At 36.0% G+C, this 57,671-nt stretch carries 52 protein-coding genes (1 of these 52 running past the window's edge); 36 read left to right on the top strand and 16 right to left on the bottom strand.

Translation table 11 applies throughout. From position 1 onward, the window contains the following. A protein-coding gene (locus tag H7K77_RS11035; protein ID WP_186577900.1) for a serine/threonine protein kinase crosses the window boundary here: on the top strand, positions 1–367 show its final stretch. It extends 413 nt beyond the left edge of the window; 367 of the gene's 780 nt are visible here — the last part of the coding sequence; its start codon lies off the left edge, out of view; its stop codon occupies positions 365–367. Here H7K77_RS11035 and H7K77_RS21525 read toward each other — a convergent pair. Continuing rightward, positions 358–480: a hypothetical protein gene (locus tag H7K77_RS21525; protein ID WP_268911912.1), complete on the bottom strand. Its 123-nt coding sequence runs from the start codon at positions 478–480 to the stop codon at positions 358–360. The genes H7K77_RS11035 and H7K77_RS21525 overlap by 10 nt on opposite strands. 204 nt (positions 481–684) lie before the next feature. After that, positions 685–1,857, bottom strand: coding sequence for an MFS transporter (locus H7K77_RS11030; RefSeq protein WP_186577899.1), 1,173 nt, complete (start codon positions 1,855–1,857; stop codon positions 685–687). A gap of 176 nt (positions 1,858–2,033) precedes the next feature. Between H7K77_RS11030 and H7K77_RS11025 the strand changes: the two genes are divergently transcribed. The 7 genes from H7K77_RS11025 to H7K77_RS10995 all read left to right on the top strand — a co-directional run bounded on the left by H7K77_RS11025 (position 2,034) and on the right by H7K77_RS10995 (position 10,005). Continuing rightward, the gene (locus H7K77_RS11025) at positions 2,034–2,792 is read left to right on the top strand and encodes a TrmB family transcriptional regulator (protein ID WP_186577898.1); all 759 of its coding nucleotides are present in this window, start codon (positions 2,034–2,036) and stop codon (positions 2,790–2,792) included. 110 nt (positions 2,793–2,902) lie between these two features. Next, on the top strand, positions 2,903–3,709 hold the full coding sequence (locus H7K77_RS11020) for a YitT family protein (RefSeq protein ID WP_186577912.1): 807 nt from the start codon (positions 2,903–2,905) through the stop codon (positions 3,707–3,709). A 103-nt stretch (positions 3,710–3,812) separates the two neighbouring features. Next, a complete protein-coding gene (locus H7K77_RS11015; protein WP_186577897.1) occupies positions 3,813–4,496 on the top strand; it encodes a response regulator transcription factor in 684 nt (227 codons plus the stop codon). Position 4,497: 1 nt separating this feature from the next. Next, entirely contained in the window at positions 4,498–5,502 is a 1,005-nt protein-coding gene (locus H7K77_RS11010) for a sensor histidine kinase (protein WP_186577896.1), read from the top strand. A gap of 270 nt (positions 5,503–5,772) precedes the next feature. Further along, entirely contained in the window at positions 5,773–6,456 is a 684-nt protein-coding gene (locus H7K77_RS11005) for an ABC transporter ATP-binding protein (protein ID WP_186577895.1), read from the top strand. Next, entirely contained in the window at positions 6,453–9,029 is a 2,577-nt protein-coding gene (locus H7K77_RS11000) for an ABC transporter permease (protein WP_186577894.1), read from the top strand. The genes H7K77_RS11005 and H7K77_RS11000 overlap by 4 nt, the downstream gene beginning before the upstream one ends. 433 nt (positions 9,030–9,462) lie before the next feature. Continuing rightward, positions 9,463–10,005: a hypothetical protein gene (locus tag H7K77_RS10995; RefSeq protein ID WP_222599331.1), complete on the top strand. Its 543-nt coding sequence runs from the start codon at positions 9,463–9,465 to the stop codon at positions 10,003–10,005. 361 nt (positions 10,006–10,366) lie between these two features. Here the strand turns inward: H7K77_RS10995 and H7K77_RS10985 are convergent, their stop codons facing one another. From H7K77_RS10985 to proC, 4 genes are all read right to left on the bottom strand, one after another. Then, entirely contained in the window at positions 10,367–11,374 is a 1,008-nt protein-coding gene (locus H7K77_RS10985; RefSeq protein WP_186577891.1) for a DUF3231 family protein, read from the bottom strand. 152 nt (positions 11,375–11,526) lie between these two features. Next, positions 11,527–12,789 (bottom strand): glutamate-5-semialdehyde dehydrogenase, encoded by a 1,263-nt coding sequence (locus H7K77_RS10980; RefSeq protein ID WP_186577890.1) that lies wholly within the window; start codon positions 12,787–12,789, stop codon positions 11,527–11,529. Positions 12,790–12,808: 19 nt separating this feature from the next. Next, entirely contained in the window at positions 12,809–13,942 is a 1,134-nt protein-coding gene (gene proB / locus H7K77_RS10975; RefSeq protein WP_186577889.1) for a glutamate 5-kinase, read from the bottom strand. 229 nt (positions 13,943–14,171) lie between these two features. Then, positions 14,172–15,014 (bottom strand): pyrroline-5-carboxylate reductase, encoded by an 843-nt coding sequence (proC, locus tag H7K77_RS10970; protein ID WP_186577888.1) that lies wholly within the window; start codon positions 15,012–15,014, stop codon positions 14,172–14,174. Between the two features lie 323 nt (positions 15,015–15,337). Here proC and H7K77_RS10965 point away from each other — a divergent pair, with 323 nt between their 5' ends. The 3 genes from H7K77_RS10965 to H7K77_RS10955 are packed head-to-tail and all read left to right on the top strand — an operon-like array spanning position 15,338 to position 19,393. After that, positions 15,338–15,775: a MarR family winged helix-turn-helix transcriptional regulator gene (locus H7K77_RS10965; RefSeq protein WP_186577887.1), complete on the top strand. Its 438-nt coding sequence runs from the start codon at positions 15,338–15,340 to the stop codon at positions 15,773–15,775. A 31-nt stretch (positions 15,776–15,806) separates the two neighbouring features. After that, on the top strand, positions 15,807–17,534 hold the full coding sequence (locus tag H7K77_RS10960) for an ABC transporter ATP-binding protein (protein WP_186577886.1): 1,728 nt from the start codon (positions 15,807–15,809) through the stop codon (positions 17,532–17,534). Then, entirely contained in the window at positions 17,531–19,393 is a 1,863-nt protein-coding gene (locus H7K77_RS10955; protein WP_186577885.1) for an ABC transporter ATP-binding protein, read from the top strand. The genes H7K77_RS10960 and H7K77_RS10955 overlap by 4 nt, the downstream gene beginning before the upstream one ends. Before the next feature lie 121 nt (positions 19,394–19,514). On the opposite strand, the gene H7K77_RS21730 is transcribed toward H7K77_RS10955, so the two are convergent. Then, positions 19,515–20,222: a PRC-barrel domain-containing protein gene (locus H7K77_RS21730; protein ID WP_328701094.1), complete on the bottom strand. Its 708-nt coding sequence runs from the start codon at positions 20,220–20,222 to the stop codon at positions 19,515–19,517. 873 nt (positions 20,223–21,095) lie between these two features. Between H7K77_RS21730 and H7K77_RS10945 the strand changes: the two genes are divergently transcribed. The 19 genes from H7K77_RS10945 to H7K77_RS10855 all read left to right on the top strand — a co-directional run bounded on the left by H7K77_RS10945 (position 21,096) and on the right by H7K77_RS10855 (position 41,214). Then, a complete protein-coding gene (locus tag H7K77_RS10945) occupies positions 21,096–22,085 on the top strand; it encodes a LacI family DNA-binding transcriptional regulator (RefSeq protein WP_186577883.1) in 990 nt (329 codons plus the stop codon). A gap of 138 nt (positions 22,086–22,223) precedes the next feature. Beyond that, positions 22,224–23,618, top strand: coding sequence for a sucrose-specific PTS transporter subunit IIBC (locus tag H7K77_RS10940; protein WP_186577882.1), 1,395 nt, complete (start codon positions 22,224–22,226; stop codon positions 23,616–23,618). 117 nt (positions 23,619–23,735) lie between these two features. Beyond that, on the top strand, positions 23,736–25,193 hold the full coding sequence (locus tag H7K77_RS10935; RefSeq protein ID WP_186577881.1) for a glycoside hydrolase family 32 protein: 1,458 nt from the start codon (positions 23,736–23,738) through the stop codon (positions 25,191–25,193). A gap of 160 nt (positions 25,194–25,353) precedes the next feature. After that, a complete protein-coding gene (locus H7K77_RS10930) occupies positions 25,354–25,788 on the top strand; it encodes a MaoC/PaaZ C-terminal domain-containing protein (RefSeq protein WP_186577880.1) in 435 nt (144 codons plus the stop codon). Between the two features lie 156 nt (positions 25,789–25,944). Beyond that, positions 25,945–26,145, top strand: coding sequence for a hypothetical protein (locus H7K77_RS10925; RefSeq protein ID WP_186577879.1), 201 nt, complete (start codon positions 25,945–25,947; stop codon positions 26,143–26,145). Positions 26,146–26,394: 249 nt separating this feature from the next. Further along, positions 26,395–26,907, top strand: coding sequence for a type 1 glutamine amidotransferase domain-containing protein (locus tag H7K77_RS10920; RefSeq protein WP_186577878.1), 513 nt, complete (start codon positions 26,395–26,397; stop codon positions 26,905–26,907). A 505-nt stretch (positions 26,908–27,412) separates the two neighbouring features. Continuing rightward, positions 27,413–28,159: a DUF3298 and DUF4163 domain-containing protein gene (locus H7K77_RS10915; protein ID WP_186577877.1), complete on the top strand. Its 747-nt coding sequence runs from the start codon at positions 27,413–27,415 to the stop codon at positions 28,157–28,159. Between the two features lie 258 nt (positions 28,160–28,417). Further along, positions 28,418–29,359 (top strand): TetR/AcrR family transcriptional regulator, encoded by a 942-nt coding sequence (locus tag H7K77_RS10910; protein WP_222599329.1) that lies wholly within the window; start codon positions 28,418–28,420, stop codon positions 29,357–29,359. Between the two features lie 2 nt (positions 29,360–29,361). Beyond that, positions 29,362–30,861: an MDR family MFS transporter gene (locus H7K77_RS10905; protein ID WP_328701093.1), complete on the top strand. Its 1,500-nt coding sequence runs from the start codon at positions 29,362–29,364 to the stop codon at positions 30,859–30,861. A gap of 84 nt (positions 30,862–30,945) precedes the next feature. Continuing rightward, complete coding sequence (locus H7K77_RS10900) at positions 30,946–31,140, top strand: YwbE family protein (RefSeq protein ID WP_186577875.1); 195 nt, start codon at positions 30,946–30,948, stop codon at positions 31,138–31,140. 75 nt (positions 31,141–31,215) lie between these two features. Beyond that, the gene (locus tag H7K77_RS10895) at positions 31,216–31,893 is read left to right on the top strand and encodes a class I SAM-dependent methyltransferase (RefSeq protein WP_186577874.1); all 678 of its coding nucleotides are present in this window, start codon (positions 31,216–31,218) and stop codon (positions 31,891–31,893) included. Positions 31,894–31,978: 85 nt separating this feature from the next. After that, positions 31,979–32,545: a TetR/AcrR family transcriptional regulator gene (locus tag H7K77_RS10890; protein WP_186577873.1), complete on the top strand. Its 567-nt coding sequence runs from the start codon at positions 31,979–31,981 to the stop codon at positions 32,543–32,545. A gap of 51 nt (positions 32,546–32,596) precedes the next feature. Then, positions 32,597–33,532 carry an NAD(P)H-binding protein gene (locus H7K77_RS10885; RefSeq protein ID WP_186577872.1) on the top strand — a complete coding sequence of 312 codons (936 nt, stop codon included), beginning with the start codon at positions 32,597–32,599 and terminating at the stop codon, positions 33,530–33,532. A gap of 117 nt (positions 33,533–33,649) precedes the next feature. Next, positions 33,650–33,952 carry a hypothetical protein gene (locus H7K77_RS10880; protein WP_186577871.1) on the top strand — a complete coding sequence of 101 codons (303 nt, stop codon included), beginning with the start codon at positions 33,650–33,652 and terminating at the stop codon, positions 33,950–33,952. A 753-nt stretch (positions 33,953–34,705) separates the two neighbouring features. Continuing rightward, the gene (locus H7K77_RS10875; protein ID WP_186577870.1) at positions 34,706–36,013 is read left to right on the top strand and encodes an extracellular solute-binding protein; all 1,308 of its coding nucleotides are present in this window, start codon (positions 34,706–34,708) and stop codon (positions 36,011–36,013) included. A gap of 78 nt (positions 36,014–36,091) precedes the next feature. Continuing rightward, positions 36,092–36,967: a carbohydrate ABC transporter permease gene (locus H7K77_RS10870; RefSeq protein WP_186577869.1), complete on the top strand. Its 876-nt coding sequence runs from the start codon at positions 36,092–36,094 to the stop codon at positions 36,965–36,967. A gap of 49 nt (positions 36,968–37,016) precedes the next feature. Further along, entirely contained in the window at positions 37,017–37,850 is an 834-nt protein-coding gene (locus H7K77_RS10865; RefSeq protein WP_235988910.1) for a carbohydrate ABC transporter permease, read from the top strand. A 42-nt stretch (positions 37,851–37,892) separates the two neighbouring features. Continuing rightward, the gene (locus H7K77_RS21725; protein ID WP_186577868.1) at positions 37,893–39,650 is read left to right on the top strand and encodes a cache domain-containing sensor histidine kinase; all 1,758 of its coding nucleotides are present in this window, start codon (positions 37,893–37,895) and stop codon (positions 39,648–39,650) included. Between the two features lies 1 nt (position 39,651). Then, positions 39,652–41,214, top strand: coding sequence for a response regulator transcription factor (locus tag H7K77_RS10855; RefSeq protein ID WP_186577867.1), 1,563 nt, complete (start codon positions 39,652–39,654; stop codon positions 41,212–41,214). A 208-nt stretch (positions 41,215–41,422) separates the two neighbouring features. On the opposite strand, the gene H7K77_RS10850 is transcribed toward H7K77_RS10855, so the two are convergent. The 3 genes from H7K77_RS10850 to H7K77_RS10840 form a co-directional block, all read right to left on the bottom strand. After that, positions 41,423–42,628 carry a threonine synthase gene (locus H7K77_RS10850; protein ID WP_186577866.1) on the bottom strand — a complete coding sequence of 402 codons (1,206 nt, stop codon included), beginning with the start codon at positions 42,626–42,628 and terminating at the stop codon, positions 41,423–41,425. A gap of 337 nt (positions 42,629–42,965) precedes the next feature. Next, entirely contained in the window at positions 42,966–43,421 is a 456-nt protein-coding gene (locus H7K77_RS10845) for a DUF2269 family protein (protein WP_186577865.1), read from the bottom strand. Positions 43,422–43,515: 94 nt separating this feature from the next. Next, entirely contained in the window at positions 43,516–44,427 is a 912-nt protein-coding gene (locus H7K77_RS10840; RefSeq protein ID WP_235988909.1) for a prenyltransferase, read from the bottom strand. A 481-nt stretch (positions 44,428–44,908) separates the two neighbouring features. Here H7K77_RS10840 and htpX point away from each other — a divergent pair, with 481 nt between their 5' ends. After that, positions 44,909–45,823, top strand: a complete 915-nt coding sequence (gene htpX / locus H7K77_RS10835) for a protease HtpX (RefSeq protein WP_186577864.1) — start codon at positions 44,909–44,911, stop codon at positions 45,821–45,823. A gap of 66 nt (positions 45,824–45,889) precedes the next feature. Here htpX and mgrA read toward each other — a convergent pair whose 3' ends face one another. Beyond that, a complete protein-coding gene (mgrA, locus tag H7K77_RS10830; RefSeq protein WP_186577863.1) occupies positions 45,890–46,882 on the bottom strand; it encodes an L-glyceraldehyde 3-phosphate reductase in 993 nt (330 codons plus the stop codon). Positions 46,883–46,992: 110 nt separating this feature from the next. Continuing rightward, on the bottom strand, positions 46,993–47,859 hold the full coding sequence (locus H7K77_RS10825) for a helix-turn-helix domain-containing protein (protein ID WP_186577862.1): 867 nt from the start codon (positions 47,857–47,859) through the stop codon (positions 46,993–46,995). Positions 47,860–48,069: 210 nt separating this feature from the next. Here H7K77_RS10825 and H7K77_RS10820 point away from each other — a divergent pair, with 210 nt between their 5' ends. Beyond that, positions 48,070–50,358 (top strand): glycoside hydrolase family 127 protein, encoded by a 2,289-nt coding sequence (locus H7K77_RS10820; protein WP_186577861.1) that lies wholly within the window; start codon positions 48,070–48,072, stop codon positions 50,356–50,358. Between the two features lie 110 nt (positions 50,359–50,468). On the opposite strand, the gene sigH is transcribed toward H7K77_RS10820, so the two are convergent. Further along, positions 50,469–51,176, bottom strand: a complete 708-nt coding sequence (gene sigH, locus H7K77_RS10815; protein WP_186577860.1) for an RNA polymerase sporulation sigma factor SigH — start codon at positions 51,174–51,176, stop codon at positions 50,469–50,471. A 209-nt stretch (positions 51,177–51,385) separates the two neighbouring features. Here sigH and H7K77_RS10810 point away from each other — a divergent pair, with 209 nt between their 5' ends. Continuing rightward, positions 51,386–51,745, top strand: coding sequence for a putative zinc-binding protein (locus H7K77_RS10810; RefSeq protein ID WP_186577859.1), 360 nt, complete (start codon positions 51,386–51,388; stop codon positions 51,743–51,745). Positions 51,746–51,784: 39 nt separating this feature from the next. On the opposite strand, the gene H7K77_RS10805 is transcribed toward H7K77_RS10810, so the two are convergent. Continuing rightward, positions 51,785–51,967: a hypothetical protein gene (locus tag H7K77_RS10805; RefSeq protein WP_186577858.1), complete on the bottom strand. Its 183-nt coding sequence runs from the start codon at positions 51,965–51,967 to the stop codon at positions 51,785–51,787. A 123-nt stretch (positions 51,968–52,090) separates the two neighbouring features. Here H7K77_RS10805 and H7K77_RS10800 point away from each other — a divergent pair, with 123 nt between their 5' ends. Continuing rightward, entirely contained in the window at positions 52,091–52,318 is a 228-nt protein-coding gene (locus H7K77_RS10800) for a hypothetical protein (RefSeq protein WP_186577857.1), read from the top strand. 60 nt (positions 52,319–52,378) lie between these two features. Here H7K77_RS10800 and H7K77_RS10795 read toward each other — a convergent pair whose 3' ends face one another. Continuing rightward, positions 52,379–54,109 carry a sensor domain-containing protein gene (locus tag H7K77_RS10795; protein WP_186577856.1) on the bottom strand — a complete coding sequence of 577 codons (1,731 nt, stop codon included), beginning with the start codon at positions 54,107–54,109 and terminating at the stop codon, positions 52,379–52,381. Between the two features lie 178 nt (positions 54,110–54,287). On the opposite strand from H7K77_RS10795, the gene H7K77_RS10790 reads away from it, so the two are divergent. Both H7K77_RS10790 and H7K77_RS10785 read left to right on the top strand, forming a co-directional pair. Next, the gene (locus tag H7K77_RS10790; RefSeq protein WP_186577855.1) at positions 54,288–55,289 is read left to right on the top strand and encodes an LLM class flavin-dependent oxidoreductase; all 1,002 of its coding nucleotides are present in this window, start codon (positions 54,288–54,290) and stop codon (positions 55,287–55,289) included. 130 nt (positions 55,290–55,419) lie between these two features. Further along, positions 55,420–56,403 (top strand): phospholipase D-like domain-containing protein, encoded by a 984-nt coding sequence (locus H7K77_RS10785; RefSeq protein WP_186577854.1) that lies wholly within the window; start codon positions 55,420–55,422, stop codon positions 56,401–56,403. A 126-nt stretch (positions 56,404–56,529) separates the two neighbouring features. Here the strand turns inward: H7K77_RS10785 and H7K77_RS10780 are convergent. Further along, positions 56,530–57,671, bottom strand: a 1,142-nt coding sequence (locus tag H7K77_RS10780; protein ID WP_186577711.1) for an IS256 family transposase, incomplete at its 5' end; no start/stop codon positions are given.

The following is a 57,671-nucleotide window of genomic DNA, read 5'->3' as shown; positions in this document are numbered from 1 at the left end:
AGAAATAACAAGCTATATTCACTCAAAAGAAGTCGTTCATGGGGATATTAGAATTCCTAATGTGATCATGAAAGACTCGGCACTTTATTTAATAGATTTTGGTTTAGCAGAAGAACTTGGAAACTGCAGTAGGAATGATAAGGTTGCCCTGCTACGAGAAGATTATTATGATTTAGGTGACTTTTTGCTTTTTTTATTATACTCCACCTATCACTCGAGCATTAAAAGGGGTAGATCTTGGATGGAAGAGTTAGAGATCCATCCAAAAACTAGTCACCTATTAAAACGTTTGCTTGGCATCGAACAACCATATTCCGATACAGCAGAAGTAATGGAAGATGTAGTCCAGGTTTTAAATTACTTATGACTTCTAGCTACTGCTATGCCCATATCCTTTGCGCTTGTATCGATGACTCCCGTGAAATCCTGAATGTTTTCGAAATCCACTACTGCTTGAGCGTCGGTATTTTTTGCGGCCACTCGAGCTGAAAACACGACGATGTTTTTTTCTACTACTGCTACTTCCACTATGTTTAAAAACATTTTTGATGAATTTATCTAACATCTATAATCCTCCTCTCCGTTTGTTTGTAATTAATATACGAAAAGAATCTTTATAAGGTTTCAATAAAACGATAGGAATGAAAAAGAAAAGCAAACGTTACATTTGCTTTTCTTCATAAATTAAAAGCTATCTGATACTGCGATGGAGCTTACTTTTTCCCTCTTGGTCATCGAAATAACAGCCGCACCTAGGGCAATCAGTACAAAAACTCCCCCAACCGTTGCATTTTGTTGGACTGAAGCATGATCAATGACTATTCCACCAATTAATGAACCAAATGCAATTCCGAAATGAAGTGCAGAATTATTAAGGCTTTGCTGTACATCTGCCGTTTCAGGTGATGTCTCAATTAGATAACTTTGCATAGCTGGTGTAACTGCCCAACTTAATGCCCCCCAGATCATCATAACAATTAAAAATAGTGGGAGTGCAAATGTTGTATATGGTATAGCGAATATGGATAAAGCAAAAGCTATCGTAACACCCAGTATAGTTTTTTTAGCACCAAATTTATCGGCAAACGTACCACCGATCCCTCCGCCTACTACGGCAGATATACCGAATAGAAGGTAAATGATACTCACCCAAGAACCTTCAAGGCCTAGAACTGATTTTACAAAAGGTGTTAAATACCCATAAAGAGTTAAATGGCCAGCTAAGAATAAAAATGTTGTTAATTGTGCAAATAGTATTTTACGATTCTTTAATGTTTGTAGCTGTTGTTTAAGTGGAACAGAAGGTTTAGGGTTTACCTTCTCCATAAAGAAATAGACACCTGTCATCGAGAAAAGGGTTAATAAAGAAATTAGGAGGAATGGCGCTCTCCATCCAAAGGCGTTTCCTAGCATTAAACCAATTGGCATGCCTAAGACAAGCGATCCACTAACCCCCATAAAGACAATTCCAATTGCACGTGCACGGAATTGTTTCTCTACAATGTTAGAGGCTATCGTTACGCACAAAACAACAAGTAATGATCCACTAGCTGCAGAAATAATTCGTGCAACTAATAAAATAGTGAAAGTTGGACTAAGCACAGAAAGAATATTTCCGAGTAAAAAAATAAATAGAGCGGAAAGCATAAGTTTTTTTCTTTCCATTTTTGCGGTAGCAGTTAATAAAATCGGGGCAGCTATAGCAAATACAAGTGAAAAAACGGTGATGAAAAGACCAGCCTTTCCCACGCTAATTTGTAAATCTTGAGCTACTAAATCGAGAATTCCTCCGATAATTAATTCAACCATTCCTACTACAAATGAGACAATTGTTAACAAATATACACGTTTATCCATATTTCGACGTCCTTTCTAAGATGTTACCACTATAATGGTAACGTCGATAGACTAGGAAAGCAAGAACAATTTTCACTTCATATAAAAGTAGATATTTTCTGACTTTTTTGCTTTTGGCATATACGACAACTCCTATGCTATGATAGGGGTTAAGAAAAAAATGAGGAGAAAAGCTAATGCTACAACAATTTGGTTTTACGCAATATGAAAGTCAAATTTATCAAGCGCTTGTTACAATAGACCAACCATTAGATGCTACTGGCATAGTTAAAAGATCTGGTGTTCCACGCACTAAGGTTTATGAGGTTTTGCATCGTTTATTAGAAAAAGGTCTTATTTTTGAATCCACAATGGAGAAAAAAAGACTGTACATAGCGTTACCGTTAGAGTCTGTTATAGAAAAGCTAAAGATTGATTTTGAAAGTAACATTAAAAAGTTAAAAGAAACAAAAATTAAGCAAACGCCGATTGATGATCGTGTATGGTCTTTTAAAGAGGATCAAACAATTAGAAGTTCATTGAAGGATTTACTTAATCAAGCGGAATCATCCATCTTTATTTCTGGATGGGAGGACGATTTGGTCCATTTCCTTTCGTTATTAGAGATAAAGTATCAACAAGGAATAGATGTGAACATCCATGTAATTGGTGATATGAACACTAACATTCCGAACGTTTCTACTCTAATTCCTGATGAACACCATGAGACGCTAGAGCGTAGTCGGATACTAATTGTAGATGAAGAGGAAATGGTATTTGCAGGAGTTGAAGATGATGAATGGTATGCAATCAGAACTAAATCCCGTTCATTAGTGAAGTTTTTTACGGAATTTTTCTATCATGATGTAGCGTTAACAGAAATTACGCGGAAATACCGTGATACAGTGATGAATGATGAGGCAATTCGGGAAGTTTTATTAAAATTACGGTATTAATTACTCATACCCATCACATACTTGTTTTTATGACATTAATCTAAAAATGAAACGAAAAATTATTCGCACTCTTATTTCTGCTAATCGATGCTGCAGGAGGTTTATTGTTGATGAAATATATAATTGTAGTAATAGGCTCTTTAATTATTGCCTTTGCATTTAACTTCTTTTTAGTTCCATATGGTATTTTAAGCAGCGGTGTTAGTGGAATTGCTATATTAATTGGAATTATTACTCCGTTAGATATAGGGCTACTAAACTTAGTACTTAATCTGCCATTGATTATTTTAGGGTATTATAAATTAGGTAAGACTATAACGGTTAATACGGTTACGTGTGTTGTGTCGCTTTCACTTTTCCTTTACGTTTTGCCAGTCGTTACAGTAACCGATAATATCCTTCTTTCCACCTTATTTGGAGGGATTATTAGCGGGATCGGGATCGGGTTAATTTTGAAATACTCTGGAACATCAGGTGGATTAGATATTATTGCCATTCTTATTACTAGAACAAGTAATGTTAGTGTAGGTCTTTTGCTTACTGCAATGAATGGGGTTATTGTTCTTGTATCCGGAGCCTTTTTTGGTTGGGAAATTGCATTGTACACGCTGTTATCCATCTATTTAACAGGAAGGGTTATCGATACAATCCACACCAGTCACATAAAGCTAACGATGCAGATTGTTACTTCCAAAGGTGATGCTATTAGAAAAGAGCTAATCGAGTCCATCTACCGTGGTATTACGGTTATGGAAGGGTATGGAGGATACACAGAAGAGAAAAAGCAAATATTGATGATGGTAGTCACTCGTTATGAAACACTTCAAATCAAGAAAATAGTACGTAAGCATGATCAGCGAGCATTTATAAACGTCTATGAGACTGTTGAAGTTGACGGGGAATTTGCAAAAAACTAACTAAAATGAAAGGGGTCAGAATTATTCTGATTCCTTTCATTTTTTTAACTTCAGTTTTAACATATATATAAGATACAATATGGTAAGAATGAGGTGAATCAATGTGAAGATTTTATTGGTTGAAGATGACAGAACTATTGCTTCTGGATTGGAATATTCCCTGCGACAAGAAGGCTATACTACCATCCTTTGTCATAATAAAGAAACTGCAACAAAGATAGTAACAGAGCTAATGAAAGAGATTGATTTATTTTTGTTTGACTTATCATTACCAGACGGTAGTGGATATGATTTATGTGAATTGGTCAAAAAACAAGGTGACAAACCAGTTATCTTTTTGACTGCATTTGATGATGAAGTAAACGTTGTGATGGGACTTGATATGGGGGCCGATGACTACATAACGAAACCATTTCGTGTTAGGGAACTATTGTCTCGGATAAAATCTGTACTTCGCAGATATAACAAACAAGCGCAAACAAGTAACCACATTGACATAGCTAACGTCCGAATTAATACAACAGAAGGAAAAGTCTATAAAAACGGCCAAGAGATTTTGATGACTGCATTGGAATATAGGTTACTACTAATTTTCGCTAATCATATTGGACAAGTACTTACTAGAAACCAACTTTTAGAACGAATCTGGGATGTTGCTGGTGACTTTGTAAATGATAATACATTAACGGTGTACATCAAAAGGCTAAGGGAAAAATTGGAGGACAACCCTCAAAAACCAAGGCTTATTCAAACGGTACGTGGTCTCGGCTATAAGGTTGGTGATTAAATTGTTCAGAAACAGTGAAATTAAATGGCTAGTAATGGTTCTCGGTTTTATCAGTATTTTGATGACTACGATCACATTCGTGTTTTTCTCAACAAAGTTTGCTGCCATTCTTATATTAACCTCGGTACTACTAATTATTGCCACTCTCCTGTTTACAGCTTGGCGCTACCGTGAAATTGCGCGGCTTTCTGGTTTTTTAAGGAGAATTACTAGTGGGGATTATACACTTGACGTCCGTGACAATTATGAGGGCGAGCTTAGTATATTGAAAAATGATATTTACAAAGTTACGCTGATGCTTTCTGAGCAAGGTTCCCAATTAGAGCGAGATAAACTTCAGTTGACGAATGCGATTTCTGACATTTCCCATCAATTGAAAACTCCACTCACTTCCATGATGGTAATGGCTGATTTACTTAGTGACCCTAACATGCCGAAAGAAAAAAGAAACGAGTTTACATATAACATCCAAAAGCAATTAGAGAGGATTGAATGGCTTGTTACGTCTTTGCTGAAGCTTTCTAAAATAGATGCTGGTACTGCATTGTTTAAAAAAGAAACCATCGTAGTACGTAACCTTATTCAAAAGGCAATGGAGCCTGTACTTATTCCAGTTGATATAAAACAACAGTTCTTGCATTATACGGGTGATGAGGATGTCACATTTATTGGGGATATTAATTGGACAGCGGAAGCAATAATCAATATTTTAAAAAACTGTGTAGAGCATACTCCAGAAAATGGTGAGATAGGTATCTTCTACTCGGAAAATGCCTTGTTTACTGAAATGAAGATTGTCGACAACGGGAAAGGTATTCCAAAGCAAGAGCTTCCTTATATTTTTAAAAGGTTCTACAAAGGAAAAAATGCTGGTGAAGAAAGTGTTGGGATCGGTCTTGCAATGGCATATAGCATTATCACTAGTCAAAATGGAGATATCGAAGTGGTAAGTGAAGAGGGAAAAGGCACGAGCTTTATTATTAAATTTTATAAACAAATTATATAGAAGACCTTTTCTAGATACCTTACAGCAAGATCTATAGAATGCGTCGCAACAAATTCTTCTAATCCTTTTCAATCATTACGATTTTCTTCGTGAAAAGGGGTTGTAAGAAGTAAGTTACTAGAGATTTCATCTGAATTATTAATAAAAGTACAAGTTATGTAAAAGCGCTGTTCTAACATCTAAAGTGACTAAACTGTCACTTTAGAGTCACCTTAAAGTCATTTTAGACAGATATACTAAACGCAACATCAACTAAATGGAGGAATGAACATGGATATATTAAAAATAGAAAATCTGTCTAAAGAATATGGCAAAGGGGAGACAGCTGTTAAAGCGCTTGACAATGTTTCCTTTTCAGTAAAAAAAGGAGAATTTGTTGCCATTATCGGACCGTCTGGATCTGGAAAATCGACATTGCTTCACTTACTCGGTGGGGTTGATCGCCCAACAAGTGGGAAGGTGCTCGTTGACAACACAGATATCTACCAACTAAATGAGACCCAGTTAGCGATTTTCAGAAGAAGGCAGATTGGATTAATTTATCAATTCTATAATTTGATCCCTATTTTAACCGTTGAGGAAAATATTACATTACCCATGCTACTGGATGAACACAAGGTAGATGATAAGCAACTGAGTGACATTGTTAATATTTTAGGTTTACAAGCAAGATTGAATCATCTCCCAAACCAATTGTCGGGTGGTCAACAGCAACGTGTGTCCATTGGTCGGGCCTTAATTAGTAATCCCGCTATTATGTTAGCAGATGAACCTACTGGAAATTTAGATAGTAAGAATAGTAGTGAAATAATAGAATTGTTAAAAATGTTTAACAAGACTTATAACCAAACATTGATCGTTATTACGCATGACGAACGGATTGCATTACAAGCTGATCGTGTGATTTCGATTGAGGATGGCACAGTTGCCAAGGACGAGGTGATTCGTCCGTGAACATTATCAACAAACTTACCGTAAGACATTTGAAGAAGAACAAAAGACGAACACTCGTAACTATTTTTGGTGTAATAATTTCTGTTGCGATGATAACTGCAGTTGCAACGCTAGGTGTTTCTTTTATAGATATAATGAAACGACAATCGATTGCAGAAAACGGGGATTGGCACGTTCAATACAAGGATGTAAACCGTGAGCAATTAGAGGCGATAGAAAAGGATGCTGCCACAAGCAAGCTCGTAATTAGTAAGGATAATGGTTATGCCAGTTTAGAAGGTTCGGACAATGAAAGCAAACCATATTTGTTCATTAAGGGCTATAACCAAAATGGTTTTGAAACGTTTCCAATTGATCTAAGTAGTGGGAGACTTCCGAAATCAGCTCAAGAGCTAGTTATGAATGAGGAAGTTAGAAAAATATCTGAAGAGAAGTATGAGCTTGGTGATAAAGTAACGTTAAGCATCGGCCAGAGGAAAATGGTAGATGATGAAGTAACCTTAACTCAGAATGACCCATTACAATTGATTGATGGGGAAGTTCAAGAGACATTGGATTCTATGCATTCTAACTCCTATACAATTGTTGGATTTATCAAACGTCCAACATGGGAACCAACGTGGTCTCCAGGATATACGGCCATCACATATATTGACCAAAGCGCACTAGGTGAAAGTGATAAGGTGAATGCGATTGTCACCTTAGATAAAGTGAGTAATTCCCTATTTAAACATAGTGAGCAACTAGCAGAAGAGCATGATATTGAGAATATAGGCTATAATGACGCATTGCTCCGTTTATATGGTGTCACTGATAATGATAGCCTTCGAACGACGTTGTTCTCTTTAGTTGGAATTATTATGGTTGTTATCTTTATCGGTTCTGTAGCATTGATTTACAATGCGTTTGCGATAAGCGTATCAGAACGTTCCAGACATTTGGGGATGCTAGCAAGTGTTGGGGCAACGAAGAAACAGAAGCGAAACTCTGTATTTTTTGAAGGAGCCATTATTGGGCTTATCAGTATCCCAATTGGTGTTATTGCTGGTCTAGGCGGAATGGCAATTACGTTTTACTTCATTAATACATTTATTGATGGAGCATTAGGTATTTCACAAAAATTTAAAGTTATAGCAACGCCTATGTCTATATTAGTTGCTTGTGTGGTATCGATTGTCACTATTTTTATTTCCACATACAGTCCGGCTAGGAGAGCATCAAAGGTATCCGCGATTGATGCTATTCGACAGACGCACGATGTGAAATTAACTGAAAAAAAGGTAAAAACATCCAAGTTAGTTCGTAAACTTTTTGGCATTGAAGCTGAAATTGGCTTGAAGAATTTAAAAAGAAATAAAAAGAGATATCAAGCAACTGTTTTTTCACTTGTGATAAGTATTGTTCTTTTCTTATCTGTGTCTTATTTTACAGAAAGTCTTGAAAAATCGTTGGAGCTATCTCAACAAAACATAAACTATGATATCCAAATTGCTAGTGATAAAAAAGATACCACTAAGTTAGAAACTCTAGCTGAGGCTAAATACATTACTGATCATACCATTTTGCAAGAAATTTCTTTACGATCATGGATTAGTGAGGAAGGATTGCCAGAGAAGCTAAAAGAGAATTTAGAACAAGACAGTGAAGCTATAAAAAATGGAAAATATCCTTATGATATTACGCTAAGCGGACTTGATCAAAATAGCTTTAAGGAATATGCGGAAAAAGTTGGAGTAGATTTATCTAGTACGACTGATGCTCAAACTCTTAAAGCCATTATTATAAATAAAGTTTCATATCAAGATCCTAATAGTCGTAAACTTATCGAAACACGTTCGATACACACCAAAATAGGGGAATCGTTAGTTTTAGAGTCTTACGATTATGAAACGGAAGAAAGTGAGCAACTTGGTAATGTGGAGGTTGTTGCATTAACTGATATAAAGCCTATGGGAATTGATGCAGGTTACCTTGGTGCTCTCGATGTTATTGTAAACAATGAAGACTTTAACCAATTAGTAAAAGATAATAACATAACGAGCTCTTTTCTCTTTTTGACGAGTTCAGATCCTATGGAAACCCAAGCTGATATTGAAAATTTGAAAGATAGTAATATGTATGTTTATAACGTGTTCAAAAACAGGCAGCAGGAAGAACAATTGATATTACTATTGTCCGTTTTTGCGTATGGATTTATCGCCTTAATAACAGCAATTTCTGTAGCGAATATCTTTAATACTATATCAACAAGTATTTCGTTACGAAAAAGGGAATTTGCTATGTTAAAGTCTGTTGGAATGACACCAAAAGGCTTTAATAGAATGATTAACTACGAGAGTATTTTCTATGGAATAAAGGCTTTGGTGTACGGTATACCAATTAGTATAGTCGTAATGGGACTCATTTACTGGTCATTAATGGGCACATTCGAATACAATTTCGAGTTTCCTTGGTTAAGTGCGTTATATGTAGGTATAGCGATATTTATTGTCGTTGGTTCTGCGATGTTATATTCCGCAAAGAAAGTAAAGAAGGAAAATATTATCGATGCTTTAAAACAAGAGAGTATCTAGGTGAGGAGTGGCCATTACGTTAGTAGTGGCCATTTTTTTGTAGTTTAGGAATTTATAAAATCTGCTAAATGTGGATAACCTGCAAGATTAGCCTCATCCAGCTCCGAGCGCCAGCGACTAGCGAGACTTCCCTCGCCTTCGTACGATAAGTTAACATCGGTTCACTTCGTTCACCGTGTTGCCTTTATCTCCTACGGCTCAGTCCAGTCCGTACGTCGCTTACCGGCGCTCTGCGCTTTTGTTCATTGTTTACGTTAGGGAAGGCTTTCCTTAATAAACTCTGCTGGAATGTTATAAAATATAATTTGTAAAAGTGGTACCAATTATATATGTAAAAAAGTGGGAATTCATGCTAAACTAGAGATAAGCTTATTACTCAAAAATGAAAGAAAGGATGATTGATATTTTTCCCCCTTTAATAAAATGGAGATCCTTGCTTATTATATTTGTCTTATCACTTCTTGTTAGTTGTTCAGACTCTAATACTACGAAACAGGATCCAAAAAGTGAAAATGAAGAAACCATAAAAGAAGTTTTAAACCAACAATTTACTGTACCAGATCCCAAGCTAACCAAGTTAATGAACTCCCCTGAAAATACCACCGTCATTAGCGATGATGAAAACGTTTCTTCTCCTATTTCTACTTCGGAATTAGACCAATACCTACATGAATTATACGGCTCTTATTTTACTGACAAAGGGTACAATGCTTTTATTGGTGCTCATGCATTGTATTTTCAAGGAATAGCAAATGCAAACAACTATGAATTGAAAGTTAAAAAAATGGATATCAGTTCCGACAAAGATACAAAGGGTGCCTATGATTTTACTGTTGAGGTCGAGTATGTAACTGAGAATGAGGAACCGAAAATAGCTGAAGTGATAGGCAAAACACATATATATGAAGAAGGTAAAATAGCGAAATTTGAACTCTTGGATGATGAGGGCTTAACTGAAGCGATTAAAAAGGATTAATTTTTAGGCTCTTTCAAAATTGTTATTGCTATTGTCACAATGATTATAGTCTCTGCAGTAATAAATATTCTTTGGATGAGTGCTTTAACTCGCTTCGATAGAACACTACGCTTTCCGTGGGCACGGCCTCTAGCCTTCCAGTGACGTAAAGTACGCTCTTTGGGGATCTTCGGACACACGAATTGTTCTCCACGGAAAGCGAGTGTTTCTCCACAGCGTGCATCTGCACTCCACTATTTAAAATGAACACTGGAAATAAAGCTACATTCTCTCAACTGCGTCATTTTGAAAGCAATAAAGTGTGAGGAAGTGCCTTCATGCAAAAAGGAGAAATTCTCCTGTTCCAATTTAAAAGAACCTTTTAATTCTTACCTAGCCTTTTGTGATCTGGTATCTGGGGTGGTTGCTCCAGCCAATGATTTTTTATCATTATATTAATACCATCTTTAGAGTATAAAGCTGTTTCTCCTGATAAACGAATATATGATGCTGAAATGTCTGTCCGTAAACTTGCTGCAGCAGAAGTAGCATAATTAGAGATACTTGATGCTATCATTAAGGTTGTATGGAACATAATTAATTTGTCTGAAAAGGGTGATGTGGTTGAATCGGTAACTTCTATGTCCCAAGGCATTGGAGTAGGAAGTTCATCGTTAGCTAACATGTCTGTAAATACGTTTACATGTTTGTTGGCAATTTCTTTACCTCTATTACAGTATTGGCTCACTTGCTTAGTTTTAGCTACATGGCTAAGTCCAGATAAAAGAACTTTACCAACTATATTCGCTTCGATATTTGCTTCAATATGAGTAATCTCTACTACATTTAAGGGCCTGTTATTGTTAATAAGGTTAAAAGGACTACCTAAATAATCCTTCTTTTCAATAAAGTCAACATGATCAGGTGTTGTGACAAAAGGTGATCGAATGAATAAACCTTTTTCTACTAAAACATCCGTTGTCCGATTATATAATTCTGTAGAAGTTTTTATTGCTTCGCTTAACATACTTCTAACGTCTGAACGCGCTGTCGTTGTTAGAGCTATTCCGTAAACGGAAATGCCCACTTTGGCCATGTTCTTTAGGTAGTATAGATAGAACGCATCTGAATAAAGACGCGGAGCAGACTGATTTACATCATCTTTAGTAAATCCAATTGGAATAGGTTGGTTATCTTTCATTAATATTTTTCTGGTTTTTTGTAGGTTTTCTTCACTTATTTCATATGAATACTGTAGAACGGATCTAATGTTAGGATCATCAACATTTGCTAAGAAATGATTTAAAGTGCAAATAGAAAAGCTGTTATTCTGATAACTACTCCACATAACTGATATTTCGGAGGAGGTTAATCTTACCTTTTCTTCCATCAAGTTCCCTCCATGATTTATTTATTATTAATATTATTTGCTTCAAATAGGAATCTATTCAGAATCTTAGCTAGTATAATTAATAGAAAATGTAGGGAGTAGCAAAAAAGACAGGAATTGGCTTGTAGAAGCCGAATTCCTGTCTTTTCATTTTATCTAATCTGTCCATCTCCATGCATCATGTATTTAACTGTAGTCAAAGATGGTAGTCCCATTGGCCCGCGTGCGTGTAGTTTTTGGGTGGAGATTCCAATTTCTGCACCAAATCCTAGAGCGCCACCGTCCGTGAAACGGGTAGACGCGTTATGATACAACGCGGCTGCATCCACTAATTTCATAAAGAGAGCAGCAGTTTCTTTGTTTTCTGTCACGATAGCTTCCGAGTGTTTCGTTCCGTATAATTCAATGTGGTCAACCGCTTCTGATAAGCTAGTCACTGTTTTTATCGCGAGATCTGTACTAAGATATTCATTGGCCCAGTCAGATTCAGTAGCAGCGATCGTTCCAGGAATGAATTTCTGTGCCGTTTCATCTCCGTGAATTTGTATGTTATGCTCCTTCAAAGCATCTATTAAATCATCCTTATTTGATGCTAACCAATCTTTATCAATAATAGCTGTTTCTAGCGCATTACAAACGGCAGGTCTGTCTGTTTTAGCGTTGATAAGGATGTCTAAAGCCTTGTTCACATCCGCATCTTTATGAATATAGAGATGACAGTTACCTACACCTGTTTCGAGAACAGGAACAGTAGCGTTATTAACGACAGCTTGAATTAGCTTGCCGCCACCCCTTGGAATTAGCACGTCAATATGCTGCTTCATAGTGAAAAGCTGTTGTGTTGCTTCGCGATCGGTACTGTTGATAAATTGTACAGCTTCTTTAGGAATCTTTGTTTGCTCTAATCCACGGTGTATTACGTCAACAATTACTTTGTTGGATGAAATGGCAGAAGAGCCACCTTTTAAGATAATTGCATTTCCTGATTTAAGTGCTAGACCAGTCGCATCAACGGTCACATTAGGTCGTGCTTCATAAATCATTCCAATTACACCAAGAGGTACAGCAACCTTTTGAACCTTTAATCCATTTTCTAGTGTCCAGTCTGAATGGATGACCCCAGTCGGATCCTCTAATCTAGAAACATCTCTTAAACCTTGCGCAAAATCTTCAATTCTTTCCTTGGTTAAAGTTAGACGGTCCATGAACGCTTCATCACACCCTTTTTGGCGACCTGTTTCCAAATCCTCTTTGTTTGCCTCAAGGATAGTTTGGTAGTCTTTCTCGAGAACGTCCGCTAATTTTTGTAGTGCTACATTTTTTTCTTCAGTCGTTAATAAAGATAATTCCTTTTGAGCTTTTTTGGCTGACTTAGCTTGTTGTTGAACATTTATATTGGCTGCCGTAACGGCCATCAAATCCCTCCATATTTTTTTATATTGTTGACAGTACTTCTGAATGTAAATGACAGACGAAATGATCGCTTTCAATTGCAACTTTCTCATAAGTTAATAGATGTCTTTCTGTCTTGTGAATAATTTGGTTGATCGCATCAGAGGAGTAATTCATAACACCGAGACCAATTGTATTTTCTTCTGTGTCGAGAATATTTACGACTGCACCTTGATCAAAGTGTCCGCTAACACTATCGACGTCAGTTGGCTTTAGGCTGGTTCCGTTTTTCATAATTGCCTTTTTTACACGGTCATTAATAATGATTTTACCCTCTGGACCAGAATTGAAGGCAATCCAACGCTCCTTACTTGTTAAGTTTGGGCTGTTAGATTTAGGTTTAAAGTAAGTTCCTTTTGCATTCTGATAGACGGAATCATATATAATAGTAGGTGTTGTAGCTTTTCCTAAGAACGTAGAAATCCCAGAAGCTAAAGCAATTTTGACAGCATCTATTTTTGACTTCATGCCACCTGTACCATTCGCACTTCCTGGATCTCCAGCTGCTGCTTCAATAGCAGGTGTTATTTCATTTACTTCTCGTAGTAACTTTGCATGTTCGTTTTCTCGTGGATCTGCATCATATAGGCCATCAATATCTGAAAGGATGATTAACTGATCTGCGTCTACTAGACTAGCAACTTTTGCAGAAAGGGTGTCATTATCACCAAATCGTAGAAAATCCATGGAGATGGTGTCATTTTCATTTACGATCGGAATAATTCCTCTTTCTAACAGAACATTTATGGTATTTCGTGCATTGTTGTATCGTAATTCGTCGGTAAAATCGTCCCGTGTAATTAGAATTTGTGAAGCTACATAGCCATGCGATAAGAAGATATCTGAATATGATTCAATGAGTAGCCCTTGACCAATAGAGGCAGATGCTTGCTTTTCAGCTAGGGATTCAGGTCTTGTGAGGCACCCAAGCTTCCGGTAGCCTGCTGCAACAGCACCTGAAGAAACAAGTAAGACTTCAAAACCATCTTCTTTAAGATGTACTACTTCTTCAGCTATTTTTTCTAATTTTCTCCGGCTTACTTCACCATTAATGCTAGTTAGAGAACTACTTCCTATTTTGATAACAATGCGTTTCGAATCCTTCTCAGATGTCACGTTAACACTCCTTGTTTATTAGATCACGTTAAATTCACTGATTAATGAATGTTTAGTAAAAGCCTCATGGAGTAAACAAATTTTCAGAGGAGGCCTTTGGACAGATAAAAGGAGATACAGTTTAATTTAGTAATGTATCTGTATCTCCTATATTTTATAATCCATTTTGTAGATAGATTGTAATTACCCCATATTACAGAGGGATAAACACGCTGTTGTAAAAAAATCGTTACTTTTGCGTGACAAAACTTTTTTCTAATTGTTGTTGTAACTCTTTAGAACGAGCAGAGGCAGCATGTATGGCTTCAATCATTGCTAACCCGCCACCATGTTCATCCAGAGCGTCTAACCCAGCAGCAGTTGTACCGTTCGGTGAAGTTACTTTTTTTCGTAGCTCAGTTGGTGTATTCTCACCCTTGAGTACCATTTTGGCAGCCCCGAGCATAGTTTGTGCGCCTATTTTACGAACTACATCGGCTTCCAATCCTGCTTGGGTCCCAACTTCTTCGATGTGCTCCATTAGGTTATAGAAATAAGCAGGTCCACTACCCGCAATACCTGTGTAAACATCCATCATTTCTTCATCAATAATATAGGCTTCACCGATACATTTCATTAGTTCTTTTATGATTTTTACTTGCTCCATTGTCGAGTGCGAGCCCGGGGAAACAGCTGTTGCTGATTCTCTGATCATGCTAGATGTGTTAGGCATTACTCGAACTACTTGCTGTCCTGTTGTTAGTTTGTCTTCCATATAGCTTGTAGAAACACCTGCTAATACAGAAACGAGTAATTGGTTGCTAGAGATTTTATTACTAAGATCGGAGAGAACTACGTCAATGTCTTTTGGCTTCATGGCCAATATAAAGATATCTATATTTTTATAGTCTAATTCATCTTTAGTTATAGCTTTAATGCCATATTTTACGTTTAATTCCACTAATCTTTCTTGATTACTTCTGTTAGTCACAGTAATATTTTCGGGAGAAACTTTACCTGATTGGATATAACCGGATATCATTGCTTCTGCCATATTTCCTGCGCCTAAAAATGCTATTTTTTGGTTTTTCAAAATGAGAAAACGCTCCTTTAAAAGGTTTTGTTTATCGACTTATAGCTTAACATCTCACGCTATTAGTTCAAGGGGTTTTACGTAAGTCGTATGCAAATTGGAAAGATAGTCATGGTAAGCGGTACCATAATGAGATATATGTTTGAGAAGAGGACAGAGCTTGATTTATGTAGCAGTACGAGAATATACGAAGAATAGAGCACCAAACAAAAACACAACATCGACACAAATCAACAAAACTCGGGTGGTGACAGGCACCGCTTTTCTGATATAATTAGTTAGGGAACCTAACTATATCAAAAGGTGATTAGGGGTGAGTATTTTTGGATTTATGGAGTGAGGATTCTAGGGAACAGCGGTTAATTCATGCTTTTTCTCAGTTTAAGAAGGTAGATTGGAATAAGCATACTGTAGGAGACTTAAAGCCAAGTGAAGTTCAAGTGTTATTCTGTATAAAAAAGGGGTACGAGACGGTTTCAGAGGTAAGGGATATACTCCGAGTAACTTCCCCAACCGTTACACAAATTATCAATCGTCTAGAAGAGAAGGGGTATGTAGAACGAACGGTTAATAAAGAAGATAGAAGATCATCCCAAGTGAAGTTAACCGATCAAGGAATTGCTGTAACGGTAAAAGCTTTTAACATGTATGTCACATCAATCAATGGGCTAATTGATTACTTAGGTGAAGAGGAAAGTGAACAGCTTATTGGACTTTTAGATAAGGTGTTTGTCTATTATAAAGATTTAAACAGTCGCTAAGGAAGGCTTTAATCAAACGGAGATGATACTTATGTTGAAGTTATTAAAAATGCTTAAAACTTACAAATGGTTTGTAAGTCTTGTCCTAATACTAGTATTTTTACAAACCTTATCCCAATTATATCTTCCTACATTGATGGCAGATATTGTGGACAAAGGGATTGTAAATGAGGATATTGCCTACATTATAAAAATTGGTTTATTTATGCTACTTGTCTCAGTAGCAACCATGGTGACTTCCGTTCTTGCAAGTTACTTTTCTGCAAAGGTGGCAGTTGGGTTTGGTAGAGATTTAAGAAAAAGAGTGTTTACGTATGTAGAAAAGTTTTCACTTCAAGAATTCAATAAAATTGGAACCGCCTCCTTAATAACGAGAACGACGAACGACATTAATCAAATTCAACAGGTATTAATCATGATGTTAAGAATGATGATTACGGCACCAATGATGGCAATTGGTGGAATTATCATGGCGGTTTCTAAAGATGTCAAGCTGTCGTTAGTTTTTGTCGTAGTAATACCAATACTTATGTTAACTATTTCGTTAGTAGCGATGAAAGGTATGCCTTTGTTTAAAGTGATGCAGAAAAAACTAGATCGCTTGAATCTTGTGTTTCGAGAATACTTAACGGGGATTCGTGTCATTCGTTCCTTTAATCGCGATAAGTATGAAATAAAACGATACGACGAAACGAACCGTGATTTTATGGATACAGCCACAAAAGTTAATAAATTAATGGCGTCTATGATGCCGATTATGATGATTATATTAAACTTCTCAACTGTTGCAATTATTTGGTTTGGAAGCATTCGTATCGATAATGGTGCGATGCAAGTTGGGGATCTGATGGCATTTATACAATATGGAATGCAAATCATGTTTTCGTTTATCATGGTATCGATTATTTTTGTTATGATTCCTAGAGCACAGGTCTCTGCAACGAGAATAAATGAAGTACTTGATATGGAATTAGAAATAAAAGACCATAAAGAACCGAGTGAAACATCAGCAAAATATGGTTACGTTACTTTTGATCATGTGACTTTCAGCTATCCAGGAGCTGAAAAACCAGCATTAGTAGATATTACATTTGAGGCCAAACCTGGTGAAGTAACAGCAATAATTGGAGGCACTGGTGCAGGGAAATCCACCTTGATTAGTCTGATCCCACGATTTTACGATATTGATAGTGGTAGTATTTTAATCGACGAAGTAGATGTTCGTAAGCTTTCCCAAGAGGATTTACGAAAAAAAATTGGACTAACCCCTCAGAAGGCAACGTTATTTACAGGAACAGTTGCTGAGAATATTCGGTATGGAAAACAAGAAGCAACAGAGGAAGACGTCAAACATGCCGCAGCAGTCGCGCAGGCAACAGAATTCGTATCAGAAATGAAAGAAGGTTTTGATTCTTTAATCACACAGGGTGGTTCTAACGTATCCGGCGGACAGAAACAACGTCTTTCCATTGCCAGAACAATTGTAAAGAAACCTGAGATTTATCTGCTTGATGATAGTTTCTCTGCACTTGACTTTAAAACGGAGGCAAAACTTCGTAAAGCACTTTCTGCAGAAATAAAGCAAGCTACTGTTTTCATTGTAGCTCAAAGAGTTGCAACCGTAATGGATGCAGATCGCATTATTGTATTAGACGAAGGGGAAGTAGCAGGGATTGGTACCCACAAAGAATTGATGAAAACCTGTGATGTCTATCAAGAAATAGTATCCACACAGTTGTCCGAGGAGGAGAGCGCATGAGTAAGGATAGAAAACAAGAAAAGAACCATTCCAATGGTGTGGGATTAGGTATGCCAGTCCAAAAGGCAAAAGATTTTAAAGGGACACTGAAACGGCTGATTAGCTATCTAGCCCCTCATAAGGTAAGACTATTTCTTGTTTTAATCGCAGCCATTATTAGTACAATTTTTACTATATTAAGTCCGAAAATACTAGGAGAAGTAACAACCAAGATTTTTGAAGGGTTAATGGCGAAGTTAAATGGAATCGCAGGTGCATCAATTGATTTTAACTATATTGGGCGCATATTAATAATTTTAATAGGGTTGTATTTACTTAGTGCTGCATTTAGTTATATCCAACAATTTATAATGGTCAATGTTTCGCAGAATATTGTTTATCAACTACGTAAGGAAATTAATGAGAAGGTCAACAGGCTGCCGTTGAAGTTCTTAGATTCACGTTCTCACGGTGATATATTAAGTCGTGCTGTTAACGATATTGATAACATCAGCAATACATTGCAACAAAGTTTAACCCAGGTTATTACATCTGTTGTAACGATTATTGGAATAATTATTATGATGCTGACTATAAGTCCGTTAATGACAGTGATCGTCATTTTAACACTACCATTAAGTTTTGTTATAACAGCCTTGATTATAAAAAAATCTCAAGGGTACTTTAAGGGGCAGCAGAAATCTTTAGGTGACTTGAATGGACATGTAGAAGAAATGTATACAGGACATACAGTTATTAAAGCTTTTCAACGTGAAAAAATTGCGGTAGAAGAATTTGATAAGATTAATGAAGAACTTTACAAATCCGGGTGGAAAGCACAATATGTATCCGGAATCATTCAACCACTTATGGCACTCGTAAATAACATAGGATATGTGCTTGTCTGCGTGGTCGGTGGTGTACTCGTAACACGTGGCACGATACAAATTGGAGGTATTCAGGCATTTATTCAATATGCAAGACAGTTCTCTCAACCAATTACACAGGCTGCAAATATCTCTAATATTATTCAGTCTACGATCGCTTCCGCAGAACGTGTTTTCGAGATCTTAGATGAAGAGGAAATGCCTGAAGAACGAGCAGATGCAATGGTGCTTCCTAAGCCTAAAGGAAACGTAAGCTTCGAACGTGTAACATTTGGGTACAAATCAGATGAAATGATTATAGAAGGTATGAACATTGACGTGAAAAGTGGTCAAACTGTTGCTATTGTGGGACCAACTGGTGCTGGAAAGACGACACTTATAAATTTATTAATGCGTTTCTATGATATAAACGATGGCAAAATTTTGATTGATGGTATTGATATCAAAAATCTAAAAAGAGATAATTTAAGGAGTATGTTCGGGATGGTCCTCCAAGACACCTGGCTCTTTAATGGTACGATTCGAGATAACATTGCCTATGGAAAAGACAATGTTACCGAAATGGAGATAGTTCAAGCTGCAAAGGCAGCCCATGCTGATCACTTTATCCGAACACTACCGGACGGTTATGATACGATTTTAAATGAAGAGGCCTCGAACATTTCACAAGGGCAAAAGCAATTGATAACAATTGCTCGGGCGATTTTGGCTGATCCAACCATTATGATCCTTGATGAAGCAACTAGTAGCGTAGATACGAGAACAGAGAAGTTTATTCAAAATGCTATGAACAAATTAATGAAGGATCGAACAAGTTTTGTGATTGCCCACAGACTTTCCACGATCAAAGATGCAGATATAATTCTAGTTATGGATAAGGGAAATGTTATTGAACAAGGAACCCATCAAGAGCTTCTTGATCAAAAAGGCTTTTATGCAGACTTGTATAATAGCCAGTTTAGTGGAAATAATTTAGATATAGAAGCAATGTAACAAAAAGGAACAGCTCCCTCTGTCGGTTTAGGAGCTGTTCCTTTTTTATGGTATTTATACGTTTGTGATTGCGGTGTAAGAAGTGATCGTCAAATTCGTACACCTTGACAAAAGGTACTAATTAAATCGATACCTGGTTAATTTGTTGTTCTGTTACATTAGGATCTATGACAATTTTTCTATCCTGCCAGCTTATCTCTTTAATATTCTCGATTGGCAGAAATCTGAAATTACTATCGAGAAGTTTCTTCTTCGTGTCAATAACTAAATAGGATACTTTCCAACTAGACTCGTCTATCACTAAATCAGAGACGTAGCCAATCTCGCCGTTTTCTGTTTCTACTGTATATCCAAATAAATCCCCTTGAATTTCCTTGGCACTTCTTAAATGATAATCTTCGCGGTTTTCAAGGGTGAAGTCGTCATGCCTAGCATTTGGGTCATATGTCTCTAATAATGTTAGAGGATTTCCATACCCACCCCACGGCAAGGTACCACCATATCCAGACCAGTATGGCGGCCAACCATAATAGTTTGTTAAGTCCATTTCTACTTGTTTTGAAACGGGCTCATGTTCGTGCTGGTTCGGGGCATTTTTAACCGTTTCTTTTGAAGCCAATACAGAAACTGTTTCATTTCCCATATCTACATAATCAAAGGAGATAGGGGAGAGAAGAACTTTCTTTCCTGGTAACCACTTGTTTGAATCTACAACGAAATATCGTACTGTCCAATGTTGATCATCGAAATAAATGTCTTTCACTTTACCTAGCTCACCATCAGTTGCTTGTAAGTTAAGCTTTACTATTTCAGATGCTAGATAAAAAATATGTTAGCCTCCTAGTTTAATAATAGAGTAGATAGTTTAACTATCTCTTAGTAATGGCTATACCTTGTTTGGTTTTATGTTAAACATGATTTACTGAAAAAATAGAGAAAACCTCAATCCAAAGGCTCCTTCTCTACTAGAATTATCTTCCTATTTAATAGAGATAGGAGGTGATTCTATCGTAACCGTGAATAGTAATTAAGTAGATTATTGACAAAACACAGCGGCAAACAAGACAGTCTATGCCAAAAAATCTTCATTAAAGGCTCCATTCCTAACAATTGTTGCCTTTGTTACAATATCTATAGAATGCGAAATAATAAATACTTATGGATGAGTGCTATACACTCGCTTCGGTAGAATACTCCGCTTTTCGTGGGCACGGCCACAAGTCTTCCCGTGACGCAAGGAACGCTCTTACTGGGTCTTCAGACGCGCGCTGTTCCCATGAGACAAGGAATGCTACGGAAGCGATACATCGCACGAAGAAAATTGGGTTTTATTTTCGAAGAGTCTACGTATTCTGCATACGCTAGATGGTGTTATCTAGTCAATTTTGGCTTAGTAACTGAAATGAATTAGTTAAATGCACATCTCTCTTTTTATGAAAGTTATGCTAGTGGAGGAAATATACGGAGACTCCTGCGCGAGCCCGCGGAAAGCGTAGTATATTTCTGGAACGGTGGATCAGTATTTATTAGGATTGTAAAAAGTTAGTTACTGGCGAGTTTATCTCAACTTCATCATTCCAAAACGCAACACAAGTTTGCAAATGAGCGTTTATTAAAAAGTAGTAGGTGTAACATGGAGGAAACTTCCTATAAATATTTTGGTGTATAATAGGGATAAATGGTTGATTTAGGTGGGATTAATGTGACAACGATAAATGAAATAGCAGCTATGGCAAATGTATCGAGAACAACGGTTTCTCGTGTTTTAAATAATTCAGGATATGTTAGTGAGGACGCAAGAACAAAGATATTAAAGGTGATAGAGGAAACAGGATATGTTCCTAGTCAGCAAGCCAAATCTCTTAGAACAAAAAAGACTAAAGTAATTGGTGTAATTCTCCCAACAATAAAAACCGAAACTTCTGGTAGATTAGTTGCCGGTATGGACGAAGTGCTAGCACAAGAAGGTTATCAGATACTTTTGGCAAATACGAATCATGAAAAACATAAGGAAATTGAATTTATTAATCTGTTAAAGGTAAGGCAAGTAGATGGAATTATTCTTGCTGCTACTAATGTGAACGATGAATTATTGGAGAAGATTTCGCAATTAAACATCCCATTTGTAGCTATAGGACAAGAATTTGATGGGGTAACTAATGTACTGTTCGATGATTATAATGCAGCACGGGACATGACGCGCCTTCTTATTGATAAAGGTCATAGCAGAATTGGCTTTATTGGTGTTGATGAATCAGATAGAGCGGTTGGTTATCTGCGTAAAAAGGCATTTCTAGATGAAATGAAGCAAGCGAAAATAACGGTAGAAGATGCTTGGGTTCAAAAAGGTGTATTCAATATTGAATCTGGTTATGAGGCAGTAGCAAGAATGTTTAAAGATTCCTTGGAATTGCCAACAGCAGTATTCGCCGTTACTGATCGATTGGCAGTTGGGGCGATGAGGTATTTGAATCAATATCATTTTAAAATACCAGAAGATATAGCAATAGCTGGGGTTGGTGCCTCAGAAATGTCAAAGTATGTTACGCCACCTCTGACAACGATTGATTATTTAAATGAAGCGGCCGGACGGGAAGCGGCGCAACTATTAATCAATAAAATCACGGAGAATCATAAGGGAAAAGAAAAAGTTGTATTAAGTTATAGACTTTTAGAAAGAGATAGTGTATGATGATGTGTGTAATCGATTCCACACATCATTTTATACAACTTGTGTAATCGATTACACCTAGGAAGTCTTTAGTTAATTTATATTATTATTTTATGCTTAATATGGAATCGATTCCACAAAAAGTCAGGAGTGAAAGTAATGTCAGAAAATCGTAAAATTGCGCAAGAAATATTAGAGGCTGTTGGAGGGAAGGAAAATATTTCATCAGCTGCACATTGTGCTACTAGACTCCGCATCATGGTCAACGATAAAGAAAAAATTGACCAGGAAAAAGTAGAACAAATTGATAAGGTAAAAGGAGCTTTCTTTAACTCTGGTCAGTATCAAATTATTTTAGGTACTGGAACAGTTAATCGTGTCTATGAGGAAGTGGAAAAGCTAGGCGTTGACGGTTCCACAAAATCAGAACAAGCGAAAGAGGCCAAGAAAAGTGGTAACGTTTTCCAAAGATCAATTAGATCTTTAGGTGATGTTTTCGTTCCGATTATTCCTGTATTAGTTGCAACTGGTTTATTTATGGGGCTCCGTGGTTTAGTCATGCAAGAAGAAGTCCTTTCGTGGTTCGGTTTAGTACCAGCTGATATTTCAGATAACTTTCTTTTGTTTACTGAAATTTTAACAGACACTGCCTTTATCTTTTTACCTGCACTAATTGCCTGGTCTGCCTTTCGTGTATTTGGTGGAACGCCAATTATTGGTCTAATTCTTGGGTTGATGTTGGTTAGTCCTTCCTTACCAAATGCGTGGGGTGTTGCAGGTGGAGGAGTAGAACCAATTTATTTTATGGGCTTCATCCCTGTAGTCGGTTACCAAGGATCAGTTTTACCAGCTTTCTTTGCGGGGATATTAGGTGCTAGGTTGGAACGAACCATCCGTAAACGAGTTCCGGAAGCATTAGATCTTATTATTACACCTTTTCTAACGTTATTAGTAATGATCACTGTATCTTTATTCATAATTGGACCAATATTTCACACTGTAGAAGATTGGATTCTAGAAGGAACGCTTGCAGTGATAGGATTACCACTTGGATTAGGTGGTTTATTAATAGGATTGCTACACCAAGTTATAGTAGTCACAGGTGTTCACCATATCTTTAATTTGTTGGAAATACAGTTACTAGAGAAGTTTGGAAATAATCCGTTTAATGCCATTATCACAGCATCTATAGCTGCACAAGGTGGTGCTGCGTTAGCGGTAGGTTTAAAAACTAAATCAGCTAAATTAAAAGCACTAGCACTTCCATCGTCTTTCTCAGCCTTTTTAGGTATAACCGAACCAGCTATTTTCGGTGTTAACCTTCGTTTTGTTAAGCCATTTTTCATGGGTATTATCGGTGGAGCTGTTGGGGGATTCTTTGCATCATTGTTTAACCTTGAAGCAACAGGGATGTCTATCACAGTAATTCCAGGTACTTTACTATATCTAAATGGACAGATACTTCTTTACTTACTTGTCAATATAATTGCCATTGCTGTCGCGTTTGTGCTTACGTGGATGTTTGGTTATTCTGATAAGCAAGAAATTGAGTAAAATAAGTTTTATAAAGGACAGCTTACCTAATAGGATGCTGTCCTTTCCTTTCATATAAAAAAATAGCGATTAAATCGCATGATTTACGATACCATGGTACATCAAGGAGTTTATTAAATGAGACATGAAGATTTGTTTTTAAACCATGAATTAAATAATGAGTTAATAGATAAAGCATATAAGGAAGTTAATACACATCAAGAAACGGTTAAACAAGACCCGTACCGATTGCATTATCATATTATGCCACCTGTTGGTTTATTGAATGATCCGAACGGCTTTGTCTTTTTTAAAGGGAAATACCATTTATTTTATCAATGGAATCCGTTTGCTACTACACATGGTCCGAAGTTTTGGGGGCACCTTACTTCTACCAACTTGATAAATTGGGAAGAACAAGCGATTGCGTTAGCGCCTGGCGACTGGTTTGATAAGAATGGTTGTTATTCTGGAAGTGCGGTAGTTCATGAGGATGAACTGTATCTATTTTATACAGGTAATGTTCGTGACGAAGATGGAAATCGTGAAACTTACCAATGCTTAGCTACATCAAGGGATGGAGTGAATTTTGAGAAGAGGGGACCTGTCATTCCTTTACCTAGTGGTTATACTGCTCATTTTCGGGATCCAAAAGTATGGAAGAATGAAGAATGTTGGTTTATGATAATCGGTGCACAAAAGGAAAACCTTTCAGGGTCTGCAGTGTTATACAAATCAACTAATTTACTTGAGTGGGAACTACTAGGCCCTATTACGCAAAAAAATAACTTCGGTTACATGTGGGAATGTCCTGATTTATTTTCACTTAACAATAAGGACGTGCTACTATTCTCTCCTCAGGGAATTGAACCAGAGGGATATAAATACTGGAATATTTATCAATCTGGTTATATGGTTGGTGAGTTGGATTATTCTGATGTGACGTTTAATCACGGTACTTTTGAAGAGTTAGATCGGGGGTTTGATTTTTATGCCCCGCAAACTACTATTGATGGGAAAAATAGACGGTTGTTGTTTGGCTGGATGGGAGTACCGGAAGAAAATGAACAGGATCACCCTACTATCGAATATAAATGGATTCATGCGATGACTTTGCCCCGACAACTAGAATTGGTTGGCGAAAAGGTGTTCCAAAAACCTGTTGATGAGTTAACAGAGTTAAGAGGTAATCACACGAAAAAACATCATGTTATCATTAAAGATAGTGAAAAGTCTTTTCCTGATTTTGCTGGAAATGTTAAAGAATTAACGATAAATATTAGAAAAATGATGGGACAGAATTTCTCCGTTTGTTTCGGCAAAAATACAAGAGTCAGTTTTAATGTATTAGAAGGATTATTCAGTTTCCAAAGAAAGAGTTTTAAGAATAATACAGTTGAAGAGCGCCATTGCACGTTGAAATCTTTAAATAGTCTTCGTGTTTTTCTAGACACATCTTCTATCGAAATCTTTGTTAATGGCGGGGAAGAAGTTTTTACCTCTAGAATATTTGATGACCTTTCAAAAGACGAGGTCTCCATAAAAACTATAGGTGAAGTTGTAATAGACATGGATAAGTGGGATTTATTACTATAGGTGAATGTTAGAAAAGTGACTAGCTACGCTACGTCACTTTTTTAATTTAAGGGTAAATAGTTATATAATATGGATTGGAACCAATTGTTAGAGGGTTGCTATTAGCTTAATTGTAATAGATCACCTCTAATACATAATTAAAGATAGGTGGGGGAAGTCATTGTATTGGGAAGAATTTAAGATTGGACAAACGTATCAGGTTGAACCTGTAACCCTTTCAGAGGAGGAAATTATAGATTTTGCCGGAAAATATGACCCTCAACGGATTCATATTGATTCAGATTTTGCTAAACAAGGTATGTTTGGCGGAATTATCTCGTCTGGTTATCAAACCATTACTGCTGTTTGGGCAAAATGGATTGAAAAGGGTGTTTTGGGTGATGAAGTAATTGCAGGTACTGGGGTTGACAAGATAAGGTGGATAAAGCCAGTATATCCTAAAGATAGTTTGTCTGCAGAAGTGGAAGTTATTCAAACTAAACTTTCATCTAAAGGTGGAAAAGGAACGGTTACATTTCTATTTACCATTAAGAATCAAAGCGATGTGACTGTTACAACATTTGAAATAACTATTTTATTTAAAGCTAGAGGGTAATGTATACAGCTTATGTCTTAATGTGTCTCAAAAATTAAGAATTAAAACAAAAGCCTCATTCGACAAAAACATCCAAAAACCGGGTGGTGACAGGCACCTTATGCATAAGACGGTCTTAAATGTGTAGGCTAAGAAGGAAATAGGAGGTGTGTTGGTATGGATAAAGGTTCAAAGATGCCAAAGTTTGATGACTTATCTGATCGTGTGATTGGAGAAGGGAATAAGCAGGCTGGCTTCTCAATGAAAACCAATTTAGACCCTGAAGATCCCATAAAGGATAATCCGTACTTTGATGAAAATAAAGAATATAGCAAAGAAGAATTAGATAAATTCAAGAATTTTTTTGGTATGAGCTAATTGTTATACTCGGGGGAAGGATGTACATACTATGCACCTTCCCTCGAAATGCATGCTGACCAAAAAAAAACGATACACAAAACACTAGCCTAAATTAAAGAGTTAAATAGAAGAAAGTTCTAAAAGCACAGTCATCAATGAAGGTGCTTTTTTAAAATAGATATTGGTTTATTAAAAAATATTATGTTTTCTATTAAGATTATTGTGGTACTAGATTAGTGTAGCTAACTAAATATAAGGAGGATGAATATGGCTAAAATTGCTACAGTAATCACTGACTTATTTGAGGATGTAGAATATACTGAGCCTGCGAAAGCATTTAAGGAGGCAGGTCATGAGATAGTGACCATTGAAAAGGAAAAAGGAAAACCAGTAACAGGGAAACAAGAGGATGCAATCGTAACGATTGATGAAAGTATTGAAAATGTTAAACCAACTGACTTTGATGCCTTGTTCATTCCAGGGGGATTTTCACCTGATCAGCTTCGAGCGGATGAGAGATTTGTACAATTTAGTAAACATTTTATCGATTCTGATAAACCTGTCTTGGCTATATGCCACGGACCGCAGTTATTAATAACTGCTAAAGCATTAGAAGGTCGAAGTGTCACTGGCTATAAATCAATTCAAACTGATTTAGAATATGCAGGAGCTAACGTAAAAGATAAAGAGGTTGTAGTATGCCAGAACCAGTTAGTTACAAGTCGGCAACCTGGAGATATTCCGGCATTTATTGAAGAATCTTTAACCATTCTTTCTTAAATTTGTGAAGAGGTTATTACCTAGATGAGAATGGCAACTCTTATTAGGCTCTTTTCATACGTGAGCTTTTTTCAGACTACCATAACTATATGGACTAGTTTAAAAGCAAAACCCTTTTCTAAAAAGTGCCTATAAGGAGTTGCCCTATCTTTATTCGGAATGTTTACAGAAGAATATAAATTAAGTCCCCATACCCACCCTCGCGAATGTAAATCAGTACTTGGTTATCATCTTAAGTGTTATTTGTACGCATGTCACAATACTGGGTTTAAATTGTTAAAGAGAACTTGAACCTCGAGAGTTACCCCTTAACTCTTGCCAGTAGGACCCAACTCACCTTGTTGGAAGGTTTTACTCGCCTTTCATTCGCTACCAACTGTCTTTCCTATTCTACTAAGTCTGTTTTCCAGTTCCATTTTGATTACGATTACGTTTGTTAAATTTAGTTTGTTCTCAATGAATTAGTTGGACATACTAAGCAAAAAAGTTTATGGAGGATTTGTCCATGCAAAAATTTTTGTTTAGTTGTATATTGGTTGCCACTATCATGTTCTTTGAGACAGGTGTGATAAATGCTAAATCAGATGTTTCGGTAGGTACTGAGACAATAGAAAAACAATTAGAATTTGTTAATCTTGATATTAAATACCCTAAAATAAGAGGATTATCTGATGAGACTTTTCAGAACAATCTTAACCATTCGATAAAAGCTCACGTGATGAAAGAAAAAGTAGGGATGATGGTATTAGCTAGAGAAGACAAGAAATTAGCAGAAAAGCAAGGTAGAAAGTTTATTCCGTTCGAATTATCGATAGATTATAAGGTGACAAACACTAAGAATATCTTATCCTTTTTTATTGACACTTATAAATTTATGGGGGGAGCGCATGGGATAACGGAAACCAAATACTATAACATGGACCTTCATAAAAATCAGAGGATTGACCTTGAGGATTTGTTTAAAAATAGTGATTATAAAAAAATTATTAATGAAGAGATTATTCTTCAAATGAAGAAGCAAGAAGCGAATGGAGAAAAGGTGTATTTTAAACCGGATGACCCTTATCTAGGAGAAAGTGCTTTTCAAACCATTACAGATGACCAAACATTTTTTATTGAGGGTAATGATTTGGTAATTGCTTTTGCTCAATATCAAATTGCTCCTGGTTATGTAGGGCAACCAACCTTTAGAATCCCTCTAAGTAAACTGAAAGATCAGTTTATAGGGGAATATAAGGATCTGTTATTATAGGGATTACTCTGTTGTTAGTTGCTGAATTAGAATAACAAATCATTCTAGTGAAAATGGTTCAGGCCCATTGTTTGGGACTGAACTATTTTAGTATGGGATTAGAATATTATTGAATCTACGATTATCATTGTTTCTGGATATAATTCTTAACATACTACATTGGAGCGTTTCTCGAAAAAAATAGTAATTATTTGTGGGATATTTAGATTATGTTAAAAAGTTGCTTTACTGTTGACAGACACTTGCTATCAATTTAGAATGAGAATCAGGTTATTGTTTGACTTGATGGTTACCAAATGGTTACCTTTTGGTCATGTGGAGGCGAAAATAATCAATAAGAGACAAGAACTTAAGGAAAAAGCGATAGGGTTGTTTAGTGAAAATGGATTTTACCAGACATCTGTACAAGAGATTGCAAAAGAGTGCAACATTTCGAAAGGAGGATTTTATAAACATTTTCATTCTAAAGAAAGTCTATTAATAGAAATTCTCAAAGATAACCATGCCAAATTATTTGATGAACTTAATGCAATTGGAAGCCCAGAATCTATGCCTAAGTTGGAGCTGTTTAAAAAGAGGGTAATGACAGAATTACAGCAAGTGATGGAAACAGATTCTGTCTTTATGATTTTATTTAAAGAGATTGCTCCAAATGATAATAAAGAGATTTTTATGACGATGGAAAATTTCAAAAATCATTTTCATACTTGGCATAAACAAAGTTTGTTAGAAGCATTTGGAGTTGAGATAAAACCAAACATTTGGGATTTGGTTGCCATTTTTGAGGGGATTATTATGGAATACGTTCATATTCTTATTCACTCAAGTAAAAAATTAAGCGTGGATCGTCTGGCGAATTCAATCGTTTCAGCAATGGTAGCCATAATGGGGGCAAAGGATGATATTGAACCTGTCCTAACAGAAATTTTTGCGGATGAAGAAAAGCAAAATAGGCTTTATGGATCGGAGAGTCTAGAGTCATTATTTGAAGAAACGAAGGATCAGATTATTTCACTCGGAAAAACAGAAATGGAGAAGGAAAAGCTACAGGGTTCCTTATCTTTATTAGTTGAAGAATTCAGGCAGGAAAATACCCGTAACTATCTTGTAGAATCCTTATTGCTGTATCTTAAAACTTGTGAGGAATTAGATCCTTTTACACAGAGAATAGAAAAGATTGTACAAACAAGGGGGAAATAAAGTTGACTGAGATCAAACAGAGTAATACAGAGAATATTAAAATGGGTCCAATGTTTGCAGTCATGCTTATCGGGGCATTTGTCGGTATTTTGAATGAAACATTACTTGCTACTGCATTACCATCCATTATGGAAGACTTTGGTCTTAATGAGAATAAGGTACAGTGGTTAACAACAGCTTTCTTACTTACAAATGGGGTAATGATTCCAATTTCAGCGTTTTTAATTGAAAGCTTTAGTACAAGGAAATTGTTCCTAACAGCGTTTAGTATATTCGGAATTGGTTCGATAATTGCTGCAGTTTCACATACTTTTCCACTATTGCTAATTGGTAGAATCGTTCAAGCCTCAGGGTCTGGTATTATGCTGCCGTTAATGATGACTGTAGTATTAACAGTTATTCCAAGGGAGAAACGTGGAGGCGCGATGGGGATGGCTGGTATTGTTATTTCCTTTGGACCAGCAATAGGACCAACTTTATCTGGTTGGCTATTAAACTATTATTCTTGGCGTTCTCTGTTTTATGTAGTTATACCGATTGTTGTTTTAACCGTTGTAATTGCTTACTTTACTGTCAAGAATGTAACAAAATTATCTCATCCTAGAATAGACATCATTTCGATTATTTTATCGTCACTTGGTTTTGGTGGCTTATTATTTGGATTTAGTAGTGCTGGTGAGGATGGCTGGTCTTCGACGAAAGTTCTTGTTACTATAATTGGTGGAGCGGTTATCCTAGCGATCTTTATCTGGAGACAGCTACGATTAAAAACACCGTTGTTGCAGTTTAAGGTATTTAAATTCAACACCTTTACGTTAGCTTTAATTGTGACGATGATTGTTATGGTATCGATGATTGGAGCGGAAACATTGCTTCCATTGTATATGCAAAATCTACGTGGATTTACTCCGTTAGAGTCAGGATTGATGTTATTACCTGGTGCCATTGTTATGGGTATTATGTCTCCAATAACGGGAATGTTATTTGATAAGTTAGGTGCAAGAAAATTAGCGATTCCAGGTCTGGCTATTGTCGGTGTAACGACATTTGTCTTTACGAATTTAACGATAGACACTTCGTTTACTTTCCTATCGACCATATATGCTATACGTATGTTTGGTCTTGCTATGGCAATGATGCCAGTAATGACTGCTGGTCTTAATCAAATACCAGAGGAATGGAATGCACATGGATCTGCAATGGCAAATACTATGCAACAAGTATCAGCATCTATTGGTACGGCAATACTAATTACAATCATGACTTCGGCTGTGAAAAGCTATGAACCAGATATGTCTGCAGTTACAGATTTATCACAGTTAGAAGCGAAGCAATACGTTGCGAATCAGGCTTTATTACATGGATATAACACGGCATTCCTTGTTTCATCTATCCTAGCATTGGTTGGAATGGCGCTTGTCATATTCTTGAAAACGAGTCAGTCAGATGATAAAGAATTAGAAACTAGTACAGAAACAAAAGCAGAACCTACATCAATATAAAAGAAAAAGTGTCAGGTAAGACTTGAAAATAAGCTTACCTGACACTTTTCTAAATTCGACAAAATACGGGTGGTGACAGGCACTATGAATGGAAAGAACCGAAGTGATTTTCAGGTTGGTAGTACGGTTGATATTGTTTTAAAAAAGGATCAAAGGTCTGGGGTGTTGACTAGAGGTATCGTTAAGGATATTTTAACTAAATCTGCAACACACCCTCATGGAATAAAAGTAAGACTTGAAGATGGACAAGTTGGAAGAGTTCAAAAGATTATCTCTTAATAGCTGGTGATTAAGTTCGTTTCAATGGCGTCAATTAGAGTGAGTATCAAAATAATCGTGTGGGAGAGGAAAACATTGAGTGATTTTGAATGGCATAAAGAAGCCAAGCTAAAGTGGGAAGAACATGCTGATTTTTGGTACCAGAAAAGTCAGGAGATGTGGGATCATGGAAGTAGGAAAACGATCGTCCCGTTTATTGAAAAACATATCCCAAAAGGAAGTCTAATTGGCGATCTAGGCTGTGGTGATGGTTATGGATCTTATAAATTACATAAATCGGGTTACCGTATAATAGGATTAGACTTATCCGATGAAATGATAGAAAAAGCAAAAAAAAGAGGAAGTAAAGAACTAACATTTATGCAAGGTGATTTAACCGACTTACCGTTCGGTGATGAAAGTTTTTCAGGACTAATGGCGATTAATTCTTTGGAATGGACTGAAGAGCCTATTAAAGCTTTAAACGAAATGAAACGAGTTTTAAGGACAGGACACTATTTGTGTGTTGGCTTACTTGGTCCTACAGCTTCCCCAAGACATAATAGTTATCGTCGCCTTTACGGAGAGTCTGTAATCTGTAATACGTTAATGCCATGGGAACTAGAGAAGCTAGCATCAGAGAATGGTTGGGATGTAATAGATGGAACTGGGGTATATAAACAGAGTGTTTCTAAAGATGTTATCGGAGGTTTATCAGTAGAATTAAAACAAGCTCTTACGTTTATGTGGCTATTTTGCTTTCGGAAAAAATAGGTCCAAAACCTTAGTCAGTTGCTATTGACTTTAGTTATAATCCAAGTTATTATTTATTTGAACAGTGGTCAATTAAGGAGGAGCTATGGCACCCAGGAAAGCAGTAGAAAAGGAACTATCAAGAGATATAATAATGAATGCAGCACGACAAATGTTTGCGGAAAAAGGGTATCAACAAGTTTCAATGAGGCAGATTGCAAAGCAATTAAATTATAGTCATGGTGCGATTTATTATCATTTTAAAAACAAAGCGGAGTTATTTTATGCGTTAGTTGAAGAGCATTTTGACTTACTTAATGAGGTGCTTGACTCTATATTAGAACAGCAGATTGAAGATCAGCAAAAGATACATCAAATTCTGTTAGGATTTATAAAGTTCGGACTTAACAATCAAAGCCACTATGAAATTATGTTTTTAATAAAAGATGAAGAGGTTAAATCTTACTTAAATACTGGACCAAATATTACTTATGAAAAATTTGCCCAGAGCCTGTATGAGCTCTCCAACCAATCGTTAACACTCCAAGAAATTTGGTCGATATTCTTATCCATTCATGGTTTTGTATCCCATTATTGTGGTGAAATAGAGAATTTTGATCAAGTAAAAACGATTGCGGAGGCACATTGTCATTTTTTAATTAAAAACGTATAGTAAATTTTTTTACACAATTATTGAACAGTGGTTAATTAATGGGGGATTGAAATGGAAAAGGCATTGGTGTTAGGAGCATCTGGAGGGATGGGCTATTCTATAGTTAAAGAGTTAACAAATCGAAGGGTTAATGTGATAGCATTTGCGCGCAATAAGGAAAAATTAACGAGATTATTTAGTGATAACGAGTTTGTTTCTATAGTATCAGGAGATATTTTTCAGTATGATGACTTATTAAACGCAGCTAGTGGGGTTGATGTCATTTTCCATGCTGCAAATATTCCGTACTATGAATGGGAGCATAAATTACCAAAGTTAATCGAAAATATCTTAAACGTTGCTAAGGTGCGAGCCGCCAAACTAGCTGTAGTAGATAATATATATGCATATGGCAGAAGTAACCAGAAACTAGTAACAGAATCATCTCCTAAAGTTCCTCATACAAAAAAGGGGAAAATTAGATTAAATATAGAAAGCCAAATAAGACAATCTGATGTTCCAGCGTTGATTGCGCATTTTCCGGATTTTTATGGCCCGAATGCTAGTAACACATTATTACATTTCACATTAGAAAATGTTATAAAAAATAAAAAAGCCTACTTTGTTGGGAATAAGAAAATTAATCGGGAATTTATTTATACACCTGATGGTGCAAAAGCACTTGTTAATTTAGCGTTTTGTAATGATGCGTATGGACAAAATTGGAACATTCCAGGATGTGGTGTGATAACCGGGGAACAGATTTTTTCTGAATTAAATAAAATAAATGGGTATCAGAAATTATCGTTTACGGTTACAAAAACGATGATTAGACTTCTCGGTCTAGTTAACCCAATGATGAGGGAAGTCGTTGAAATGTTCTACTTAAACGAGGATCCGGTTTTATTATCAGGGAAGAAATATGAGCAATTTTTAGGAGAGGTACCATCTACATCATACAGTAAGGGTTTAAAAGAGACATTAGAGTACATGAAGGGTTCTGCATAGTAGGCAACATGATTATTATACATTTGTCTTATAAAATCAATTAAGTATATCACGCCTATTGTGAAATCTTAGATGAGATAGTACTATGAAGGAAAGGATATAAAAGGAGTGTTAACATTGTATATAAATGAAGTAAAGAATCTACAGTTTTTCAGTCAACTATCTTTAAAAGACGTAGAAGATCGGTTAATTATTACAGCTGAATTCCCAAAAGAGTTTCTTGTAGAAAACCACATGATTCAACCCTTCTTATATGTAACGCTATATACACGAGGTAATGTAAGAATAAAAATTATTGACGAAGCGACAGCAAAAATCTACACTCCCTTTAGAAAAGATTTTGATCCAGACACATTTATGCAAATAGTTCAGTTTGCAATGAAACAGTCCAAACAGTTTAATCACTTGTCCATAAGGTAAGAAAGGGGAGAACAGGGTGCCTGTCACCGCCCGAATTTTGTCGAAAGGATAGTTCTCCCTTAAAAATTTCAACAATGATTAAATACCTGTACAGGCTTGATTTACCTTAGAGGATCTCTAAGAATAATTTGTTCCAACTCTCCAATTATAGTAATTTTTTGAACCGGTTAAAGAAGTTAGTTAACCAATTTAACCGAGGAAATGAAGTCATAATTAATTCGTTTTTATGTGTGCTAGAACTATGTTTGTCAGCTAATAGGGTGGTATCAAATCCCTCTTTTTTAATAAACACTCGGAAGCTTCTCCATTATAAAACTAACTTTATAGTCGAAAGCATAATAAATAGAAACCTCTTACCACCCTTTGCTAATTCTTCATTAACCTAAACTAAATTGTTTTGTTCACCAACTCCGATAAATGATATGATTTTTCTCCCAATTATCTCGATATTTTAAATACTTATAGGATCCATATCATAGGAAACTGTGCAAGTTTGAAACCTCTCCACTTTTATTTATATAATGCATAGAAATACAGATTGCTAGCCCACTACTTTTTTAGTTTTGACCTTTTTAGTAACATACATAGATTAACAGCTGACAAAAAGGAATAATATGCAAAATGTAATATTGGATAAATCGTAAAATAATGGATATTTTCTTAAACTTATTGGATTTTAATGAAGGAGATGTATAGATATAATGAATGTAAGCGCTTTACAGCGTGGAGATCTTAAATTAAGGGGGTTAAAAAATGTTAGTAAGTGTAAAAAAAGTTATCTTATCATCCTTGTTATCTCTATTAGTATTTGGTCTAGTTGCTTGTAGCGGAGAGTCAGAGACTGGGAGTGATGGAGGCTCTAAGTCTGAAGACGGTAAGGTTAAATTAACTTTATGGGAAACATGGACGGACGACACACCGGATACGAGACTGTTAAAAGAACGTGTAGAAGAATTTAATAGTTCTCAAGAAGAAATTGTAATTGAATTAAGAGGGACTGCTCACAATGAATACAGAACTAAATTGAAAACACAGGCCGCAGGTGGGGAATTACCTGAGTTATTTCTAGTCTGGCCAGGTGCAGAATTGGAGCCGCTTGTCGAGGGTGGTGTAGTAGAGCCTATCAATGATGTGAGGGAAAAATACGAAGGTGAACTCATTCAGGCTACAACATTAGATGACTATGCCATTGACGGGAAACAATACGCTATTCCAGCATCGGTGAGTTATACAAGTATTATTTATTATAATAAAGAACTGTTAGCACAAGCTGGTTACGATAAGATTCCAGACACCTATAAGGGCTTTAAGGAAATGATTGAAGCGCTAAAAGCTGAAGGTATTACACCTATCTTAGCAGGGAATAAGCCAAAATGGCCGTTACAATCGGTGTATATTTCTACTATTGCTGATCGTTTTACCGGAAGTGATTATTTAGACAAAGTTCTGAATGGGGATGAAAAATTTACTAATCCTAAATTCATAGAATCGTTAGCTGTTATTTCTGAGCTTAAGGAAATGGGTGCATTTAACGAAGACATAAACACGATTGATGAAGTAGAAGCTAGGGATGATTTACTAAAGGGCGAAGGTGCATTGTTCTTGTCTGGATCATGGTCCACAACAGCCATTCTTGGTGCATTACCTGAAGGGATGGAAATAGGCGCAGCTTCGTTCCCGTCGGTAGAGGGCGGAGAAGGAAATCCTGAAGTTATCTCAGGTATAAGTAGTATTGGAATAGCAATAAATAGTAAACTATCAGACGATGAAAAAGCTGCTGCTAAGAAGTTCCTAGAGTATTTCTATGACGAAAAATTGTATTCTGGATTATTAGCTAATGGTACGCTTGTTCCGGCGGACGTTCCATTACCAGAAGATGCATCTCCACTGTTCACCGATGTATATAATATTACCAAAGGTGGGGTAGCACCAGTATATGACGGTGTTCTACCAGCAGAACTTACAACGATTATAAACAATGGATTACAAGGGATCGTAACTGGTTCCATTACACCTAAGGAATTAGCTCAACAAATGCAAGATGAATTGGATAATCAATAATTATAGAAATAATAAAGGATGATAGACTGTAGGATTTGATCTCTACAGTCTGGATTCTTCTTTCTAGGGAGTGAACTCATGAGGCTTACAAAAAAAGCAAAAAGAGCAATTATGATTGGTTTGATTCCTGCTTTGGTGATCTACATTGGATTTGCAATTATTCCGATCGTCGTTTCCTTTTATTATTCTTTTATGGAATGGAACGGTTTCTCGGAAATGACCTTTATAGGGCTAGATAATTATAAGCAATTATTTAAAGACCATCTCTTTTGGAATTCCTTGAAAAACAACATATACGTCCTAATTGCTTCTGTAGGAGGACAAATATCGATTGCTCTTGCAATAGCGTTACTATTAAACCGAAAGTTGAAAGCGGTGAAGTTTTTTAGAACAATCGGATTTATGCCAGTTGTCCTTTCTTCTGTAGTTGTATCACTTACATGGAGTTTGATTTATAACGTTGACGATGGCTTACTGAATGTTGTCTTACGTTCCATTGGATTAGAAAATTGGACAATGAATTGGTTGGGGGATGAAAACCTAGCCATGCTTTCCGTCAGTGTAACGATCATATGGCAGTTTATCGGCTTGTATATGATTATTTTTTTGGCAGCACTACAAAATGTACCTAAAGAAATTTTAGAAGCTGCTGATATAGACGGAGCTTCTGAGTGGACTAAAACATGGAAAATAATTATTCCAACAATTAAGAATACGATCTTTGCAGCGCTTGTCTTAGCTATTTCTGGTAGTCTTAAAACCTTTGACCAGATATATGTAATGACAAGTGGTGGTCCTAATCATGCAACAGAAGTAGCGGCTATGTATATGTACACAAAAACCTTTGAGTCGCTTCAATTTGGCTACGGTAGTGCTATATCCGTTCTTATTTTTTTGTTCAGTTTAGCCATTATTATTATTGCTAATAAGTTAATGGGACAAAAGGCGATATAAGATCTAAAGAACGCAACACTGTAATACTAATGTTAGGGAGGTTAGCAAGTTGAGAATAAAAAAGGTCACCTCGAAGCGATTTTTCATCTATCTTATTTTATCGTTATTTGCAATTGCGAATGCATATCCGATTGTTTGGATGGTTTTAAATTCACTGAAAACTGCAGATGAATTCGCACTGGATAGAATTGGATTACCAGAAGGATTTGCCTTTCAAAACTATATAGATGCATGGAATACGGCGAATTTCGGGTCATTCTTTGTCAATAGTTTAATCGTTTCTTTAGTATCAGTTGTGATTACTGTCTTCTTAGGCGCTTTGGCGGCCTATTTTCTATCTAGGTTTCAATTTAGAATGAGTAAGTTTATATATGGATTTTTTGTATTTGGTTTGTTAGTTCCAGTTCATGCAACGTTGGTTCCGATGTTTATTTTAATGTCAAAATTAGGTTTACTAAATACACATTTTTCTTTAATTTTACCGTATGTTGCTTTTAACATGCCGATTTCCATTTTTCTCCTTGTAAGCTTTATGAAAAGTTTTCCAAAAGATATTGAAGAATCTGCTATTATGGATGGTGCAGGGATATTAAAGATATTTTGGTCCATTATTTTGCCTATGACAAGGCCGGCAATTGCGACAGTTGTTATCTTAAGCTTTATCAATAATTGGAATGAATTTGTTTTCGCACTTGTTTTAATCAATGATCCGGCACTTGCTACACTTCCGCTTGGACTACAAAACTTCGCAGGGCAATACGAAACAAATTATGTTGGCCAAATGGCTGGATTAACAATGGCGTTGGTACCAATTCTTATCGTGTATTTGTTTCTAGAGAAAGAGCTTGTAAAAGGAATGACAGCAGGTGCTGTAAAGGGATAGTATTTTGTTTAGGGAAGGTATAAAAAGATGTGGAGACGACTGGTGCCTTACAAAGACTGGAGTTTAATCTATAAGTTCTTATTTAATTTCTTGTTAATGGTTACCCTGCCAACTCTGTTTATCGGGATGTTTATCTATCTTGAAATGAATCAGGTATATGAAGAACAGGCAATTATTGATACAAAAGGCACTCTTGATAAAATTGAGCGTAACTTAACCTCCATTATAGAGGATACAGAGAACGTTTCTCTTTATTCGATTTATAATGCGGACTTCCGATCTTTTATGATGGAGGAAAAGGATTTACAAGAGATAAGCAGAAGTAGGACGAATATTGAGGGGTATCTTATTTTTCAATTAATGTCAAAGGATTATATAAATTCTATTCAGTTAATGGGAAATAACGGCGAGGAATTATATATGGGTGAAGGAGTGGAGGGTGATGAGAGTAAGTGGACGGCCCTTGCAATCAAGCAAACAGGAAAAGTAGTCTGGAGTGACGTATATTCCTTATCAGAGGGTTTGGTTGAAAAGACTCAGGTAATTAGTCTAACCAGGGTTATAAATGATTACAATCATATTAATAATCCAATTGGTCTCATTCGGATTCGTTTAGATGCGCTTGCACTAAAAAAGTTGATCCAGATTCCATCTCTTGAGGAAGGAGCAGTTTTTCTAACAACTGCAAATGATGACCTTCTCATTCAAGGGAACACGGACAAACAACTGCAAGAAAGTAAATTACAAACGATAAGAGAAACGGTTAATCAACAAGAGGATTCAGTTATCAACACGACTTCTGATGATAACTATATAACAGTCTCAAAGAAAGTAGATAAAAGTGATTGGTATCTTGTAGCAATGGTTAATAAGGATCATTTAGAGGCTTCGTTAGGTAATGTGAAATCTATGATAAAATACATGATTATCACTTTGACTTTATTAGGTATTGCATTAATTATACGTTATTATTATTTGGATATACGAAGAATAACTGCTTTAATGAAGACTACGGAAAAGATTGAAAGGAAAGATTTCTCAGTAAGAGTGAATGTTGGTGCTAGAGATGAGATTGGTATGTTAGGACTTCGTATTAATAGCATGACTGAAACGCTGCAGAAACTTATTGATCAAGAATTTAAGTTTAAAATTAAACAAAAGGAATCTGAGCTTAAAGTTTTACAAAACCAGATCGATCCACATTTTCTATACAATACTTTGGATATGATCCGTTGGAAGGCTCGTCTTGAAAAGGCGAATGAAACTAGTTATTTAATTGAATTGATCTCCAAAATTTTTAGAAACAATCTTGATAGTAATCGAGTGTGGGTTAAGTTGCATGAAGAGATTTCTTTCTTACAAAATTATTTATATCTTCAACAAAAACGTATGGGTGAAAAATTGCATTATTCCATTCGGATCGAACCTAATGTAAATACCGTCTATATGATGAAGCAAATCCTCCAACCATTAGTTGAAAATTCCATAAAGCATGGTTTTGAGTTTATTCAGAAAGATCCAAGAATTGAAATCCATTGCTATCGAGAAGGTGATGATCTTATTACTGATGTGATTGATAATGGAGAGGGAATGGAAAAGGCGATATTTGAGAACAGCATTAAACAGAATGAAGGGCATGCTTTAAAAAATATACAAGATCGAATTACATTAACATTTGGAATTGGGTATGGATTGGTTTTAATGGAATCTATTAAGGAAGGCACAGGGATAAGGGTCCGTATCCCTCTTTTGGAGAATGTTTCTGATATCCCAACACTATATGGAGAGTTAGGAGAATAAAATGATAAAGATGATCATCGTGGATGATGAGCCGATTATTTGTCAGGGGTTAAGGTACACAGTTCCTTGGGGAGATTATGGGATTGAGGTAGTCGATGAGGCGTATAATGGTGAAGAGGCATTAGAAAAATTAGATAAGAACGAGAACATTGGTATCCTACTAACTGATGTGAAAATGCCTAAAATGGATGGGTTAGAGTTGGCAAGAAAAATCTATAGTAGACCAAATCCACCAAAAATAATTATTTTAAGTGGATATGAAGAATTCGAATATGCGAAAAAGGCATTGCAAACAGGGGTGAAAGACTACTTATTAAAACCTGTTAATATTGATGAATTGTTGGCGATTGTTGAGAGTATTGTTGATGAATTAAAGGAAGAACAAAAGAATGAAAAATATTTAAATCAGCTCATAGTTAAATCGCTAGTAGACCCTCGAGTATTCGGAGCATCTTTAGAAAAATCTAGTCTAACTAAAATTAATAAGGATAAAAATGTCTATCCAATTGTTAGCTGTACAAAGGATTATGGTACACATTTTAAAAATAAGACGGAGATAGAGATTTTAACCTATAAAGAGAATTGGAAAAACGAGATTGAGAGAGTATTACAGAAAGCGAAATTAGATAGCTTTTCTCTATTTACTCAAGGTAATTTACTATTAACTTGTATCTATTCTAGTAATAAAGAGATGCCGTCTGTACAACAAATGAAAAAAGTTCTTTCGGAATTTAATATAGCTGGTTACGATTATCAATATGTACTGGCTGATAAACGGTATTCTATGGATAAGTTAATTGAGATCTACATGGAAATGGAACATTCTCTTTTAACCGGGCTTACAAAAAATACACAATTTATCATTTTAAATAAAGAAAAACAACCTTGTAACACTAATGTAGAGAACTTGCGAATGAATGAGGAAAAAATAATAGAGCTTTTATTTAATAAAGAAAAAGAAAGACTTGACCATGAGATAGAACTATTATTTAAAAAAATTGAGGTAAATCAGATCCAGTTGGATATGGTTTTGAAATACAGTATGAATTTAATCAAACAAATCACGACTCATCCTTGTATGGCAATGAATGAAGAATCTAGCCTTTTATTAAAGTTATATTTCTTACAGGATTGTGATGTATTTACATGTAATTCCTACTTGTTATTGAAGCAAGCATTTCAACAAGATGTGGACATAATCTATCATCATTTACAGATGGCTGATAAAGAGAATAGCTATTGGTTAATTGAAAGGGCACTCCAATATATCCAAAATCATTATATGTACGATTTAAAAGCGTCAGAAGTTGCTTATCATATTAACATCTCACCCAATTACTTTAGTTCTTTATTTAACCAATACACTAAAATGCATTTTAATGATTATCTTAATGAATTACGTGTAGAAAAATCCAAACAATTGTTAAAAGAAACGACAGAAACGGTTACGAATATTGCTGAATCAGTAGGCTATACCAATTACAAATACTTTATTCATGTTTTTAAAAAGAGAACAAAAATAACCCCGACAGACTACAGAAGGATGCTTGTTAAGGATGCCTAAGTGTTATTACTATCAACTCTTACACTATTTTTTTCTAGGAAATTGGGTGAAAGGGCTTTGTATCTAAGCAAAATACTAGGTGTGTTTGAAATAGGGGGATCATTTAGCAAAAAGGTATGGGGGATATTATGGATGCATTTTTTTCAATATTGGATTAAGTTAGCCAAATAATAGGGCTAATATATCTATTATTTGGCTATTATTTATATTAGATTTTATCTCCTATTTCGATTGTAGGGACATTAACAGATACGGTGTCTGGATATTTAATACCCATACCTGTATTCAATGCTACTACTACTTCATGCTCTTTGATCCATCCACTTTTACGTAGACGGCGTGCGGCTACGAAGGTAGCTGCCCCTTCCGGACAAACAAAAGCACCTTCCAGTGATGCAATTTTTTCTTGTTCATGTAGAATGGCCTCATCATCTATAGCAATTGCGCAGCCATCTGTTTTATAAAGTGCATCTAAAACCAAAAAGTCACCAATTGCTTTTGGGACGTTAATACCAAAAGCGACGGTAGAAGAGTTCTTCCAGAATTCAGATTCCTCTTTTCTTTCTTGCCATGCCTTCACAATCGGTGCACAATCTTCGGCTTGAACAGCAACCAATCTAGGTAAGTCTTCATCCATCCATCCGAGTTCTTTCAGTTCTGTTAATGCTTTATATATACCTATGATTCCAACACCTCCACCAGTAGGATATAGGATTACGTCTGGCATTTTCCAATTAAGCTGTTCCGCAATTTCAAGACCCATTGTTTTTTTGCCTTCAATACGATATGGTTCTTTTAGCGTTGAAGCATCAAACAGGTTGCGTTCCTTAACTGCTTCCGAAACAACCTTTCCAGCATCACTAATTAATCCATTAATAATATAAAGGTTGGCCCCTGAAATAGCTACTTCATTTCTTGTAATCTTCGGTGCGTCCTCAGGCATAACGATCGTTGATCTAATTCCTGCTCTAGTAGAATACAAGCCCCAGGCTGCACCGGCGTTACCATTGGTAGGCATAGCTAAATCCTCAACACCCAATTCTTTAGCCTTCGATACACCTACTGCAGCGCCACGTGCTTTAAAAGAGCCTGTTGGGATAATACCTTCATCTTTCATTAATAAGTTTGGAATATCCATATCTCTCCCTATCCTTTGCATTTGCAAAAGGGGGGTCATTCCTTCTCCTAATGTAATAACATTTTCCTTTTTTTGAACAGGTAAAAGCTCGTGATAACGCCATAGGTCTGAAGTTCGGTTGATAATGTCTTCTTTCGATAAATGTTGGGAAAGTTCTTTCAAATTATAATCAACTAATAATGGGGATCCACATTCACATAGTTGATTAACCTGGTTGTGGTCATATGTTGCAGCGCACTTAGGGCAATAGAGATGCGAGATGTAACTATATTTCACATTTATCAATCCTCTCAATTTGAAAAATCTATTATTCTTCCTAAATTTATCAATACTAGGTGGTAATTGTCTAATATAGGGATTCAGGTGAAATAGCAAAATGGATCAATTATATCTAGTAATATAATCGATCCATTTTAACTAAATTTAAGCTTAAGTGTACAGTATGCTTAAGTATTAAAATCAAGAGTTCATTGTGTAATTATTGTTGTTTTATCGTATACCTATAATGTATATTATCTAGTGCGACGTGATTTCTGCTGCAAAGATACTCAATCAAAGATAAACCCATGTACAATTCTTATCCTATTATTAATAACCTATTAAGTAAATAATTTTAAAAAGGTTTTAAGATCATTAACGTAATAATGATAATAAAAATGAAGTTCTCCAAGTGTTCCGCGCCATATAGTAATTTCGATAGCCGATAATATTCCTCTGGTATTTTTTCACCAGTAGCTGATGCTAACAGTTGTTTGATTGGGGTGGAATACTTTTTTAGTATTGTAGGACCCATAGCAAGAGCTACTAGGAATAAGGCTAGACTAGTGACATACCAACCCATTTGAAATAAATACGGTCGGATTGCTCCCATTAGCAAGCCAGAAATTAAGAGTAATGTTCCGCCGATCATAACAAATATGTGTAATCGATGCCTGATAGTGTACGAGTGTCTTAACTCAATTAGGTTGGTAGCCGTTTTGGGAATGATTGTTAAAATAAAGCCTGGTCCCATCCCTAATATAGCTGAAAATATATGGATGAAAACTAAAACATGATATAGACGATCCATTGACATCCTCCATTTATGATAATATTTAACTTCATCATAAAGGAAATAGAAACTTTTGTTGTGATTTAAATCAATGTATCATAAAAAATAAAGATTATATGAATATCCCAAGCCAAACTCCATTGATCATAGCTAAAAGTAGAAGGATTTTTTCATGTGATGAAACTTTGTGGTGATCCTCTATATTCATAGTCATTATTAGTAAAATAGAGGTACCAACTAAAATAATCAGTCCGATCATTGCCCAAAATCGATCCACCCCTAACCAAAACGCACATAATGCTGTTAAAGCAAAATAAAATAAGGCGGGCAGTCGGCAAAAATTAGTACCAAAGCTCTCGATGGACCAGACAACAGTCGTTTGTTTTGTTGGTAGTGCTTGTTTATCGGCATCACGATCAGGGATATGGTGAACCATAACCCAAGATATGCAAAATAAGCCATTAATGATTGCATTCTGCCAAGCCCATTCAGGAATAGAATCTAAAGCAAGCCAAGGTCCGGCTAAACCAAGGACGAGAATGGAAGGGAAAGTGGACAGCCATTCTCCAGTTAAAGGACGGTAGCTAAATCTCAAGGGAGGGAGAGAATAGGAAATGGCACCCCAAAGTCCGATGGCTAATAAAAAGGCAAGTTTTAAAAAACCAACAATAATAAGCCCCACCGTAATTATCACCAGAGAAATAATTAGGCATTTCCCAAAAAGCCACAATGCTTCTGATTTTACCAATCCGGTTTGAATAATACGACTTCCACCGGAAAGAATAGCTGGGCTATACAAGTCTGTTCCTGACTTATTATCTGCGTAGTCATTTAATAAATGAGTAAGAACACCATGAATAATAACTGCCCCGAGTAGCAATAGACCAAATATAGAAAATAGCAAACTCTTTGGCAAAGTATAATATAAAATCAACGGTAAAAAAGTAGATACGATCGTTGTAACACTAGACGCAATAACTGCAATTGACCTCATCAATAGAAAACCAATTTTAAATAGACTCAAAAGTGCCTGTCACCACCCGAATAATCTTGTTTCACAGATTGTTTCACGAATAGAGATTTCTTCTTATTAATATAACCATAATCGAATTGTTATAAAAGCGCTTTATATAAGCACTAATCATTCTCTTAACGTCTAAAAGCTTTCGAAAGAGGATGTAAACAAGTATATTGACTATGCTAACAAGCTATAATATTATATATATACAGTTAAAAAGTTTAAAAACTGTGAGAAAATTATAACTCCAAAGGGGAGTAGCTAACAGTTATGTCGTCATTACGTGATGTCAGTCACCGGCCTAACTGGCAACATTTTGTTGTTTGCGAGACCTTTGCCATACGGTAAAGGGATAAATATATATTTAATTAACCTTTACCAAAACTGGTAAAGGTTTTTTTGATGTGAAGGAGGAGAATGTGAATAATAGGTAGATAAAGACAATTAGCTGACCATGCAATAATAATAAAATAGTGGAGGTTTTTAAATGGGAAAAAGATTATTTTATCTGATCTTAACTAACATTTTAGTTATGACAACAATTGTGATTGTCTGGTCTTTAATCACATCTTTAACTGGCATTAATGGGTCATTTCAAACCGGTGGACCTGGACTAGGTATTGATTATGTATCTTTAATGGTATTTAGTTTAGTCGTTGGTTTTGCTGGATCTTTTATTTCGCTTGCTATGTCCCGTTGGATGGCGAAAATGATGATGAAGGTCAAAGTTTTGGATCCAAACAGTTCTTTGAATGAACAAGAGCAAGCAGTTGTCGAAAAAGTTCATCGCTTAGCTCGTGCTGCAGGATTGGTTCATATGCCACAAGTGGGGATTTATCAATCACACGAGGTAAACGCTTTTGCTACTGGTCCTTCTAAGAAGCGATCGCTTGTAGCAGTTTCAACAGGTTTATTGCAAACAATGGATGATGATGCTATAGAAGGAGTTATAGCTCATGAGGTAGCGCACGTAGCGAATGGGGATATGGTTACCATGACGTTGTTGCAAGGGATTGTCAACACATTTGTGGTATTCTTCTCGAGAATTGTTGCGATTATTGTATCGCGTTTTGTACGCGAGGATTTACAAGTAGTTGTTCAATTTATATCCATCATTGTATTCCAAATTTTGTTCTCTATTCTAGGTAGCTTAGTAGTTAGTGCTTATTCTCGTCACCGTGAGTACCATGCCGATCGTGGTGGGGCTGATTTGGCCGGACGTGACAAAATGGCACACGCATTACGTTCATTAAAAGCCTACACTGACCGTGCTCGAGTGGATGATCGTACGGACGATTCAGCTATTCAAACAATGAAGATAAACGGAAAAGGTGGACTAGTTTCTCTCTTTTCAACGCATCCAGACTTAGATGATCGAATTGCAAGATTGGAACAAAGATAACGCATACGAACATTATTAAGATAAATGAGCAGCCCCTTTAGTTTTGGTAACATGAGGGGCTGCTCATTATTTCAGTATGGCATTAATCGTTTCTATTTCATTTTTACTAAACTGCGGATTTTCCAGTGCCTTAACATTTTCTTCAATTTGACTAACTTTACTTGCTCCAATAAGAGCAGAAACAACTGATTTTTCTTGTAGTACCCAAACAAGAGCCATTTGCGCGAGTGATTGTTCACGCTGTTGTGCGATTTCATTTAGTTGTTTTACTTTTTGCAGCACATCATTAGAAATATCTTTCTCATTTAAGAAAGGGATATGTTCTTTTGCAGCTCTTGAATCACTTGGGATTCCTGTTAAGTATTTATTGGTTAGCAGCCCTTGAGCAAGTGGTACGAACGCAATACAACCAGCACCCTCACGCTCTAAAACATCAGTCAATCCATCTTCTACCCACCGGTTTAACATGGAATATGCAGCTTGATGTATGATAAAAGGTGTTCCTTGTTCCTTCAGGATTGAAATAGCGCGCTTGGTTTCTTCTGCGTTGTAATTAGAAATTCCAACATATAATGCTTTCCCTTGACGGACGATTTGGTCTAGTGCTCCCATTGTCTCCTCTAACGGTGTGTCTGGATCTGGTCGGTGATGATAAAAGATATCAACATAGTCTAAATTCATCCGTTTTAAGCTTTGATCTAAGCTCGAGATCAAGTACTTCTTAGATCCCCAATCCCCATATGGGCCATCCCACATCTTAAAGCCCGCTTTTGTAGAAATAATTAACTCATCACGATAGCTCCTAAAATCTTTTTCTAGAATTTGACCGAAGTTTTCTTCTGCCGACCCGGGAGGAGGACCATAATTATTAGCAAGGTCAAAATGAGTAATTCCTAGATCAAATGCTCGTCTAAGCATGTTACGTTGATTCTCTATTGCATCTTCTCCTCCAAAATTGTTCCATAATCCAAGTGATATTGCTGGAAGCATAACACCAGATTTTCCACAACGATTGTAAGGAATCGAATTGTATCTCGTTTCGCTCGGTAAATAACTCAAGTAGCAACAACCCCTTCATTAAAGTTCTACTAACTACTATTCTGCAAAAGCCTATCATTTCCTTTCTATTGGGTGATTTTATCTATTTATTTTTAGGCGTATTAACGAACCTATAGAAGATAGCTTTGGTTTAAATAGACTGATGGGGGAATGCCTGTGACCTTCTTAAAAACCCTACTAAAATAAAATGGATTTGAAAAACCTAAATAATTACTTACCTCTGTTACATTCCAACCTTTTTCCTTAAATAATCTAATAGCCTCCTCGATTAGTAGATCATTTTGAAATTGGGAGACATTTTTCCCGGTTTGCTCTTTAAAGAGGTGGGATAGGTAAGTATAATTCATTCCTATAATTTCTGAAATCTCAGCTCCTGATAATTTGTATCGTGGGTTACGCTTAAGTAATTCAATCATCTGTTTGATGATGTGATGCTGTTTATTGTTTTGATTTACATTAACATGGTCGTTATAAAGTTCGATAAACAAAGAATAAGTCATTGCTGAAAGCTGAAGAGGACGTACGGCACTAGATGAAACGTATATTTGTAATAATTTATTTAATTGTAATTCAACATAATCTGGTTGAGATAACTTCCCTTGTTTGGGCATTGTTACGGAAGAGTTATACACTTGATCTAGGATAATTGTTGCTTGCTGAAATGGAGAATATTCCTCCTTGCTGGATTTAGCATCGCTTGTATCGTAGAAATGGATGTAATACCATTCAGTACCTGGTTCATAGAATTCATATCCCGAATGAGGAATGTTATTTCTAAGAAAAAGATAGGTTTTTTCTTTTATAACATATATCTGATCTTTTTCTATTACGCTGATTATTCCTTTTTTTACATAAATAAATACGTTTATATCTTCCATAAGACGATTAGGATGCTTTAATTCTCCTTTTTCATCTACCATACACCCTAATTCTCGTACCAAAGGAAGACTAGAGGAACTTAGTTGGATTTGATTCATATAAAAGGCCACCTAACGTTTATATTTTTTATTCATACTAATATATAATCCAAAAAAAAGATAGGTATTCTAATATTATGGAATTCCAATTCATCATTAAAGTATTCATAATAAGATTAAATAGATATATTTGAGGTATGATCAGACTAATAGGGAAAACTTTTTAGGGTATTACAGAAAATAATAAAGAGCATAGAGGAGGTTCTTCTAATGGATGTAAAATTACTGGATGGTATTTTTAGAAAATCACAAGAAAAAGGAAAAGAATATTTATTGTACTTAGATGTCGATCGCTTAGTAGCGCCATGTTATGAGGCTGTTCATCAAAAAGCAAGAAAGCCCCGTTATGGTGGTTGGGAATCGATGGGAATTGCGGGTCATTCCATAGGTCACTGGCTATCAGCTGTTGCGACCATGTACGAGGTAACTGGTGATGAAGCCTTAAATAAAAAACTAGAATATGCGATTAATGAATTAGAATTAATACAAAGTCTTGATGGAACCGGATATGTAAGTGGTTTTCCTAGAGACTGCTTTGATGAAGTGTTTACTGGTGAATTTCGTGTGGATAATTTTAGCTTGGGAGGTTCGTGGGTACCATGGTATAGCCTACATAAAATTTTCGCAGGTTTAATAGATGTCTATCAAATTCTAGGGATGAACAAGGCTCTTGAAATTGTTACTAAGTTGTCGGAGTGGGCACATACCGGCCTATCTAAGCTTTCAGATCAACAGTTTCAAAAGATGTTAACTTGTGAGCACGGTGGAATGAATGAAGCAATGGCTGATATGTACCTCATTACAGGTGAAGAAAAGTATCTTATTTTGGCAAAGCGATTTTGCCATCAAGCCATTTTAGAACCATTGGCTAAGGGAGAAGATGATTTAGAAGGGAAGCATGCCAACACGCAGATACCAAAAGTTATTGGTGCTGCTAAGCTATATGATATTACTGGTGAGCAAAGATATCGTGATATGGCTGAATTTTTCTGGAATCAAGTGACGAATTACCGTTCTTATGTAATCGGTGGGAATAGTATCGGGGAGCATTTTGGCCCAGAAAATGCGGAGGAACTTGGTATTTTGACGACGGAAACATGCAACACCTACAATATGCTTAAACTTACGGAACACTTATTTAATTGGGAACAGAAATCCGTTTATATGGACTACTATGAACGAGCATTATATAACCATATACTTGCGTCTCAAGATCCTGATTCGGGAATGAAAACATATTTTGTATCTACTCAACCAGGACATTTCAAAGTGTATTGTTCACCTGATGATTCTTTCTGGTGTTGTACCGGGACTGGCATGGAAAATCCTGCACGTTATACGAGAAGTATATACTCGCTCCAAGGTGGAGGCTTACATGTCAACTTATTTGTGGCATCAAGAATCAAGATAGAAGATCAACAAATGGAGATACTTCAAGAAACAACCTTTCCGGAGACCAATCGAACTGTACTAACCTTCAAACAAGCAAATCACGTCACTATGCCAGTTAAGATCCGCATTCCAAATTGGATCGACGGTAAGATACAGGTAAAGGTGAATGGGGAAGAGGTTGCGGTAGTTAGTGATAAAGATTACGTTACAGTTGAAAAAGAGTGGACAACGAACGACCGGATTGAGATTACTTTACCAATGAAATTGTATTCCTATGTTGCTAAAGATGATGTCAAAAAGCAAGCGATTATGTATGGACCAGTTGTACTTGCAGGTGCATTAGGTAGGGAGAACTTTCCTGAAACAGATATTTTAGCGGATCATCAAGCCTTGAATAATCATGAGTTAATTGATGTTCCTACACTTGTTACAGATGAAACGGATCTCAATGCTTGGATTCATCCTGTTCAAGGAGAAAATTTGACCTTTGAAACAGAAGCAGTTGGACAACCTGGTAATGTAAAAGTAAAACTGATCCCATTTTATGAACTTCATCACCAACGCTATACTTTATATTGGAAAATAATGAATAAACAAGAATTTGCGAGTTTTGTTGATTATGAAAAGGAAGAATTGGAGCGTAAAAGAAGAATTACTGTTGACGAAGTAAGTCCTAATGAACAGCAACCTGAGGTAGATCATCGTATTAAATCAAAGAATTCTACATCAGGTTATTTAAATGTTGTGCAAAAGGGTTGGCGCGACAGTCGTGGAGATGGGTATTTCAGTTATGAAATGATGGTACAGCCAGACCGTCAAATGTATTTACTAGTTTCCTATTACGGCAGTGATACTACACTACACGTTGACGGAAAGGCGTATGAACGAGATTTTGCTATCTTGATTGATAATCAAGAAATTGCAAGGCAATCGTTACGTGCAAACAAGCCAGGCGGACTATTTGATGTCAGCTATAAAATACCTTTAGAATTAACGCAAGGTAAGCAAAAGGTAGAGTTGACTTTTAAATCAGAAGAAGGAAAAGCAGCAGGTGGTGTTTACGGTGTTAGTATCATAAATGAAGAACCACCGAAAAAGGATAAGTAATTTCCCCATCTTAGAAAATTATATTAGAAAAAAGAGAAGCTACTAGTCTTTATCGATTAGTAGCTTCTCTTTATGTTGGCAAGGTATAAATAGGAAGTGTTTTGTTGCACCTATTTCGATTTTAATGATTTTAACGATCTCATCTTATAAGAATTACTAGAACTTTCATTTAAAGCAGATTGTCCTAGCTCAGCATATTTTTCTAATTTTCTTTTTACGCGAGTTAGCGCATTATCGATGGCTTTGACATGACTATTTAATTTTAACGATATTTCCTTATAGGATTGTCCCTCTAAATAAAGGGCAAGTACTTCACGCTCAAGATCACTCAGTAATTCAGACATCTTTGTTTCAAAGTTATTAAATTCTTCTTGTTTTATAATTAGCTCTTCTGGATCCGAAGCATTAGTTCCTAATATTAAATCCATTAGTGTACGGTCTGATTCATCTTCAAAAACAGGCTTATCTAAAGACACATAAGAATTTAGAGGGATATGTTTTTGTCGAGTAGCTGTTTTAATAGCGGTAATAATTTGTCTCGTAATACAAAGTTCTGCAAAGGATCTAAAAGAATTTAGTTTATCTTTTTTGTAATCCCTAATCGCTTTGAAAAGGCCAATCATACCTTCTTGGATGATATCCTCACGGTCTGCTCCAATTAGAAAATATGAACGAGCTTTAGCATGAACAAATTGGCGATATTTATGAATTAAAAAATCAAGTGCTTCACTATCTCCACAATGAACCAAATTAACTATTTTCTCATCTTCTAAATCTTTGTATATGTGATTGTCGTATTTATTCTCTGTTTTATTCAATGATTTCACCCCGCCGATACGGCTGTCTGTAGGTTCATTATACACTTAGGTAGAGGTGGTTTAGCAAGTGTTTTTTACAGTTTTCTCGGTTGAACCAATAAAATTAAAGAACAAAGTGATATTCTTCACTATTATGGGGGTGGAAATGATTTAAAGTAATATTATCGTAATCTATTTATTCTGAATTTTAAAACAGAAAGGGTTTTTCTATGAAAAAAAAAGCTATGTCGATTGTTTATTCCTGTTCTGGTTGTTCCTCAGCTGCACAAACGGCTAATACCATTGCAATAAAGATGGATCGAGAGAATGTAGCTGAAATGTCCTGTATTGCGGGTGTAGGTGGGGATGTGAAGTCACTTGTTCGAACAGCAAAGTCTGGAAGAGAAATCATAGCAATTGATGGATGTAAGTTATCTTGTTGTAAATATTCCTTGGCTAGACATGGGGTAGAACCAACATTCCACTTTGTCTTATCTAACTTCGATGTGCCAAAGAAAAAAGGTCAGGATCCAGATCCAGTTTTAACAAATAATGCTTACCATCAAATATTGGATTCAATCCATATGTAATAAATAACGGCTATTGATCCAATAGCCGTTATAAAACGTTTATTTATTATTACGATTCTTCTTTGAATCGTTTGTGATTTCCTCTACAGCCTCTGCAGTCACATCGACTGCTTCCATCGCAGCATTTTCTGTCGTTTCAAGGGCGCTATGGACATTGTGAAAGGCTGCTCCAGCAGTTTCTTTTATATTTTCAGCAGTTTGATTTTTTTTCTTATTTCCCATAAGTGTACACCTCCTATATAAGTTTAGGATATGGACTTTTGTTCAATATATGTAACCGGTAGGGAATAATCTATAGGAGAAGGAAGAACATAATAGTATATTCTAATTTAAAGGAGTAATCATGTGAAATCATATAAAATAGAAAATGTTATTATTGATGAAGGGTTCCGACGGGAAGAAACGGTAACTGCTGATATTAAGATTAAGGACAAAATGATCAGCATTTCCTATAATAAATCTGACCTTGAAGTAATCAATACGTGGGCTTTCAAAAATCATCACTCTATTCCAGTTGATTTATCTGATGAGCTAATTGATTCAATCAGAGCGGACATTAAGAAAATGATATAAATGATAGTGGTGGTCCTTAAAATAGACTTTCCCAGACACTATTGTTGGACCACCATCATGCTATTCCTTTTTGAATAAACGGTTAAAAATTTTAATTTTCTTCGGTTTTGTTTCTTCTTCGGTATATTCTGAATAGGTGTTTTTACCCTTTTCCTTTGAAACATATAAAGCCTTGTCCGCTTCTTTTACAATTTGTTCCTTTGTTTTATCTTTACCGAGATAGTAAGAAATCCCAATACTTGTCGATATCGAAATAGTATGTTCACCAAATACGATAGGATCAGCCATCCTGTTGACTATTGTTTGGCAAATATTTATGGCATCTGCCTCTCCTTGAAGGTCAGGTAATACAACCTGAAATTCATCGCCACCCATTCTGGAAACTGTATCGATCGTACGGACGGACAGTTGAATTCTATTTGCAAATTGTTTAATTACTTCGTCCCCAACATCATGACCATAAGTATCATTGATACCTTTGAAATTATCACAGTCTAATAATAAAAGGGCTGTTATTTTTCCGCTCCGTTTTGTTATATTCATTGCTACATCTAAATTTTCATTAAAAAGGGTACGGGTAGGCAATCCTGTCAATTCATCATATAACGCCATCGTTCGTAATTCTGTTTCTCTTTCCTTTATATCAGAAATCTCTCTAGAAACAAAAATGAGCTTGTCAACTTCTCCTTTTGCATTCTGTATGACACCACCTCTCGTATGAACCCAGATAATCTCTCCATTTTTATTAAGCCGGCGATATTCAATTCCATCGACTAGCTTATCGGTATCATACATTTTCTCTACAAAATAGTGTAATCTAGCCATATCTTCCCGATGTACGAACGAGAGATATGATTTACCAATAAAGAAACTTGGATCTAGACCTAAAATGGAGTAATGGGATGGGGACGCATATTCAATTTGCCCTTCTTTGTTAATAATACGGATTAAGTCATTCGAGTTTTCTACTATAATTCGGTATTTACTTTCACTTTCCCGTAACGCTTCTCTTAACTGGTCAATGTGTGTGATATCTTTATAAACTGCAATACAACGAGTAAATTTACCTTCCTTCATAATAGGTGTGTAGGATGATAGGACATGGATAATTTCCCCTGTTCTAGTCATTCTCTCTGCATAATGATTTTTAATAACTTCTCCTCTTTGTAATTGTGATAATATTTCAGCGAATTCACTTTTATTTGTGATTGGAAGAATACTTTTATTTCTGTTTGACATTAGTTCTTCTTCGGTCCAACCAAATAGTTCTGTAAAACTAGGATTAACGCTAATATACTTCCCGTTAGAGTCAAACGTGAAGATAGGATCGCCAGCATGATTATAGATAAGTTCAAATTGTTCCTTTAACTGTTTTAATTCTTGTTCTTTCGCTTTCCTGTCTGTTATTTCACTTAAGACTACGATTAGGTACTCGGACTCATCGTTATCATTAAAAACCGGTGTAATCTTAAATTCAACCCAACCTAAGCGCTTCTCAGTTAAGTTACTAGCAACTGGAAATTCCATTTTTTCTTCGTAGATGATGACCTCTTTGGATTCTATAGCTTCTTTGTATTTGGAATGGAAATTTTCTGCTGATAAGGTTGGCATGAGCTCTTCCACAGTTTTTCCTTCAAATCCTTTTGGTAAATGAAGTGAATCTGTTGCGTTCTTGTTGGCTGTTGCAAATTGTAGGTAGCCTTTATCATTAATCTCCATTAAAAAAACCATGTCAGATATACTATTAAATATAAGGTCTAAATTTTTTAAGTTTTTAATTTTGGCAAACATCGTTTAGTTCTCTCCTTAGTGCCTTTATCTTACCCATAAAATCCATTCTAACATGTATCCATCTATTTTTTTGAGGTTAAAAAATGGAATAATGTTTATTGCGAGCAAAATACTATATATCCGAGTTTTTAATTTGTTACTATAGAGCTAAACTTGCTAACTAGAAGGGATAGTACACATGACAAATATAAATATACCTGTTTCCGTTTTAAATTTGGCACCGATACGACAAGGAGAAGGTGCTAAACAAGCAATTGATTCTATGGTTGATTTAGCTCAAAGTACAGAGCAAATGGGATATACACGTTATTGGATAGCAGAACATCATAATACCCCAACGTTGGTTAGTTCAGCTACCTCTATATTAATAAAACATACATTAGAACACACTGACCGCATTCGGGTTGGTTCTGGTGGGGTAATGCTTCCAAATCATGCTCCATTAGTAGTAGCGGAGCAATTTGGGACAATGGCTACTATTTATCCTGATAGAGTAGACTTGGGACTGGGACGAGCTCCTGGTACGGATATGATGACAGCGAATGCGTTGCGTAGATCTAAAAATGACACTGTATATACGTTTCCGAATGATGTTCAATCACTATTGACTTATTTCGGTCCAGAAGAACAACAAGATTACGTAAAAGCACATCCAGGGGTTGATACGAACATCCCACTTTATATTCTAGGGTCATCAACAGATTCCGCGCATTTAGCTGCAAAATTAGGATTACCGTATGTATTTGCTTCCCACTTCGCACCTAGATATATGGAAGAAGCAATTTCGATCTATCGTAGTCAGTTCCAACCATCACAATATTTGGATTCACCGTATATGATGGTTTGTTTAAATGTAATAGCAGCAGAGACAGATGAAGAAGCGAAATTTGAATCGACAACTATGCAACAATTTTTCTTAAATGTAGTGAGAGGATCAAGAACACCATTAAGTCCTCCTGTTAAAGATATGGACGAAATTTGGAATCCATCAGAAAAAGAAGTAGCTCAATCGATGTCTAGTGTAACTTTGATGGGGAGTAAAGATACAGTCAAAAAGCAATTGGAAAGCTTCCAAGAAAAGTATAATGTAGATGAAATTATGGCTGTTTCTTATATTTACGATCCGAATAAGCAAAAGCGTTCTTATGAAATTTTGAAAGAAATAGTAGATGAAAAGTAAGGAAAGGAGCCAGTGCTACATGTTTAGTACTGGCTTTTTTATGGGCAAGTTTCATTGTGATAAAAAAAAATAGCTAGGGAAAGCTAACACCGATTAAATAAGGAGTATAAGGATTAAAGGAAGGATTAATATGGAGCTAATTCGGACCAATTTGGAACAGTTTATCAAGGAGGAATTTGAAAAGGCAACTTCATCTATTCTAATTATTTCTCCGTTTCTAAATAACTTGGACGGAGTTGAGAGATTATTAAATGGGGTAAAGGCTAGAAATTTGGAATTAAATTATTTAACTAAAACACCAGGAATGGAATATCTTACTGGTTTATCCGATCTAAAAGATCTCAAGAAAATAAGTCAAATCGGGTTTCATGTCAAGCTGTTACAATCTATACAAGCAAATCTTTGCTTGATCGACAAGAAAAAAATACTTATGGGCCCTTTAAACTTCGGTAGTACTGGTCCAACCAAAGGCATCATGTTCAATAAGGAATTAACAGAGAAAGAGGCAGAAATAATTCATAAGCAGTACTGGGCACATCCTAATATAGTAGAATTCAACAGCACCTATTTAGAAGAAATTATTAAAATTCAAGATAAAAACTGCTCACTTATAGAGCAATTGAGAGAAGTGCAGAGCGCTTTCCAATCTATCAAGCTAACTAATAACCCCTCAAATGATGAACTTTTTAATCATCTAAAAGCACGAGGTTTGGTAAAAAAATACGAGAAGATCAAAGAAGAGGATTCATTATTCAAGATAGATGACGAAAAGGTTGTTAAAGTATTAGAGCCGACACACGGAAAGGAAATAGAAAACAATTTTACGTCCTATTCGTATCAATTGACAACCGCCCTAGCAGAACAGTTTAAACAAAGAAACTATCACGGGCTTATTTTGTGTATGGATAACGATACTAATTTTGTATGTTTACCATCTGCTTTTCTGCTCAATAAGGTATGTAAGAAAAGGTATCAAGTGGATAAAAATCTATGGGATATAAGGTTAAAGAAGTTTGAAGAACGTCTTGACTTAATTTTAAACGAGACGGTGGAACTTCCTATAAAACAATATGAAGACTCCTTAAATTTTCGGATAAAAGCGATAAGAGTGTAATATAGAATGGTTTCGAAACAAAACAGGTACTTTTACCATGTATCTGTTTTGTTTTTTTATAGTTTAGGAATTTATAAAATCTGCTAAATGTGGATAACCGGGCTTGTCAAGAAAAGTGTGTAAGTTTTAAATATATTTTAAAACCCTACTCTCCAATTTATCATGGATGAGTAGTTGATTCATGACCATGGACCAGTTTTGAATGTGGCCACCGTTCCACTTTTTCTCCAGTTCTTTTGTACGTAAAAATAAGACTTTCAGTAGAGCGTTCTCGTTGGGGAATGCTCCTTTTTTTGTGACTTTTCTGAAGCTGGAATGGATGCTTTCTACGGCGTTAGTGGTGTACATAATCTTACGAATGGCACTACCATAATCATAGAGCTGCTCGACATGGTGAAAGTTCCTTATCCACACATCAATGGCACCTGGATAAGCAGACCACTGCTGTTTAAAGGCTTCAAATGCACTTTGGCATGCTTTTAAACTTTGAGCTCCATAGACTTTCTTCAAAGAAGCTGTAAATGCTTTATAATCTTTGCTTGGGACATATTTAATAGCGTTTCGAATTAAATGAACGATGCATCTTTGAACGGTAACGTCAGGAAATATGGCACGGGCTCCTTCTTCTAAGCCACTTACGCCATCCATAGAAATAAAGAAAATATCTTCAATCCCTCTAGCTTTTAACTCATCAAATATCTGCATCCATTTATGCTTACTTTCTGTTTCATTCAGCCACAGACCTAGAATATCCTTCTTTCCATCTATCGTATAACCTAAAATGGTGTAGACTGCATATTTCTTTGTCTCATATTGATTCCTAATCGTTGTGTACATACAGTCGACAAATAGGAAAGCGTAGCAGTTGCTTAATGGGCGTGTCTGCCACTCTTCCAGTTCAGGTAGAACTGCATCTGTAATATCTGAAATCATTTCATGGGATACAGAAAAACCATAAATGTCCTCAACGGTGGCGGAAATATCTCGCTGCGACATTCCCCTCGCATACATAGAAATGACCTTATTCTCCATTTCCGAAACATCTTTTTGACGTTTTGGTATTAAATACGGTTCAAACGACCCATCACGATCTCTAGGAACGGATATTTCCACTTCTCCAGCTGTTGTTTTCACCGACTTTTTCCCGTATCCATTTCGTCTATTTGACGTTTCTTTTTCTCCTTTATCATTGGATTCATACCCCAAGTGATGGTTCATTTCACCTTTTAACATCGCTTCAAACATCGGGCCGAATATATCTTTTAAAG

The sequence above is a fragment of the Aquibacillus kalidii genome, from assembly GCF_014280935.1.
Lineage (GTDB): Bacteria > Bacillota > Bacilli > Bacillales > Amphibacillaceae > Aquibacillus_D > Aquibacillus_D kalidii.
Note: the sequence above shows the minus strand (reverse complement) of the source record. Positions and strands in the feature narration are given on the sequence as shown.

Excerpts from the sequence above, each read along its gene's own strand:
- H7K77_RS10820 (WP_186577861.1), top strand. The coding sequence starts at position 48,070 with ATGGATGTAAAATTACTGGATGGTATTTTTAGAAAATCACAAGAAAAA.
- H7K77_RS10870 (WP_186577869.1), top strand. The coding sequence starts at position 36,092 with ATGAGGCTTACAAAAAAAGCAAAAAGAGCAATTATGATTGGTTTGATT.
- H7K77_RS10985 (WP_186577891.1), bottom strand. The coding sequence starts at position 11,374 with ATGGAAGAAAAGGTAAGATTAACCTCCTCCGAAATATCAGTTATGTGG.
- H7K77_RS10885 (WP_186577872.1), top strand. The coding sequence starts at position 32,597 with ATGGAAAAGGCATTGGTGTTAGGAGCATCTGGAGGGATGGGCTATTCT.
- H7K77_RS10940 (WP_186577882.1), top strand. The coding sequence starts at position 22,224 with ATGTCAGAAAATCGTAAAATTGCGCAAGAAATATTAGAGGCTGTTGGA.
- H7K77_RS10915 (WP_186577877.1), top strand. The coding sequence starts at position 27,413 with ATGCAAAAATTTTTGTTTAGTTGTATATTGGTTGCCACTATCATGTTC.
- H7K77_RS10980 (WP_186577890.1), bottom strand. The coding sequence starts at position 12,789 with ATGGCCGTTACGGCAGCCAATATAAATGTTCAACAACAAGCTAAGTCA.
- H7K77_RS10960 (WP_186577886.1), top strand. The coding sequence starts at position 15,807 with ATGTTGAAGTTATTAAAAATGCTTAAAACTTACAAATGGTTTGTAAGT.
- H7K77_RS10845 (WP_186577865.1), bottom strand. The coding sequence starts at position 43,421 with ATGGATCGTCTATATCATGTTTTAGTTTTCATCCATATATTTTCAGCT.
- H7K77_RS10795 (WP_186577856.1), bottom strand. The coding sequence starts at position 54,109 with ATGTTTGCCAAAATTAAAAACTTAAAAAATTTAGACCTTATATTTAAT.
- H7K77_RS10855 (WP_186577867.1), top strand. The coding sequence starts at position 39,652 with ATGATAAAGATGATCATCGTGGATGATGAGCCGATTATTTGTCAGGGG.
- H7K77_RS11025 (WP_186577898.1), top strand. The coding sequence starts at position 2,034 with ATGCTACAACAATTTGGTTTTACGCAATATGAAAGTCAAATTTATCAA.
- H7K77_RS10920 (WP_186577878.1), top strand. The coding sequence starts at position 26,395 with ATGGCTAAAATTGCTACAGTAATCACTGACTTATTTGAGGATGTAGAA.
- H7K77_RS10875 (WP_186577870.1), top strand. The coding sequence starts at position 34,706 with ATGTTAGTAAGTGTAAAAAAAGTTATCTTATCATCCTTGTTATCTCTA.
- H7K77_RS10810 (WP_186577859.1), top strand. The coding sequence starts at position 51,386 with ATGAAAAAAAAAGCTATGTCGATTGTTTATTCCTGTTCTGGTTGTTCC.
- H7K77_RS10910 (WP_222599329.1), top strand. The coding sequence starts at position 28,418 with ATGAGAATCAGGTTATTGTTTGACTTGATGGTTACCAAATGGTTACCT.
- H7K77_RS10935 (WP_186577881.1), top strand. The coding sequence starts at position 23,736 with ATGAGACATGAAGATTTGTTTTTAAACCATGAATTAAATAATGAGTTA.
- H7K77_RS10805 (WP_186577858.1), bottom strand. The coding sequence starts at position 51,967 with ATGGGAAATAAGAAAAAAAATCAAACTGCTGAAAATATAAAAGAAACT.
- H7K77_RS10955 (WP_186577885.1), top strand. The coding sequence starts at position 17,531 with ATGAGTAAGGATAGAAAACAAGAAAAGAACCATTCCAATGGTGTGGGA.
- H7K77_RS11005 (WP_186577895.1), top strand. The coding sequence starts at position 5,773 with ATGGATATATTAAAAATAGAAAATCTGTCTAAAGAATATGGCAAAGGG.
- htpX (WP_186577864.1), top strand. The coding sequence starts at position 44,909 with ATGGGAAAAAGATTATTTTATCTGATCTTAACTAACATTTTAGTTATG.
- H7K77_RS10900 (WP_186577875.1), top strand. The coding sequence starts at position 30,946 with ATGAATGGAAAGAACCGAAGTGATTTTCAGGTTGGTAGTACGGTTGAT.
- H7K77_RS10785 (WP_186577854.1), top strand. The coding sequence starts at position 55,420 with ATGGAGCTAATTCGGACCAATTTGGAACAGTTTATCAAGGAGGAATTT.
- H7K77_RS10825 (WP_186577862.1), bottom strand. The coding sequence starts at position 47,859 with ATGAATCAAATCCAACTAAGTTCCTCTAGTCTTCCTTTGGTACGAGAA.
- H7K77_RS11020 (WP_186577912.1), top strand. The coding sequence starts at position 2,903 with ATGAAATATATAATTGTAGTAATAGGCTCTTTAATTATTGCCTTTGCA.
- H7K77_RS11030 (WP_186577899.1), bottom strand. The coding sequence starts at position 1,857 with ATGGATAAACGTGTATATTTGTTAACAATTGTCTCATTTGTAGTAGGA.
- H7K77_RS10925 (WP_186577879.1), top strand. The coding sequence starts at position 25,945 with ATGGATAAAGGTTCAAAGATGCCAAAGTTTGATGACTTATCTGATCGT.
- H7K77_RS10790 (WP_186577855.1), top strand. The coding sequence starts at position 54,288 with ATGACAAATATAAATATACCTGTTTCCGTTTTAAATTTGGCACCGATA.
- H7K77_RS10890 (WP_186577873.1), top strand. The coding sequence starts at position 31,979 with ATGGCACCCAGGAAAGCAGTAGAAAAGGAACTATCAAGAGATATAATA.